This is a genomic window from Geodermatophilus sp. CPCC 206100 (assembly GCF_048569675.1).
In the GTDB taxonomy this organism is placed as follows: Bacteria; Actinomycetota; Actinomycetes; order Mycobacteriales; family Geodermatophilaceae; genus Geodermatophilus.
On the sequence record NZ_JAQISV010000048.1, the window covers coordinates 1 to 50550 of the forward strand.

The 50550-nt window shown below is 75.8% G+C and carries 50 protein-coding genes; 28 read left to right on the forward strand and 22 right to left on the reverse strand.

Annotated elements, in window-relative coordinates; translation table 11 throughout:
* The 3 genes from PGN05_RS20400 to PGN05_RS20410 all read left to right on the forward strand — a co-directional run.
* Window positions 1-855 (forward strand): diacylglycerol kinase family protein (locus PGN05_RS20400; protein WP_419754402.1); only part of this gene is annotated, 855 nt, incomplete at its 5' end.
* Window positions 856-931: 76 nt separating this feature from the next.
* On the forward strand, window positions 932-3778 hold the full coding sequence (locus tag PGN05_RS20405; RefSeq protein ID WP_419754403.1) for a DEAD/DEAH box helicase: 2847 nt from the start codon (window positions 932-934) through the stop codon (window positions 3776-3778).
* Window positions 3779-3879: 101 nt separating this feature from the next.
* Window positions 3880-4524, forward strand: coding sequence for a DUF4333 domain-containing protein (locus PGN05_RS20410; protein ID WP_419754404.1), 645 nt, complete (start codon window positions 3880-3882; stop codon window positions 4522-4524).
* 9 nt (window positions 4525-4533) lie between these two features.
* Here PGN05_RS20410 and PGN05_RS20415 read toward each other — a convergent pair whose 3' ends face one another.
* Window positions 4534-5439 carry a 5'-3' exonuclease gene (locus PGN05_RS20415; RefSeq protein ID WP_419754449.1) on the reverse strand — a complete coding sequence of 302 codons (906 nt, stop codon included), beginning with the start codon at window positions 5437-5439 and terminating at the stop codon, window positions 4534-4536.
* Window positions 5440-5505: 66 nt separating this feature from the next.
* Here PGN05_RS20415 and PGN05_RS20420 point away from each other — a divergent pair, with 66 nt between their 5' ends.
* Genes PGN05_RS20420 through PGN05_RS20430 form a run of 3 tightly spaced genes read left to right on the forward strand, consistent with a single transcriptional unit; the run spans window position 5506 to window position 9308 of the window.
* The gene (locus PGN05_RS20420) at window positions 5506-6651 is read left to right on the forward strand and encodes a M24 family metallopeptidase (protein ID WP_419754405.1); all 1146 of its coding nucleotides are present in this window, start codon (window positions 5506-5508) and stop codon (window positions 6649-6651) included.
* Window positions 6626-7108, forward strand: coding sequence for an Lrp/AsnC family transcriptional regulator (locus PGN05_RS20425; protein ID WP_419754406.1), 483 nt, complete (start codon window positions 6626-6628; stop codon window positions 7106-7108). Before PGN05_RS20420 ends, PGN05_RS20425 begins: the two co-directional genes overlap by 26 nt.
* A gap of 46 nt (window positions 7109-7154) precedes the next feature.
* The gene (locus PGN05_RS20430; protein ID WP_419754407.1) at window positions 7155-9308 is read left to right on the forward strand and encodes an intein-containing Rv2578c family radical SAM protein; all 2154 of its coding nucleotides are present in this window, start codon (window positions 7155-7157) and stop codon (window positions 9306-9308) included.
* 3 nt (window positions 9309-9311) lie between these two features.
* On the opposite strand, the gene PGN05_RS20435 is transcribed toward PGN05_RS20430, so the two are convergent.
* A complete protein-coding gene (locus PGN05_RS20435; protein WP_419754408.1) occupies window positions 9312-10157 on the reverse strand; it encodes a hypothetical protein in 846 nt (281 codons plus the stop codon).
* Window positions 10158-10392: 235 nt separating this feature from the next.
* On the opposite strand from PGN05_RS20435, the gene PGN05_RS20440 reads away from it, so the two are divergent.
* Both PGN05_RS20440 and PGN05_RS20445 read left to right on the forward strand, forming a co-directional pair.
* Window positions 10393-11574 (forward strand): glutamate--cysteine ligase, encoded by a 1182-nt coding sequence (locus PGN05_RS20440; protein ID WP_419754409.1) that lies wholly within the window; start codon window positions 10393-10395, stop codon window positions 11572-11574.
* A gap of 38 nt (window positions 11575-11612) precedes the next feature.
* Window positions 11613-12482, forward strand: coding sequence for a lysophospholipid acyltransferase family protein (locus PGN05_RS20445; protein WP_419754410.1), 870 nt, complete (start codon window positions 11613-11615; stop codon window positions 12480-12482).
* 20 nt (window positions 12483-12502) lie between these two features.
* Here PGN05_RS20445 and PGN05_RS20450 read toward each other — a convergent pair whose 3' ends face one another.
* Both PGN05_RS20450 and PGN05_RS20455 read right to left on the reverse strand, forming a co-directional pair.
* A complete protein-coding gene (locus PGN05_RS20450) occupies window positions 12503-13030 on the reverse strand; it encodes a GNAT family N-acetyltransferase (RefSeq protein ID WP_419754411.1) in 528 nt (175 codons plus the stop codon).
* 74 nt (window positions 13031-13104) lie between these two features.
* Entirely contained in the window at window positions 13105-14505 is a 1401-nt protein-coding gene (locus PGN05_RS20455) for a KamA family radical SAM protein (protein WP_419754412.1), read from the reverse strand.
* A 98-nt stretch (window positions 14506-14603) separates the two neighbouring features.
* On the opposite strand from PGN05_RS20455, the gene PGN05_RS20460 reads away from it, so the two are divergent.
* From PGN05_RS20460 to PGN05_RS20495, 8 genes are all read left to right on the forward strand, one after another.
* Complete coding sequence (locus tag PGN05_RS20460) at window positions 14604-15641, forward strand: L-erythro-3,5-diaminohexanoate dehydrogenase (protein ID WP_419754413.1); 1038 nt, start codon at window positions 14604-14606, stop codon at window positions 15639-15641.
* Window positions 15638-17152, forward strand: a complete 1515-nt coding sequence (locus PGN05_RS20465) for an amidohydrolase (protein WP_419754414.1) — start codon at window positions 15638-15640, stop codon at window positions 17150-17152. The genes PGN05_RS20460 and PGN05_RS20465 overlap by 4 nt, the downstream gene beginning before the upstream one ends.
* Entirely contained in the window at window positions 17149-18771 is a 1623-nt protein-coding gene (locus PGN05_RS20470; protein WP_419754415.1) for a lysine 5,6-aminomutase subunit alpha, read from the forward strand. The genes PGN05_RS20465 and PGN05_RS20470 overlap by 4 nt, the downstream gene beginning before the upstream one ends.
* Entirely contained in the window at window positions 18764-19537 is a 774-nt protein-coding gene (locus tag PGN05_RS20475; RefSeq protein WP_419754416.1) for an OAM dimerization domain-containing protein, read from the forward strand. Before PGN05_RS20470 ends, PGN05_RS20475 begins: the two co-directional genes overlap by 8 nt.
* A complete protein-coding gene (locus tag PGN05_RS20480; protein ID WP_419754417.1) occupies window positions 19534-19938 on the forward strand; it encodes a hotdog domain-containing protein in 405 nt (134 codons plus the stop codon). Before PGN05_RS20475 ends, PGN05_RS20480 begins: the two co-directional genes overlap by 4 nt.
* 491 nt (window positions 19939-20429) lie before the next feature.
* A complete protein-coding gene (gene lnt, locus PGN05_RS20485; protein ID WP_419754418.1) occupies window positions 20430-22040 on the forward strand; it encodes an apolipoprotein N-acyltransferase in 1611 nt (536 codons plus the stop codon).
* Window positions 22037-22822 (forward strand): polyprenol monophosphomannose synthase, encoded by a 786-nt coding sequence (locus PGN05_RS20490; protein WP_419754419.1) that lies wholly within the window; start codon window positions 22037-22039, stop codon window positions 22820-22822. The genes lnt and PGN05_RS20490 overlap by 4 nt, the downstream gene beginning before the upstream one ends.
* A 40-nt stretch (window positions 22823-22862) precedes the next feature.
* A complete protein-coding gene (locus tag PGN05_RS20495) occupies window positions 22863-23357 on the forward strand; it encodes an FxsA family protein (protein ID WP_419754420.1) in 495 nt (164 codons plus the stop codon).
* Between the two features lie 152 nt (window positions 23358-23509).
* On the opposite strand, the gene PGN05_RS20500 is transcribed toward PGN05_RS20495, so the two are convergent.
* From PGN05_RS20500 to PGN05_RS20525, 6 genes are all read right to left on the reverse strand, one after another.
* Window positions 23510-23854: an RNA polymerase-binding protein RbpA gene (locus PGN05_RS20500; protein WP_097206458.1), complete on the reverse strand. Its 345-nt coding sequence runs from the start codon at window positions 23852-23854 to the stop codon at window positions 23510-23512.
* A 180-nt stretch (window positions 23855-24034) separates the two neighbouring features.
* Complete coding sequence (locus tag PGN05_RS20505) at window positions 24035-24772, reverse strand: thymidine kinase (protein ID WP_419754421.1); 738 nt, start codon at window positions 24770-24772, stop codon at window positions 24035-24037.
* Window positions 24769-26115: an MFS transporter gene (locus PGN05_RS20510; RefSeq protein ID WP_419754422.1), complete on the reverse strand. Its 1347-nt coding sequence runs from the start codon at window positions 26113-26115 to the stop codon at window positions 24769-24771. The genes PGN05_RS20505 and PGN05_RS20510 overlap by 4 nt, the downstream gene beginning before the upstream one ends.
* A 46-nt stretch (window positions 26116-26161) precedes the next feature.
* Window positions 26162-27067: a lysophospholipid acyltransferase family protein gene (locus PGN05_RS20515; RefSeq protein ID WP_419754423.1), complete on the reverse strand. Its 906-nt coding sequence runs from the start codon at window positions 27065-27067 to the stop codon at window positions 26162-26164.
* Window positions 27052-27828: a glycerophosphodiester phosphodiesterase gene (locus PGN05_RS20520; protein WP_419754424.1), complete on the reverse strand. Its 777-nt coding sequence runs from the start codon at window positions 27826-27828 to the stop codon at window positions 27052-27054. Before PGN05_RS20520 ends, PGN05_RS20515 begins: the two co-directional genes overlap by 16 nt.
* A gap of 34 nt (window positions 27829-27862) precedes the next feature.
* Window positions 27863-29077 (reverse strand): MalY/PatB family protein, encoded by a 1215-nt coding sequence (locus PGN05_RS20525; RefSeq protein WP_419754425.1) that lies wholly within the window; start codon window positions 29075-29077, stop codon window positions 27863-27865.
* A gap of 86 nt (window positions 29078-29163) precedes the next feature.
* Here PGN05_RS20525 and PGN05_RS20530 point away from each other — a divergent pair, with 86 nt between their 5' ends.
* Window positions 29164-29583, forward strand: coding sequence for a hypothetical protein (locus PGN05_RS20530; protein WP_419754426.1), 420 nt, complete (start codon window positions 29164-29166; stop codon window positions 29581-29583).
* Window positions 29584-29597: 14 nt separating this feature from the next.
* Here PGN05_RS20530 and PGN05_RS20535 read toward each other — a convergent pair whose 3' ends face one another.
* The 3 genes from PGN05_RS20535 to PGN05_RS20545 all read right to left on the reverse strand — a co-directional run bounded on the left by PGN05_RS20535 (window position 29598) and on the right by PGN05_RS20545 (window position 30970).
* Complete coding sequence (locus PGN05_RS20535; RefSeq protein WP_419754427.1) at window positions 29598-29837, reverse strand: hypothetical protein; 240 nt, start codon at window positions 29835-29837, stop codon at window positions 29598-29600.
* 516 nt (window positions 29838-30353) lie between these two features.
* Window positions 30354-30728, reverse strand: a complete 375-nt coding sequence (locus PGN05_RS20540) for a type II toxin-antitoxin system VapC family toxin (protein ID WP_419754428.1) — start codon at window positions 30726-30728, stop codon at window positions 30354-30356.
* Entirely contained in the window at window positions 30725-30970 is a 246-nt protein-coding gene (locus PGN05_RS20545) for a type II toxin-antitoxin system Phd/YefM family antitoxin (RefSeq protein ID WP_419754429.1), read from the reverse strand. The genes PGN05_RS20540 and PGN05_RS20545 overlap by 4 nt, the downstream gene beginning before the upstream one ends.
* A 107-nt stretch (window positions 30971-31077) precedes the next feature.
* Between PGN05_RS20545 and PGN05_RS20550 the strand changes: the two genes are divergently transcribed.
* The 4 genes from PGN05_RS20550 (at window position 31078) to PGN05_RS20565 (ending at window position 34394) form a co-directional block, all read left to right on the forward strand.
* The gene (locus PGN05_RS20550; protein WP_419754430.1) at window positions 31078-31440 is read left to right on the forward strand and encodes a VOC family protein; all 363 of its coding nucleotides are present in this window, start codon (window positions 31078-31080) and stop codon (window positions 31438-31440) included.
* A gap of 155 nt (window positions 31441-31595) precedes the next feature.
* Window positions 31596-32948: a hypothetical protein gene (locus tag PGN05_RS20555; protein WP_419754431.1), complete on the forward strand. Its 1353-nt coding sequence runs from the start codon at window positions 31596-31598 to the stop codon at window positions 32946-32948.
* Between the two features lie 11 nt (window positions 32949-32959).
* The gene (locus tag PGN05_RS20560; protein WP_419754432.1) at window positions 32960-33790 is read left to right on the forward strand and encodes a helix-turn-helix domain-containing protein; all 831 of its coding nucleotides are present in this window, start codon (window positions 32960-32962) and stop codon (window positions 33788-33790) included.
* A gap of 10 nt (window positions 33791-33800) precedes the next feature.
* On the forward strand, window positions 33801-34394 hold the full coding sequence (locus PGN05_RS20565) for a TIGR03086 family metal-binding protein (protein ID WP_419754433.1): 594 nt from the start codon (window positions 33801-33803) through the stop codon (window positions 34392-34394).
* 10 nt (window positions 34395-34404) lie between these two features.
* On the opposite strand, the gene PGN05_RS20570 is transcribed toward PGN05_RS20565, so the two are convergent.
* Window positions 34405-35049, reverse strand: a complete 645-nt coding sequence (locus PGN05_RS20570; protein ID WP_419754434.1) for a LysE family translocator — start codon at window positions 35047-35049, stop codon at window positions 34405-34407.
* 12 nt (window positions 35050-35061) lie between these two features.
* Window positions 35062-35847 carry a TetR/AcrR family transcriptional regulator gene (locus PGN05_RS20575; protein WP_419754435.1) on the reverse strand — a complete coding sequence of 262 codons (786 nt, stop codon included), beginning with the start codon at window positions 35845-35847 and terminating at the stop codon, window positions 35062-35064.
* A gap of 61 nt (window positions 35848-35908) precedes the next feature.
* Between PGN05_RS20575 and PGN05_RS20580 the strand changes: the two genes are divergently transcribed.
* The 3 genes from PGN05_RS20580 to PGN05_RS20590 all read left to right on the forward strand — a co-directional run bounded on the left by PGN05_RS20580 (window position 35909) and on the right by PGN05_RS20590 (window position 38456).
* The gene (locus tag PGN05_RS20580) at window positions 35909-36859 is read left to right on the forward strand and encodes an ATP-binding cassette domain-containing protein (RefSeq protein WP_419754436.1); all 951 of its coding nucleotides are present in this window, start codon (window positions 35909-35911) and stop codon (window positions 36857-36859) included.
* A 22-nt stretch (window positions 36860-36881) separates the two neighbouring features.
* A complete protein-coding gene (locus PGN05_RS20585; protein WP_419754437.1) occupies window positions 36882-37679 on the forward strand; it encodes an ABC transporter permease in 798 nt (265 codons plus the stop codon).
* 72 nt (window positions 37680-37751) lie between these two features.
* Entirely contained in the window at window positions 37752-38456 is a 705-nt protein-coding gene (locus PGN05_RS20590; protein WP_419754438.1) for a M50 family metallopeptidase, read from the forward strand.
* A 1-nt stretch (window position 38457) separates the two neighbouring features.
* On the opposite strand, the gene PGN05_RS20595 is transcribed toward PGN05_RS20590, so the two are convergent.
* Window positions 38458-40821, reverse strand: coding sequence for a glycoside hydrolase family 65 protein (locus PGN05_RS20595; protein WP_419754439.1), 2364 nt, complete (start codon window positions 40819-40821; stop codon window positions 38458-38460).
* Entirely contained in the window at window positions 40818-41552 is a 735-nt protein-coding gene (locus PGN05_RS20600) for an HAD family hydrolase (protein ID WP_419754440.1), read from the reverse strand. Before PGN05_RS20600 ends, PGN05_RS20595 begins: the two co-directional genes overlap by 4 nt.
* A 141-nt stretch (window positions 41553-41693) precedes the next feature.
* On the opposite strand from PGN05_RS20600, the gene PGN05_RS20605 reads away from it, so the two are divergent.
* A complete protein-coding gene (locus tag PGN05_RS20605; RefSeq protein ID WP_419754441.1) occupies window positions 41694-42239 on the forward strand; it encodes a YbhB/YbcL family Raf kinase inhibitor-like protein in 546 nt (181 codons plus the stop codon).
* 76 nt (window positions 42240-42315) lie between these two features.
* Complete coding sequence (locus tag PGN05_RS20610) at window positions 42316-43221, forward strand: LppW family protein (RefSeq protein ID WP_419754442.1); 906 nt, start codon at window positions 42316-42318, stop codon at window positions 43219-43221.
* A gap of 3 nt (window positions 43222-43224) precedes the next feature.
* Here the strand turns inward: PGN05_RS20610 and PGN05_RS20615 are convergent, their stop codons facing one another.
* Window positions 43225-44028 carry a GNAT family N-acetyltransferase gene (locus PGN05_RS20615; protein WP_419754443.1) on the reverse strand — a complete coding sequence of 268 codons (804 nt, stop codon included), beginning with the start codon at window positions 44026-44028 and terminating at the stop codon, window positions 43225-43227.
* Window positions 44029-44116: 88 nt separating this feature from the next.
* Here PGN05_RS20615 and coaA point away from each other — a divergent pair, with 88 nt between their 5' ends.
* Complete coding sequence (gene coaA / locus PGN05_RS20620) at window positions 44117-45079, forward strand: type I pantothenate kinase (RefSeq protein WP_419754444.1); 963 nt, start codon at window positions 44117-44119, stop codon at window positions 45077-45079.
* Between the two features lie 172 nt (window positions 45080-45251).
* Window positions 45252-45455 (forward strand): DUF5999 family protein, encoded by a 204-nt coding sequence (locus PGN05_RS20625; RefSeq protein ID WP_419754445.1) that lies wholly within the window; start codon window positions 45252-45254, stop codon window positions 45453-45455.
* A 137-nt stretch (window positions 45456-45592) separates the two neighbouring features.
* Here the strand turns inward: PGN05_RS20625 and gcvP are convergent, their stop codons facing one another.
* From gcvP to PGN05_RS20645, 4 genes are all read right to left on the reverse strand, one after another.
* Window positions 45593-48607 carry an aminomethyl-transferring glycine dehydrogenase gene (gene gcvP / locus PGN05_RS20630; RefSeq protein ID WP_419754446.1) on the reverse strand — a complete coding sequence of 1005 codons (3015 nt, stop codon included), beginning with the start codon at window positions 48605-48607 and terminating at the stop codon, window positions 45593-45595.
* 98 nt (window positions 48608-48705) lie between these two features.
* On the reverse strand, window positions 48706-49227 hold the full coding sequence (locus tag PGN05_RS20635) for a MerR family transcriptional regulator (RefSeq protein WP_419754450.1): 522 nt from the start codon (window positions 49225-49227) through the stop codon (window positions 48706-48708).
* Window positions 49228-49512: 285 nt separating this feature from the next.
* Complete coding sequence (locus PGN05_RS20640) at window positions 49513-50001, reverse strand: bifunctional nuclease family protein (protein WP_419754447.1); 489 nt, start codon at window positions 49999-50001, stop codon at window positions 49513-49515.
* A 117-nt stretch (window positions 50002-50118) separates the two neighbouring features.
* The gene (locus tag PGN05_RS20645; RefSeq protein ID WP_419754448.1) at window positions 50119-50304 is read right to left on the reverse strand and encodes a hypothetical protein; all 186 of its coding nucleotides are present in this window, start codon (window positions 50302-50304) and stop codon (window positions 50119-50121) included.
* Window positions 50305-50550 lie beyond the last annotated feature (246 nt).

Sequence of the window (50550 nt, forward strand, 5' to 3'; positions counted from 1 at the left end):
GCCGGCCGCGGCCGGGCCCGGGTGGCGGCCGCGGGCGTCCTCGACGCGCTGCGCGGAGCGGGCCTCGCCCCCCGCGTGCTGCCCGCCGTCACGCGCGCCGACGCCGAGCGGCAGGCCGCCGCGGCCGTGGCCGGCGGGACCGCCGCGGTGGTCGCGGTCGGCGGGGACGGCGCCGCGCACGCCGCACTGCAGGCCGTGGCCGGCACCGGCGTCCCGCTGGCCGTCGTCCCGGCCGGCACCGGCAACGACCTGGCCCTGGCGCTGGGGGTCCCGCGTGACCCGGCCGCCGCCGCACGGGCCGCCGCGGCCGACCTGCTCGCGGGGGAGGCCGCCGCGATCGACGCCGGCCGCACCGGCGACCGGTGGTGGGCCACCGTGCTGTGCTGCGGCTTCGACTCGGCGGTCACCGACCGGGCCAACCGGCTGCGCTGGCCGCGCGGCCCCCGCCGCTACGACGTCGCGATCCTGGCCGAACTGGCCCGGCTGCGCCCCCGCGAGGTGACCCTCGACCTGGACGGGACGACCCGGACCCTGCCGGTCACCCTGGTCGCCGTCGGCAACACGCCCTGGTACGGCGGCGGGATGCGGGTCTGCCCGGCGGCCGACCCCGCCGACGGCCGGTTCGACGTCACCGTCGTCGGGCCGGTCAGCCGCCGGGAGCTGGTCCGGACCCGGCCCCGGCTGACCGCCGGCACCCACGTCGAACACCCCGCGGTGAGCGTGCACCGCGCCGCCCGCGTGCGGCTGGCGGCGGCGGGGCTGACCACCTACGCCGACGGGGAGCCGGTCGCCCCGCTGCCGGCGGAGAGCGTCTGCGTGCCCGGCGCGCTGGCCGTCGTCGGCACCGGCCGCTGAGCCCTTCGGCCTGCCGGCAGGGTCCCACCGCGAGCCCACGAGTGGTGGGGGGCCGGGAGGTCCTTACTGTGGAGGCATGTCCAGCCCTGCGGAGCGGTACGCGGCCGCCCGGCGGCGCAGTGCCCACCCCACGCTGGCCGACTTCACCGCCGAGCTGTCCTTCTCCCTCGACCCGTTCCAGGTGGAGGCGTGCGAGGCGCTCGAGGACGGCGCCGGCGTGCTGGTGTGCGCGCCGACCGGCGCCGGGAAGACCGTCGTCGGCGAGTTCGCCGTGCACAAGGCGCTGGCCGAGGGCCGCAAGGCCTTCTACACGACCCCGATCAAGGCGCTGTCCAACCAGAAGTACGCCGACCTGGTCGAGCGCTACGGCGAGGACCGCGTCGGGCTGCTCACCGGCGACAACGCCGTCAACGGGGACGCGCCGGTGGTCGTGATGACCACCGAGGTGCTGCGCAACATGCTCTACGCGGAGTCCCCGGCGATCTCCGGCCTCGGCTACGTCGTCATGGACGAGGTGCACTACCTGGCCGACCGCTTCCGCGGCGCGGTGTGGGAGGAGGTGATCATCCACCTCCCGCAGTCGGTGACTCTGGTGTCGCTGTCGGCGACGGTGAGCAACGCCGAGGAGTTCGGCGACTGGCTGGTCACCGTCCGCGGCCACACCAAGGTCGTGGTCAGCGAGATCCGGCCGATCCCGCTGTGGCAGCACATGCTGGTCGGCAACCGGGTGTTCGACCTGTTCAGCCTGCGCCCGGCCGCGCACGCCGCCGAGCAGGGCGACACCCCGCGCGTCCAGTCCACCCGCGAACGGGGCGCCAGTGTGGTCGACCCCGAGCTGGTGCGGTTCGTCCGCGAGTACGAGCGGCGGATCGACACCTGGGGCGGCGGCAACGGCGGGTCCCGGCGGGAACGGGACTGGCACAAGCCCCGCTACAAGCCGCCGGCCCGGCCCGACGTCATCGAGCGGCTGGACCGCGCCGGACTGCTGCCCGCGATCACGTTCGTGTTCAGCCGCAACGGCTGCGACGCCGGCGTCGACCAGTGCCTGCGGTCCGGGCTGCGGCTGACCGACGAGCACGAGCGCGCCGAGATCGCGCAGATCATCGACGAGCGCACCGGCTCGCTGCCGGAGGAGGACCTGCACGTCCTCGGGTTCTGGGAGTGGCGCGAGGGCCTGATGGCCGGGATCGCCGCGCACCACGCGGGACTGGTGCCGGCGTTCAAGGAGACCGTCGAGGAGTGTTTCGTCCGCGGCCTGGTCAAGGCGGTGTTCGCCACCGAGACCCTCGCCCTGGGCATCAACATGCCCGCCCGCACCGTCGTCCTCGAGCGGCTGGTCAAGTGGAACGGCGAGGCGCACGTCGACGTCACGCCGGGGGAGTACACCCAGCTCACCGGCCGGGCCGGCCGCCGCGGCATCGACGTCGAGGGGCACGCGGTCGTCGTCTGGGCCCCGGGCATGGACCCGTCGATGGTCGCCGGGCTGGCCAGCACCCGCACCTATCCGCTGCGGTCGTCGTTCCGGCCCAGCTACAACATGGCGGTCAACCTGGTCGGCTCCTTCGGCCGGGCCCGCGCCCGCGAGCTGCTGGCCTCCTCCTTCGCCCAGTTCCAGGCCGACCGGTCGGTGGTGGGCCTGGCGCGGGCGGCCGCGCGGCACGAGCAGGACGCCGAGCGCTGGGCGGCGGAGATGCACTCCGAGGGCGGGGACGTCGGCGGCTACGCCTCCCTGCGCCAGCAGATCGCCGACCGGGAGAAGGAGCTGTCCCGGGACTCCCAGGCCAAGCGCCGGATGGAGGCCGGGGAGGCGCTGGCGGCGCTGCGGCCCGGGGACGTCATCCGGGTGCCCTCGGGGCGCCGGCAGGGGCTGGCGGTGGTGCTGGACCCCGGGGTGACCGACCTCGCCGAGCCGCGCCCGCTGGTGCTCACCGAGGACAAGTGGGCCGGGCGGCTGGGCGCGGTCGACTTCCCGACGCCGGTGACCGCGCTGGCCCGGGTGCGCGTGCCCAAGAACTTCAACCACCGCAGCCCGCACGCCCGCCGCGACCTCGCCGCCACCCTGCGCACCGCCCGGGTGGAGAACGACCTGGGCGCCCGCCGGGTCAAGCAGCGCTCGGCGGCCGCCGACGACCCGGTCCTGCACGACCTGCGGCGGGCGCTGCGGGCGCACCCGGTGCACTCGCTGCCCGACCGCGAGGAGCGGGTGCGCGCCGCAGACCGGTGGCTGCGGGCCCTGCGCGAGGCCGAGGCCACCCACCGGAAGATGGCCGAGCGCACCGGCTCGCTGACCCGCCAGTTCGACCGCACCTGCGACGTCCTCGAGGAGCTGGGCTACCTGGTGCCCGAGGTGGCCCCGCTGGTGCCCGCCGACACCGAGGCGGTGCCGGTGACCGACGACGTCCCGGTGGTCACCGCCGACGGACGGCGGCTGGCCCGCATCTGGTCGGAGGCCGACCTGCTCGTCGCCGAGTGCGTGCGGGCCGGCGTGTGGCGGGGGCTGGGCCCGGCCGAGCTCGCCGCCGTCGTCTCCACGGTGGTGTTCGAGGCGCGCCGGGACACCCCCCACCAGGCCGCGGTGCCCGCGGGCAAGGTGGGCGCCGCCATCGCCGAGATGCGCGGCATCCGGGCCCGCCTGCAGGACGTCGAGCTGGCCCACGGCGTCCCGGCCGGCCGCGACCTGGACCTCGGCTTCGCCTGGGCGGCCTACCGCTGGGCGGACGGGCAGAGCCTGGACCGCGTGCTGGCCGGCGCCGAGCAGGCCGGCACCGAGCTGTCCGGCGGGGACTTCGTGCGCTGGGCGCGGCAGCTCATCGACCTGCTCGACCAACTCGGCAAGAGCGCCGACGACCCCGTCGCCGGCACCGCCCGCAAGGCCGTGGAGCGGGTGCGCCGGGGTGTCGTGGCGGTCGCGGTGGGCGGCTGAGCTGCGGTGTGGGGCGCCGGTGGGACCGTGTCCGTGGTGCACAATCCCCAGCGCCGCCGGCACGGTCGGGTCGGGCGGCGGACAGGCGAGCGGGAGCGACGATGAGCAACCCACCTCAGGGTGGCGACCAGCCGGAGCCGTACGGCCGGCCCGGGCCGCCCCCGCCGACGGGACCGTACGGCCGGCCCGCGCCCGGGGGCTATGGCGGGCCGCCGCCCTCCCCTCAGCAGCCCGGCGGGTACGGGCCGCCGGGCCCGCAGCAGTACCCGCCGCCGGGACCGCCGTACGGAGCCCCCGGCCCGTACGGGCAGCCGCCGTACGGGCCGCCCGGCCCCTACGGGGCACCGGGTCCCTACGGGCAGCCGGGTCAGCAGCCGCCCTTCGGCGGTCCGCCCGGGTACGGACCGGGCCAGCCCCCGTTCGGGGGCGCGACGGCGCCCCGCCGGTCGCGGCTGCGCCTCTACCTGGGCCTGCTCACCCTGGCGGCGCTGATCGGCCTGGCCGTGGTCCTCGCCCGGGTCATGGGTGACACCGTCCTGGACCGCTCGGCCGTCGAGCGCGACGTCGCGGCGCAGTTCGAGGAGCGGGCGGGCGTGCCGATCGACGTCCGGTGCCCGGCGGAGATGGTCGTCGAGTCCGACGCCGTGTACGAGTGCTCGGGCACCACGGAGGACCGCGAGGACCTCACCCTGCAGATCCGGATCACCAACGTCGTCCTGGCCGAGTACACCTGGGAAGAGGTCTGAGCCCGGGCGTCAGGCGGGCCAGCCGAGGGCGGCGCCCAGCCGCGCCACGGACGACTCGAGGCCGTGCGCGGCGGCCAGGGACGCCAGCGCGTCCGGATCGGCCGGGCGACGGGGCAGCTCGTCGGCGAGCTGCGGCAGGTCGATGTCGCGGGCCACGGCCACCACGACCGGCGCCGCGTCGAGGTACGCGGCGCCGGCGGCCAGCTTCTTGAGGACGGCGGCGGTCAGCGGCGCCTTCGGGACGACGGTGCGCGCCGCCGCGGCCCGGATGCCGGCGAGGTCGCCGAACTCGGTGATGAGCGCCGCCGCCGTCTTGGCGCCGACGCCGGACACCCCGGGCAGCCCGTCGCTGGGGTCGCCCCGCAGCACCGCGAAGTCGGCGTAGGCGCGGCCGGGGATGCCGTACTTCGCCGTCACCGTGGCCTCGTCCACGTACTCCAGGTCGGTGATCCCGCGGGCGGTGTAGAGCACCCGCACCGACCGCTCGTCGTCCACCAGCTGGAACAGGTCCCGGTCGCCGGTGACCACGTCCACCGGCCCCTCGGCCCGGGTGGCCAGGGTGCCGATGACGTCGTCGGCCTCGTAGCCGGGTGCGCCCACGCGCGCGATCCCGGCCGCGGCGAGCACCTCCACCAGCACCGGGACCTGCGGGCCCAGCTCGTCGGGCGTCTCCTCACCGCCCTCCGGCGCCACCCGGTGCGCCTTGTAGGACGGCAGCGCCTCGACCCGGAACGCCGGCCGCCAGTCGTCGTCCCAGCAGGCCACCAGCCGCTCGGGCCGGTGGGCGGTCACCAGCCGGGCGGTCATGTCCAGGAAGCCGCGGACGGCGTTCACCGGGCGCCCGTCGGGCGAGGTGACGCTGGTGGGCACGCCGTAGAAGGCCCGAAAGTAGAGGCTGGCCGCGTCCAGCAGCATGGTCGTCACAGCCCGCGACCGTAACGGCAGGGAGCAGTTCCGGTGCGCGTGGATAGTCTGCCGTCCGTGTCCTCCTCCTCCCCGCCCGGACCGCTGGTGACCGTCGACCGCCTGCGCACCGCCCGCGAGGTGGCCGACGAGCTCGGGATCGACCTGCTGGTCGTCACCCCGGGTTCCGACCTGCGCTACCTGTGCGGCTACAACGCCCACGCGATGGAGCGACTGACCGCGCTGGCGGTGCCGCGCCGGGGGGAGGCGTTCCTCGTCGTCCCGCGGCTGGAGGCCCCCATGGTCGACGCCGGGCCGGCGGGCGGCCTGGGGCTGGAGGTGCTGGCCTGGGACGAGACCGACGACCCCTTCGCGCTGCTGGCCGCCGCCGTCACCGCCCGGCTCGGGTCCGCGCCGGCCCGGGTGGCCGTCGGGGCCCGCACCTGGGCCGAGCACGCCCTGGGCGTCCAGCGGGCGCTGTCCGGGGCGGCCCTCGAGCTGGCCGGCCCGGTCGTCGACCGGCTGCGGATGGTCAAGACGCCGGCCGAGATCGCCGAGCTGGCCGCGGCCGGTGCGGCGATCGATCGGGTGCACGCGCGGATGGGGGAGTGGCTGCGGGTGGGGCGCACCGAGGCCGAGGTGGGTGCCGACATCGCCGCCGCGATCCTCGCCGAGGGGCACGTCGGGGTGGACTTCACGATCGTCGGCTCCGGGCCCAACGGCGCCAGCCCGCACCACGAGCTGTCCGACCGGGTGGTGGCGGCCGGCGACCTGGTCGTGGTCGACATCGGCGGGGAGACGGCCACCGGGTACCGCTCGGACTGCACCCGCACCTACGCGGTCGGGGCGGCGCCGGGAGCGGAGGTCGCCGAGTGGTACGCCGTCCTGCAGGAGGCGCAGGCGGCCGCGACCGCCGCCGTCCGGCCGGGGGTGACCGCCGAGCAGGTGGACGCCGCGGCCCGCGAGGTGATCGCCGCCGCCGGCTGGGGGGAGTACTTCATCCACCGCACCGGGCACGGCATCGGGCTGGACACCCACGAGGCGCCCTACATCGTGGCGGGCAACGACCTGCCGCTGCGCCCGGGGATGGCCTTCTCCGTGGAGCCCGGGATCTACCTGCCGGGCCGGTGCGGCGCGCGCATCGAGGACATCGTCGTCTGCACCGAGGACGGCGTCGCGACGCTCAACGAGGGCCGCCGTGAGCTCGTCGTCGTCGCCGGCTGAGCCCGGCGGGGCGGCGTCGTCCGCGGACGTCGACCGCGCGCTGCTGGCCGCCCTCGCCCGCGACGGCCGGGCCAGCTACACCGAGCTGGCCGAGCGGGTGGGGTTGTCGGTGTCGGCGGTGCACCAGCGGGTGCGCCGGCTGGAGCAGCGCGGCTTCATCACCGGCTACCACGCCAAGATCGACGCGCCGTCGCTGGGGCTGGGGCTGACCGCGTTCGTGTCGATCACGCCGATCGACGTCGCCCAGCCCGACGACGCACCCTCCCGGCTGGCGCACCTGCCCGAGATCGAGGCCTGCCACTCGGTGGCCGGGGTGGAGAGCTACATCCTCAAGGTGCGGGTCGCCTCGCCGGACGGGCTGGAGACGCTGCTGCAGAAGATCCGGCTGGCGGCCAACGTCACCACCCGGACGACGGTGGTGCTCTCCACCTTCTACGAGGACCGCCCGCCGCTCTAGCCCGCGCTGCCTGGACACCGACTCGAACGTGTGTTCGGATGACGGCATGCGGTGGGACGGGCAGCGGCTGGACGCCGAGGAGCCGGCGACGCTGCCGGGCATGCCGACGATGCGCGGGCTGCTGCGCAGCGTCGAGGTGCCGGAGTTCCCGGGCGTCACCTTCCACGAGGTGCGCAGCAAGAGCGCGCTCAACGAGGTCCCGGACCCCTCGCCCATGCCGTTCCGCTGGACGATCAACCCCTACCGGGGCTGCTCGCATGCCTGCGTCTACTGCCTAGCGGGGGACACGGCCATCCTCATGGCCGATGGCCGGCAGAAGGCGATCGCCGACCTGCGAGTCGGGGACCGGATCGTCGGCACCGAGGTGCGGGGGTCGTATCGGCACTACGTGACGACCGAGGTGCTCGCACACTGGTCGACGGTCAAGCGGGCGCATCGGGTGCGGCTGGCGGACGGCACGGAGCTCGTCGCCAGCGGCGACCACCGCTTCCTCACCGGCCGCGGCTGGAAGCACGTCACCGGCGCGATGGCCGGACGGGACCGTCGTCCGTACCTGACGACGAACGACGAGCTCCTCGGTTTCGGGTGTTCGGCAACGGCGCCGGCGGCCTGCGCGGACTACCGCCGTGGCTACCTGACCGGGATGGTGCGTGGAGATGCCAACCTGGCGGTGTACCACTACGAGCGCGCCGGGCGGCGGCACGGAGACCAGCATCGGTTCCGCTTGGCGCTGGTCGACCCGCAGGGACTGGACCGCACCCAGGAGTACCTGGCCCTGGAGGGCATCCGCACCGCCCGTTTCGAGTTCAGCCCTGCCACGGACCGGCGACGGGCGATGGCAGGGATCCGGACGTCATCGGCGGCGTCCGTGCGGGGCATCTCGGAGCTGGTCGCGTGGCCGGAGCAACCGGCTGAGGCGTGGCACCGGGGGTTCCTCGCGGGCGTCTTCGATGCGGAAGGGAGCCGCAGCCGCCACGTGCTCCGCATCAGCAACGCGGCCGACGACATGCTGGAGCGGACGCAGCTGGCCTTCGCCCACTTCGGGTTCGACGCGGTGCTCGAGGACCGCGGCCTCGCCAACAGGGTGCGCTCGGTCCGGCTGCGCGGAGGACTACGCGAGCACCTGCGCTTCATCCACCTGGTCGACCCCGCGATCCGCCGGAAGTGCGCTGTCGTGGGCACGGCGGTGAAGAGCGACGCGGACCTCCGCGTGGTCGGCATCGAGGACCTCGGCCTGGAGATGCCGATGTACGACATCACCACGGGGACCGGCGACTTCGTCGCGAACGGGGTGATCAGCCACAACTGCTTCGCCCGCGGGACGCACAGCTACCTGGAGCTGGACACCGGGCGCGACTTCGACAGCCAGGTGGTGGTGAAGACCAACCTGGTCGAGGTGCTCCGCCGGGAGCTGGCGCGGCCGTCCTGGCGGCGCGAGCACGTCGCGCTCGGCACCAACACCGACCCCTACCAGCGGGCCGAAGGCCGCTACCGGCTGATGCCCGGGGTGATCGGCGCGCTGGCCGCGTCGGGGACGCCGTTCTCCGTCCTGACGAAAGGCACCCTGTTGCGCCGGGACCTGCCGCTGCTGGCGGCGGCCGCCCGCGACGTGCCGATCGGGCTGGGCGTGTCCCTGGCGATCGGGGACGACGAGCTGCACGCCTCGCTCGAGCCCGGGGTGCCCAGCCCGCGGGCGCGGCTGGAGCTGGTGCGGGCCGTCGCCGACGCCGGCCTGTCCTGCGGGGTGTTCCTCGCGCCGGTGCTGCCCGGGCTCACCGACCGGCTGGCCGACCTCGACGCGACGCTCGCGGCGATCGCCGAGGCCGGCGCCAGCGGGGTCACCGTCGTGCCGCTGCACCTGCGGCCGGGCGCCCGGGAGTGGTTCTCCGCCTGGCTGGCCCGCGAGCACCCGCAGCTGGTGCCGCGCTACCGGCAGCTCTACCGCCGCGGCGCGTCGGTCGACCCCGAGTACCGGCGCTGGCTGGCCGGCCGGGTGGCGCCGCTGCTGGCCCGGTACGGGCTGGACCGGCAGTCCGGCGGCGGCGCCCGCGGCACCGACACGCCGGCGGGCATCCCGGGGGACGCGGACGCCGACTTCCCGGCCGGCAGCCTGCCGGCGGCGCCGGGTGGCGCGCCCCCGCCTCCGACGCGACCGGGCCGGAGCGCGGCCGCGCCCGCCGAGCAGCTGACCCTGGGATAGCGCTCAGCCGGCCATCCGCGCGGACCGGGCGACGGTGCGCAGCGCCCGGACCGCGCCGCGGGCGCTGACCGGGGGAGCGCCCCCGGCCAGCGCCAGGCGGCGGAAGGAGTCGTAGGAGAGCGTGAGGTAGGCCGCGGCCAGCGCCTCGGTCGCGTCCCGGCGGGACGGCGGCGCGGTGAGCCGCAGGGAGTGCGCCGTGCGCACGGCGTGCTTGGCGAAGGTCACCTGCAGCGCCTGGGAGGACAGTTGCCCGCCGACGGCCGAGGCCAGGCCGGGGCCGCGGCGCAGAGCCGGCAGCACCCAGGGGCTGGCGGCGAGGGCGGGGAAGCGGGCGCGGGTGGCCTCCCAGGCGTGCCAGGCCGACACCGCGCCGGGGACCGACCACTCGCCGTCGTCGGTGGACACCAGCAGCCGGCGGGCGGTCGCGTGCACCTGCTCGCGGCGCAGCGCCCGGAACTGGCCGATCGTGCCCGGCCAGTTCAGCGCCAGCGCGCACCAGGCGACCGTCCGCAGGTGCTCGGGCGCCTCCGACCGGATCTGGGTGAGCGGCGCGAGGTCCAGGGTGGGCGGCTCCGGCTCGGGGGTGCGCACCGAGGGCAGCGCGACGCCGCCGTACCGGGCGACCTTGCTGTAGAGCGCGACGGTCGCCGGCTTCCAGCCGCGGGCGGCGGCGATGGGGTCCAGCCCGTCCTCGGCCAGCTGGTCGGGCCCGAGGCCCAGCTCCAGCGCGGCGTCCACCAGCCGGCGCCACTGCGGCTCGTAGCCCTCGGGCGGGCGCAGGCGGCGCCACGACCGCACGGCGGGAGGGATCGGCATCGACGGCAGCGGGGGCTGCCAAGCACCCGTCATGCCGTCAGTCTACCGTTATCCCCAACACATTCGCGCCCCGATCTCGTGGTCACCTGCTCCCTCCGGGTGCCGGCGCCTGCGGCGCCGGAGCAGCGACGCGCGAGGCCCGCGGTGCCGGACCAGCCATGGGTACGGGACCGGCAGGACCCGTACCCATGGCTGACTCACTTGGGCATAACGGAGGAGTCCACGCCGTCCTGTCGCGCGCCGTACCGGCGGTGGTGATCATGGGCGGGTGCGGACCGTGGGCGTGGAGGAAGAACTGCTGGTCGTCGACCCCGCCGGACGGCCCGTGCCGCTGGGCCCGGCCGCGCTGGAGGTCGCCGCCCGACGGGGGGAGGGCGAGACGGTCGCGGAGCACGACCGCGGCGGACGCGGACCCGGCGCCGCGCCGCCGGCCGATCATGCCGGACCCGGCGCCGCGGACGGCGACGACCCGCGGGGCGGGCTCGTGCCGGAGCTCAAGGCGCAGCAGCTGGAGTTCGCCACCCGCGTCTGCGCCGACCTCGCCGACGTGGCCGCCGACCTCCGCTACTGGCGCAGCCGGGCCGACGCCGCCGCCCGCAGCGTCGGTGCCCGCGTCGCCGCCCTCGCCAGCTCCCCGGTGGAGGTGGAGCCGGTGACCACGCCGGGGCAGCGGTACACCGAGATGGCCGACACCTTCGGGCTCACGGCGCTGGAGCAGCTCACCTGCGGCTGCCACGTGCACGTCGCGGTGGACGACGACGAGGAGGGGGTCGCCGTCCTCAACCGGATCCGCGGATGGCTGCCGGTGCTCACCGCGCTGACCAGCAACTCCCCGTTCTGGCTCGGCCGCGACAGCGGGCACGCCAGCTTCCGCTCCCAGGCCTGGAACCGCTGGCCGTCCGCCGGCCCGAACGAGCTGTTCGCCGACGCCGCGCACTACCACCGGCTGATCGCCGACCTGGTCGCCACCGACACGATCGTCGACACCGGGATGGTCTACTTCGACGCCCGGCTGTCCGAGCGCTGGCCGACCGTCGAGGTGCGCATCGCCGACGTCGCCCTGCACGCCGAGGACGCGGTCACCCTCACCGGCCTGGTCCGCGGCCTGGTGGAGACCGCCGCCCGGGACTGGCGGGCCGGCGTCCCGGCGCCCGACGTGCGCAGCGAGGTCGTGCGGGTCGCCGCCTGGCGGGCCGGCCGCTCCGGGACGACCGGCGACCTGGTGCACCCCGCCACCGGCCGGCCCGCGCCGGCCGCCGACGTCGTCACCGCCCTCCTCGACCACGTCCGGCCGGTGCTGGCCGACGCCGGCGACGAGCAGCGGGTCGCCGACGGCGTCGCCTCCGTGCTGCGCCGCGGCACCGGCGCGGACTTCCAGCGCCGGGTGCACGCCGAGACCGGCGACCTGGCCGCGGTGGTGCGCGCCGCCGTCGAGGAGACGCAGCGCTGACCGGGGCCGCACCCGGACCGGCCGGTTATCGTCCGCCCATGTACACGGCGAGCTGGCGCGACGTCGTCCGCGGGAACCTGTTCGGGCCGCGGCCGGACCCCCGCGACCTGCCCTACCGGCTGGTCATCCGGCTGGCGCTGGTGGTGTTCCGGCTGTTCCGCTTCCGGTTCGACGTCCGCGGCGGCGAGCACCTGCCCGCCACCGGCGGCGCGATCATCTGCAGCAACCACGTCAGCTACCTGGACTTCACCTTCCTCGGGCTGGCCGCGCTGCCGCAGCGGCGGCTGGTGCGCTTCATGGCGAAGGCGTCGGTGTTCGCGCACCGGTTCTCGGGCCCGTTCATGCGCGCGATGCGGCACATCCCGGTCGACCGCCGGGCCGGTGCCGCCGCCTTCGAGGCCGCGCTGCGGGCGCTCAAGGACGGCCACCTGGTCGGGGTGTTCCCCGAGGCCACGATCAGCAGCAGCTTCCGGGTCAAGGAGCTCAAGGCCGGCGCGGCCCGGATGGCGATGGACGCCGGCGTGCCGGTCATCCCGGCCGCGGTGTGGGGCGGGCAGCGGATCGCCACCAAGGGACACCCCGTCGTCCTACGGCGGGACGTCGCGGTCACCGTGGTGCTGGGCGAGCCGCTCGTGCCGGAGCCGGGGGAGCGGCCGCAGCAGCTGCTGCGGCGGATCCGGGCCGCGATGGAGGCCCTGGTCGACGAGGCGCAGCGCAGCTATCCGCAGCAGCCGGCCGGCCCGGAGGACCGCTGGTGGCTGCCGGCCCACCTCGGGGGGACCGCCCCGACGCCGGAGGAGGCCGAGCACCTGGACTCGCACGACGTGCGCGGCACCCGCCAGAAGCTGCCGCGGCCGCACCCGGTGGTCCGCCTGCGCGCCCTGCTGGCCCGCCGCCGCCCCCGCTGACAGGCCAGGCGACCGACCGGCTACTCGACGACAGCGGGCGCCATCCGCCGGAAGACCTCCAGCTCCACGTCGTACCAGCGCCGCATCCGGCCCAGCGGCTGCATGCCCAGCCGACGGCAGACCGCCAGCGACCGCGCGTTGCCCGGCCGGACGACGGCGTAGACCTCGGGCAGGCCGGCGGCGAAGGCCCGCTCCACGACGACGCGCGCGGCCTCCGTGGCGTAGCCGTGCCCCCAGCAGTCCGGGTGCAGGTGCCAGCCGACCTCGACCTCGCCGACGCCCTCGGGCAGGGGTTTGAGCAGGATCGTGCCGGCCACCACGCCGGTCGACCGGACCTCCGCCGCCCACACCCCGGCCCGCTCCCCGGTCGCCGACACCGCGGCCCAGCGGGCCACCAGCTCGATCGGCGACACCGACGGCCGGCCGCCCAGCCAGCGGGTGACCTCGTCGCGCCCGTAGAGGTCGAGCAGCCGGCCGAGGTCGTCGCGGCCGGTGGTCCACGGGCGCAGCCACAGCCGCGCGGTGGACAGGACCCCGGCGGCGGTCATCTGACCTGGATACCGCCGACCGCCCGGGCCGGCCACCGGGAGGCGGCCCCCGGTGCGGCCGGGACGGGGCGGCCTCAGCCGGCCAGCGAGGCCTCCCGCGAGGCCGCGGCCGCGCGGTCGGCGGCGCCCGCGTCCCGGCCCCGGGCCCGCCACCAGGCCTGCCCGCTCTCCGGCAGCGTGTCGATGGGGTCGTAGTAGGGATGGCGGCGCTCGAGGGCCGCGGCGTCGGCGCGCTCGATGCCGGTGCGGTAGTTCTTCGTCCAGTAGCTGATGCCGCGCTCGCGGTCGTACTCGGCGACCTGGTGCACCCAGCGCTTGCCCACGTAGGGGACGTCGCAGACGATCCGCGGGGTGGCGAACCCGGGCAGGTACCCCATGAGGTCGTGCTGCAGGGTCTGGGCGTGCGCCAGCGACACCCGCCAGTGCTCGGCGCTGGGCACCATGTCGCACATGTAGAAGTAGTAGGGCGTGATGCCGGCGCCGTCGAGCAGCGTGAAGCACAGGTCGAGCAGCTGGGGGGCGGTGGCGTTGACCCCGCGCAGCAGCACGCCCTGGTTGCGCACGTCGCGGACCCCGGCCCCGAGCACCGCCCGGGCCGCCTCGGCGACCAGCGGGGTCACCTGCTGCGCGGCGTTGACGTGGGTGTGCACGGCCAGGGAGACGCCGCGCTCGCGGGCGGTCCGGGCCAGGCGGCCCAGGCCGGCGACGACGTCGTCCTGCAGCCAGTGCTGCGGCAGCCCCATGAGCGCCTTGGAGGCCAGCCGGATGTCGCGCACCGACTCGATCTCCAGCAGCCCGGCGACGAACGCCTCCAGGGTGCGGAACGGCAGGTTGGCGACGTCCCCGCCGGAGACGACGACGTCCCGGACCCCGGGGGTGGCGCGCAGGTAGGCGAGCATCTGGGCCTGCCGGTCCACCGGCTTGAGCGCGAAGCGCAGCTTGTCCACCGCCGGCGTGGAGTTGCCGACCAGGTCCATCCGGGTGCAGTGACCGCAGTACTGCGGGCAGGTGGACAGCAGCTCGGCCAGCACCTTGGTGGGATAGCGGTGGGTGAGGCCCTCCACCGCCCACATCTCGTGCTCGTGCAGGGAGTCGCGGGCGGCGTGGGGGTGGCTCGCCGCGTCGCCGGGCAGCCGGTCGGAGGCCACCGGCAGCATGTAGCGGCGCACCGGGTCGGCGCGCAGCGCCGCCGAGGTGGGGACGGCGTCCGGGACCATCGTGTTGAGCATCTGCGGCGGCAGCAGCAGCGACATCGTGGCGCGGCCGGCCTGGTCGGCCGCGACGTCGGCGTAGAAGGCCTCGTCGAGCAGGTCCCCGTACACGCCGCGCAGCTGCCGGACGTTCTTCACGCAGTGCGCACGCTGCCACTGGGCACTGCGCCACTCCGCCGCGGAGACGTCGGCGAAGCCGGGCAGCCGGTGCCAGTCGGGCTCGACCAGGTCGCGGGCGGTGTACTCGTAGGGCTGTTCCAGCACGGTCGGCGCGCCTCCTCGTCCACTCTCCCGGCGACCATACGGGAGATCCTGCGGTTGCTGAGCTCTGGCACGATAGGTTCTCCATGATGAGAGGGCTGATGACGACGAACGTGTTGCCGGCGGAGCGCGCGCTGGGGGTCCACCGTGTCCTCGCGCCGGCCGGGGTGCTGCCGCAGGCGGCCGAGCGGCTGGACGCCGACCCGGCGGTCGGGCCGGACGAGGTGCGCATCGCGATACAGCGACTGAACCTCGACGCCGCGTCGTTCCGGCAGCTGTCGGAGGCCTGCGGCGGGGACGGCCCCGCGGTGCGGTCGGCCGTGCTGGACATCGTGCGCAACCGCGGCAAGGTGCAGAACCCGGTCACCGGCTCGGGTGGGATGCTCCTCGGCGTCGTCGACGCGGTGGGGGAGGAGTCCCCGCTCGGCCTGGCCGTCGGCCAGCGGGTGGCCACGCTGGTGTCGCTGACCCTCACCCCGCTGCGGATCACCGACGGCCTGGCCGGCTGGGACGGGCGCTCCGAGCAGGTCCCCGCCGAGGGAACGGCGATCCTGTTCGCCCGCTCGATCGCCGCCGTGCTGCCCGGCGACCTGCCCGACCCCGTCGCGCTCGCCGTCCTCGACGTGTGCGGTGCGCCGGCCGCGACCGCCCGCGTGGTGCGGCGCAGCGGTGCGCGGTCGGTGACCGTCCTGGGGGCGGCGGGCAAGTCCGGCTGCCTGAGCCTGGCCGCCGCGCGGGCGGCCGGAGCCACCGAGCTGACCGGGCTGGTGCGCGACGACCGGGAGGCCGCCGCGCTCACCGCGGCGGGCCTCGCCGACCGCGTCGTGGTGGCCGACGCGACCGATCCGCTGGCGGTGGCCGCGGCGGTCGGCACCCCGGCCGAGGTGACCGTCGTCTGCGTGGACGCGCCCGGCGCCGAGCACGGGGCGGTGCTGGCCACGGCCGAGGGCGGCACCGTGGTCTTCTTCTCCATGGCGACGTCGTTCGCGCAGGCGGCGCTCGGAGCGGAGGGGATGGCGGCGGACGTGACCATGCTGATCGGCAACGGCTACACGCCGGGGCACGCGGCCCTGGCCCTGGACCTCTACCGGTCGACCCCGGGCGTGCGGGCCCTGCTCGACCCGCGGGTGCGGGCATGACCCTGCTGGTCACCGACGTGACGGTGGGCGACCGCCCGGGCCGCGCGGTGCGGATCGAGGACGGCCGGGTCGCCTGGCTGGGCGACGCCGCCGACGCCGCCCCCGCCGACCGGCGGATCGCGGGGGAGGGGGCGCTGCTCACGCCGGCCTTCGTCGACGCGCACGTGCACGCCACCGCCACCGGCCTGGCCCTCACCGGCCTGGACCTCCACTCGAGCGTGAGCCTCGTGGACGCCGTCGCGTCGATCGGCGCCCAGGCGCGCACCGCGCCGTCCGGGATCCTGCTGGGCACCGGCTGGGACGAGACCGGCTGGCCCGAGGGCCGGGGCCTCACCCGCGCCGACGTGGACGCCGTCGTCGGCGACCGGCCCGCCTACCTCGCCCGCGTCGACGTCCACTCCGCGACGGTCTCCACCGCGCTGCTGGACCGGGTGCCCGGCATCGCCGGCCTGCCCGGCTTCGACCCCGACGGCCGGCTGCGGCTGGACGCCCACCACGCCGCCCGGCGGGCCGCCTACGGCGCCGTGGACGCCGGGCAGCGACGCGCCGCCCAGCGCGCCACCCTCGACGCGGCGGCCGCGCTCGGCATCGGCAGCGTGCACGAGATGGCCGGCCCCGAGGTCTCCGGCGCGGACGACCTCGCGGTGCTCCTCGCGCTCGCCGCCGAGGAGCCCGGCCCGCTGGTCCTCGGCTACTGGGGGGAGCTCGCCGAGCGCGGCGGGCTCGACGTGGTGCGCGAGCTCGGCCTGGCCGGCGCCGGCGGCGACCTGTTCTGCGACGGCGCGTTCGGCTCGCACACCGCGGCGCTGAGCGCCCCCTACACCGACCGGCCGGACACCGCGGGCAGCCTGCGCTTCGCGACCGCGTCCCTGGTCGACCACGTGCGGGCCTGCACGCGGGCCGGGGTCCAGGCCGGGTTCCACTGCATCGGCGACGCCGCCGTCGAGCAAGTGCTCGACGCCGTCGGCACCGTGGTCGAGGAGCTGGGCGCCGCCGCCGTGCGCGCCTGCCGGCACCGCCTGGAGCACCTGGAGATGGCCGGTCCCTCGGCGGTGGCCCGGATGGCGGACTGGGGGATGGTCGCCAGCGTCCAGCCGGCGTTCGACGCGGCCTGGGGCGGCACCGGCGGCATGTACGCCGAGCGGCTGGGCCCCGGCCGGGCACCGGCCTGCAACCCGTTCGCCGACCTCTCCGACGCCGGTGTCGCCCTCGCCCTGGGCAGCGACGCCCCCGTCACCCCGCTGGACCCCTGGGGCGGCGTGCACGCCGCCGTGGACCACCGCACGCCCGGCTCGGGGCTGCGGCCCTTCGACGCCTTCGACGCGGCCACCCACGGCGGCTGGCACGCCGTCCGGGCCGAGCACCCCGCCGGGCCGCTCGCGGTCGGGGCGCCGGCGCACCTGGCGCTGTGGGCGACGCCGTCCACGCTGTCGGACGTCCTGGCCGGCCGGGAGCGCCCGGACTGCCGGCTGCTGCTGGTCGACGGCGACCCGATCGGAGCCCTGCCATGACCGACCCCTCCGTCGGTTTCCGCGCAAATCGACCACGGCTGGAGCTGGACCCGCTGCTGGTGGCGCGGGCGCGGGAGCTGGCCGGCCGGGCCGCCCAGCCGGTCGTGGACCTGGCGCGGCGGCACACCACCGTCTCCGTGGAGCGGGCGGTGCTGCGGCTGGCCGGGCTCACCGGCACCGATCCGGTCACCGGGTCGGTGGCCGCCGACGGCCCCGTCACCGACCGGGTGCCCTGGGTGAACCGGGTGGTGGACGCCGTCCGCGAGCAGGTCGGCCTGGAGTCCGGCGTCGCCCTCCCGGTCTGGCACGCCCTCGCCGCGGGCGGCACCCTCGCCGGGCTCGCCGAGCAGGTCGGGGCGGGGACGGCGCGGTTCACCGTGCCCTCCGGCGCGGACGCCGAGCGCGCCCGGGACGCCGCCCGCGACGCGGTGGCCGCCGGCATCGCCCGGATCGACGCCCAGCGTGCCCGCCGCGAGGAGCTGGTCGCCCGGCTCGGGGACCCGCCGCGGCGGCCCTGGATCTACCTGATCGTGGCGACCGGCGACATCCACGAGGACATCCCGCAGGCCCAGGCCGCCGCCCGCGCCGGCGCCGACGTCATCGCCGTCATCCGCTCCACCGGGCAGTCGCTGCTGGACTACGTGCCCGAGGGCGCCACCCGCACCGGCTACGCGGGTACCTACGCCACCCAGGAGAACTTCCGGCTCATGCGGGCGGCGCTGGACGACGTGGGCGCGGAGCTCGGCCGCTACGTCCGGCTGACCAACTACGCCAGCGGCCTGTGCATGCCCGAGATCGCCGTCCTGGCCGGGCTGGAGCGGCTGGACATGATGCTCAACGACGCCATGTACGGGATCCTCTTCCGCGACATCAACCCGCAGCGCACCTTCGTCGACCAGCGGTTCAGCCGGATGGTGCACGCCCGCGCGGGGATCGTCATCAACACCGGCGAGGACAACTACCTCACCACCGCCGACGCCGTCGACGAGGCGCACACCGTCACCGTCAGCCAGCTGCTCAACGAGACGCTGGCGAAGGAGGCCAGCCTCGAGGACTGGCAGCTGGGGCTGGGCCACGCCTTCGAGATCGACCCCGACCGGCACGAGTCCTTCCGGCTGGAGCTGGCGCACGCGATGCTCGCCCGCGCGCTGTTCCCCGACGCGCCGCTGAAGTGGATGCCGCCGACCAAGCACATGACCGGCGACGTGTTCCGCGGCTACCTGCTCGACGGCTTCTTCAACCTGGCCGGCGCGCTCACCGGCCAGGGCATCCTGCTGGTCGGGATGATGACCGAGGCCGTCGTCACCCCGTGGCTGTCCGACCGCGACCTGGCGCTGCGCAACGTCCGCTACGTTCTGGACGCCGCCGGCGGGCTGGCCGAGGACTTCGCCCCGCCGCGGGGCGGCTTCATCGACCGCCGCGCGCACACCGTGCTCACCGAGGCGGTGCAGCTGCTGGAGCGGATCGCCGACGAGGGGCTGCTCCAGGCGATCGCCGACGGCACCTTCGGCATCACCCGGCGGCCGCCGGACCGCGGCAAGGGCCTGGACGGCGTCGTCCGGCTGGGGCCGGAGGCGTACAACCCGGCGCTGGAGCTCCTGGAGCGAGTGCATGCCTGACGGGACCGTGATCCGCCCGTACGGGGACACCACCGGCGACGGGATGGTGCAGCTGTCGTTCACCCTGCCGGTGGCCCCCGGCCCGCGGGCGGAGGGCGCCGCGCTGCAGCTGGCCCAGAAGATGGGCCTGGACCCGGCGATGGTGGTGCACAGCCACGGCATCGGCGGTGGGGGTGGGACGGCAGGCGACGGCGCGGCGTTCACCTTCTTCGTCGTCTACGGCAGCGTCCGGCACCTGGTCGACCTCGACGCGGTGCACGTGGAGGAGCGTGCCTATCCGCTGCTGTCGCCGGCGGAGGTCAACGGCGCCATCCGCAGCGGCCTGCGCCGCAAGCTCGTGGTCCTCGGGGCCTGCATCGGCACCGACGCGCACACCGTCGGCATCGACGCGATCCTCAACCTCAAGGGCTTCGCCGGGGACAAGGGCCTGGAGTACTACCGCGAGCTCAGCGTGGCCAACCTCGGCGCCCAGGTGAGCGTGCCGGAGCTGGTCGCCCGCGCCCGGGCGGAGCGCGCCGACGCCGTCCTGGTCTCGCAGGTGGTCACCCAGCGTGACGCGCACCTGCGCAACACCCGCGAGCTGGCCGCCGCCTTCCGCGAGGCGATGGGGGAGTCCCGCCCGCTGCTGGTCGTCGGCGGCCCGCGCTTCGACCCGGCGATGGCCGGCGAGCTCGGCGTCGACAAGGTCTTCGGCCGGGGGACGACGCCCGGCGAGGTCGCCAGCTACCTCGTGTCCACCCTCGTGCCCGCCGGAGCTGCCCCGTGAGCGACGACCCCCGCCTCGGCCTCACCGTCACCCACCGCCGCTACGTGCCGTACGCCGCCGCGCACTACGGCGGGGACCTGGTCGACGGCGCCTACGCCCTCGGCATGTTCGGCGACGTGGCCACCGAGGTGGCGATCGTCCTGGACGGCGACGAGGGGCTGCTGGCCGGCTACACCGAGGTCCGCTTCCTGGGCCCGATCCGCGCCGGCGACGTGCTGGAGGCGACCGCCGAGGTGGTGCGCATCGGCCGGCGCAGCCGCGAGCTGCGCTGCACCGCCCGCGTCGTGGCCCGCGCCCAGCCCGAGCGGGGGCCCTCCGCCGCCGGCGTGCTGGACCCGCCGCAGACCGTCGTCGAGGCCACCGCCACCCTCGTCGTCCCGGGACCCGCCGGCACGCCGTAACGAACAGGTCACGAGTCGTACCGCGGTCCGCCGGGGACGCGGCGGCCGCCGGTGCCCTCCTTACAGTCCCTGCAGTTCCACTCCGGGAGCACCGGCACGTGCTGCCCCGGACCAGTCGCACCGGCCCCCGGCCGTGCGGACGGCGCCCGCCGTACCGCGGTCCGGGTCGCAGGGGCCGCCGGCTGACCGGGGGAGGACGCACCGGGCCACCCGGCGCAGGCCGCCCCGGCCCGCACCACCGGACAACGGCCCGCCGGTCGCCGCCAGCGACCGGCCGCGCCGGCCCGGGAGTGCGGCGACCGCGGCCCGGCCTCCGCCGGCGCCACCGGGAGGCCCCGGCACGGACGACGCCCGTTCCGGCGAGCGACCGGCACGGACCGCCGGGATGGGATGCTGGGCCCGACCGCGGCAACGACGCCGGCGGTCGGGGCCCCGTCCGACCGGCGCGGGGCAGGCAGCGCGCGGCAGCGCCGGGTACACGGGAGGCGACGGTGGGATCGGTCGCCCCGGGCACCCTGGAGCGCTCGGCGGAGCAGCCGCGGCCCGCGGCCCGGCCCGGCCGGCGCGCCTGGCCCTGGCGCACCCTCCTCGCCGCCGCGGGCGGGCTGCTGCTCCTGCTGGCCTTCCCCGGCCCCGCGGTCTGGGTCCTCGCCCCCCTCGGCCCGGCCGCCCTGGCCCTCGCCGTCCGCGGTCAGCGGGCCCGCTCGGGGGCGTGGCTGGGCCTGGTCTGCGGCCTGGCCTTCTTCGTGCCGCTGCTGTCCTGGAGCGGCATCTACGTCGGCTCGTTCCCGTGGCTGGCGCTCGCCACCTCCCAGGCGCTGTCGTTCGCGCTGCTCGGGGCGGCGACGGCGGCCACCTCGCGGCTGCCGCTGTGGCCGCTGTGGGCGGCGGCCCTCTGGGTGGCCCAGGAGGTCCTGCGGGGGCGGGTACCGCTGGGCGGCTTCCCCTGGGGGCGGCTGGGGCTGAGCCAGACCGAGGGCCCGTTCCTGTCCTACGCCGCCTACGGCGGGGTGCCGCTGGTCGGCTTCGCGGTGGCGCTGACCGGCACGCTGCTGGCCGCCGCCGTCCTGGCGCTGGTCCACGGCCGCGATCGCAGCCGCCGCCGCGCCGGCGTCCTCGCCGCGGCCGGCGCCCTCGCGGTGCCGCTGCTCGGCGGGCTGGCCTGGCTGCCGCTGCCCGGCCCGTCGCTCACCGAGGGCGGGCCGACCCGCACGGTCGCGGTCATCCAGGGCGACGTCCCCCAGCCGGGGCTGGAGTTCAACGAGCGCCGCCGCGCCGTGCTCGACAACCACGTCACCCGGACCGTGGAGCTCACCGAGGCGGTGGCCGCGGGGGAGCGCGCCCAGCCCGACCTCGTCATCTGGCCGGAGAACAGCTCCGACATCGACCCCTACGTCAACGAGGACGCCGCCCGCGCCATCAGCCGGGCCGCCACGGCGATCGACGCCCCGATCCTGGTCGGCGCGGTGGTCGACGGCCCGGGCCGGTTCATCAGCAACACCGGGATCGTCTGGGACCCCGCGGACGGCCCGGGCGACACCTACGTCAAGCGGCACCCGGTCCCGCTGGCCGAGTACGTGCCCGCCCGCGACTTCTTCCGCCTGTTCAGCGACAAGGTCGACCTGGTGCGCCGCGACTTCGTGCACGGCACCGGGGTCGGGGTGCTGGAGATGGGCGGCGCGCAGGTCGGGGACGTCATCTGCTTCGAGGTCGTCTACGACGGGCTGGTGCGCGACGTCGTCCGCGCCGGGGCGGGGATGATCGTCGTCCAGACCAACAACGCCACCTTCGGCTACACCGACGAGAGCGAGCAGCAGCTGGCGGCCAGCCGGCTGCGCGCGGTCGAGTTCGGCCGCACCGTGGTCGTGGCCGCGACCAGCGGGATCTCCGCCGTCGTCGCGCCCGACGGCTCCCTGGCGGCCCGGTCGGAGCTGTTCGAGCCGGCGGTGTTCGTCGAGGACGTCGCCCAGCGCGACTCCACCACGGTGGCCGAGCGGCTGGGCGCGGCGCCGGAGTGGGTGCTCACCGCCCTCGGCGCCGGCGCCCTGCTGACCGTCGTCGTCCCGGGGGTGCGGCGCCGGGCCCGGCGGAGCGCGGCGTGACCCGGGTCCTCGTCGTCGTCCCCACCTACGACGAGGTGGACAACCTGGCGCCGATCCTGGACCGGCTGCACCGCAGCGTGCCGGAGGCGCACGCGCTGGTCGTCGACGACGGCTCGCCGGACGGCACGGGGGAGCTGGCCGAGGAGCTGGCCGTTCGCGACCCGCGGGTGCACGTGCTGCGCCGGCCGGTCAAGACCGGCCTGGGCCCGGCCTACGTCGCCGGTTTCCGCTGGGGCCGGGCGCGCGGCTACGACGTCCTGGTGGAGATGGACGCCGACGGCTCCCACCACCCCGAGCAGCTGCCCGACCTGCTGGCCGCGCTCGCGGACGCGGAGCTGGCGCTGGGCTCCCGCTACGTCCCGGGCGGGCGGGTGGCGGGCTGGTCGCGGCACCGGCTGCTGCTGTCCCGCGCCGGCAACCTGTGGACCCGCTGGGCGCTGCGGCTGCCGCTGGCCGACGCGACCGGCGGGTACCGCGCCGTCCGGGCCGACCTGCTGGACCGGCTGCCCCTCGACGACGTCGCCAGCCAGGGCTACTGCTTCCAGGTCGACTGGGCCTGGCGGGCGGTCCGCGCGGGCGCCCGCGTGGTGGAGGTGCCGATCACCTTCACCGAACGCCGGTTCGGCAGGAGCAAGATGAGCGGTTCGATCGTTGGAGAGGCGTTGGTACGGGTCACCTGGTGGGGCCTGCTGGACCGGCTGGCCGACCGGCTGCCGGGCCGGGTCCCCCGCCCCGTACCGGGACGGGTCCGCGACGGCGGGCGGTCGACAGCGGTCCGGTAGGCGGGCCGGGGCCGCCGGCACGGGCGGGCCGAGGAGAGCCGTGGGACGCCGTCTGCGGGTGCTGGCCGGGCTGGGCCCCCTGGCCGAGGTGGCCGTGTTCATCCTGGTCGCCTCGTGGCTCGGGGTGGGCTGGACGCTGCTGGCCGCCCTGGCCACCAGCGTGCTGGGCTGGGCCCTGCTGGCCCGGCAGGGCACCCGGGCCCTGACCGAGCTGCGCGAGCGTGCCCGGGAGCGCCGGCCCTCCGGCCGCGCCCTCGGGGACGCCGGGCTGATCGCCGTGGGCGGGCTGCTCATGGTGCTGCCCGGGTTCCTGGGCGACGTCGTGGGCCTGCTGTGCCTGCTGCCGCCGACCCGGTTCCTGGTCCGCGGGCTGCTGGCCCGGGTGCTGGCCGACCGGTTGCCCGTGCAGCTGCGCGGGCCGGTGCACGTCCGCAGCCGCCGGGCCGAGGGGGTGCCCGCACCCGGCCCGCGGCCGGCCGGGCCGCCGCTGGTGATCGAGGGTGAGGTCGTGCGGGACGAGCCGGCCGGCCGCTAGGCGGACGGCACCCGGGAAGGGCAGGCTGGTCCGGATGCCGACGTCACGGTCACGGCGCGGTCCCCGGCCGGGACGCGGAACGGCCCCGGTGGGGGAGTCCCACCGGGGCCGTTCGTGACGTGCACCCTCCGCGCGGGCGGAGGGGTCTTCGCTCAGCTGGCGCGGGTCCGCCGGCCGCGCAGCACCTCGAGGCGCTCGGCCAGGACCTCCTCGAGGTCCTCGACCGAACGGCGCTCCAGGAGCATGTCCCAGTGGGTCCGCGGCGGCTTGACCTTCTTGGGGGCCGGCTCGGCGCCACCGACCAGCTTGGCCGCGGAACCGTCGAACTTGCACTCCCACGTGTCGGGGAGCTCGGCGTCGTCAGCGAAGGGCACGCTGAACAGGTGACCCGAAGGGCACCGGTACTCCGCGTACTGCCGCTCGATCGGCGCGGTGTTCCGCTCGGTCTCGTAGCTCACGCTGCCCAGTCGGCTACCCCGCAGGGAACGCTCGCCCATGGCACACCGTCCTCTCGTGCTGGTGGTGTCGGTCCGAACACGTCGTCGCAGGCAGGGGTACCCACCGGACGGCGCAGTCGAAAGAACCAACGACAGATTTCGCGAAGAGATTCCGCGGAGTCGGTTCCAGATCATCTCATGGGGTGGTATAGCGACGTGCAGGCACCCCCGGACGGGTGATCAGGGGAGGGCCAGCTGCCCCGGACCGGCCGCCGTCGGGCCCAGCTGGCCCAGGACGTGGTGCCGCCGGCAGAGCACCTGGTAGTGCACCTCGGCGTCGCGCTCGCCGGGTGCCGGGGTGGGCGCGGTGTCGGCCACCACGACCGTCTCGCCCTCCCGGACCATCGCGCCGTCCACCACGCGGGCGTTGAGCAGGCCCGGCAGCCCGCACCAGCACAGCACCTCCACCTGCACCCGCTGGACGTCGTCGGCGACCTCCAGCAGCCGCTGGGTGCCGGGGAACAGCCGGGTGCGGAAGTCGGTGGTGAGCCCGAAGGCGTAGACGTCGACGTGCGACTCGTCCACCAGCTCGGCCAGCTGGTCGACCTGGGCGGCGGTGAGGAACTGCGCCTCGTCGACGATCAGGTAGTCCACGCGGGTGCCGCCGGCCCAGCGCTCGCGGACCAGCAGCACCAGGTCGGTGCCGACGTCCACCTCCACCGCCTCCCGGCACAGCCCCACCCGGGAGCTGATCCGCGGCTGCGCCGACCGGTCGCCCTGGGTCAGCAGCAGCCCGCTGCGGCCCTGCCGGCTCTGGTTGTGGTCGACCTGCAGGGCGAGCGTCGACTTCCCGCAGTCCATGGGGCCGTGGAAGAACCGCAGGTGCGCCGGGGCGGGGTGCCGGCGCCGGTCGCCGGCCACCGGGACGGCGGACAGCACCCGGCCGCTGCGGGCGTCGACCTCGAGGGCGGAACTCACAGTCGCTCCGGTGGGGTGTTCCCGGCCGCGACGACGGCGCGGCGGATCGGCAGGGCGGCCAGCGCGACGAAGCCGGCCACGAAGAACACGACGAGGCTCACGATGGCCAGCCGGTAGGAGCCGGTCAGCTGGTAGGTCAGCCCGAACGCCAGCGGGCCCAGCCAGCTCGTCCCGCGGTCGCTGATCTCGTAGAAGCCGTAGTACTCGGCCTCCTTGCCGGCCGGGATGAGCTGGCTGAACAGCGACCGCGACAGGGCCTGCGTGCCGCCCTGCACCAGCCCGATGACGGCGGCGAGGGCGTAGAACTGCCCGACCGCGCCGGCCTCGAGGAAGTAGGCGGCCACCAGCACCACGATCCAGGCCACGAGGGCGCCCAGGATGATCCGCTTCGCGCCGTACCGGGCGGCCAGCCGGCCCAGCCCCAGCGCGCCGGCGATCGCCACCACCTGGACCATCAGGATGGCGCCGGTGAGCACCGACTGTTCCAGCCCCAGCTCCTCGGTGGCGTACGTGGCCGACAGCGAGATCACCGTCTGGACGCCGTCGTTGAACAGCAGGTAGGCGCCGAGGAACCACAGCGTCAGCGGGAAGGCCCGCATCTCGCGCATCGTCGTCGCCAGCTGCCGGAAGCCGCTGCGCGGCCGGACGCCGGTCTCGCGGACGGGCCGGTTCCTCAGCCGGGACACGGTGAAGACGGTGAACGCCCCCCACCACAGGCCGGCGCTGGCCAGGCAGATGCGCACCGCCTCCCCGGTGGTCAGGCCCAGCGACTCCGCGCCCAGCACCAGCCCGAGGTGGACGGCGAGCAGCAGCGCGCCGCCGACGTAGCCGAAGGCCCAGCCCCGGCTGGAGACCGCGTCGCGCTCGTCGGGGCCGGCGAGGTCGGGCAGCCAGGAGTAGTAGACGACCGTTGCCGCCCCGAAGCTGATGTTGGCGACGACGAACAGCGCCGCGCCCAGCAGGTAGCGGCCGTCGGCGACGAAGAACAGCCCGGTGGTGGCCACCGCGCCGAGGGCGGCGAACCCGGCCAGCAGCTGCCGCTTGCGGCCGGTGCGGTCGGCGACGGCGCCGGTCAGCGGCAGGACGAGCACCTGCAGCACCACCGACACCGACAGCACGTAGGAGAACCAGCTGCCCGGGGGGATCGACAGGCCCAGCACCGGCAGCCGCCCGTCGGGGCCGACGGCGTCCTCGGCGACCGACGTCAGGTAGGGCCCGAGGAAGACCGTGGTGACGCTGGTGTTGAACACCGACATCGCCCAGTCGTAGGAGTACCAGCCGAAGCGCTCGCGGCGCAGGGCCCGGTCGGCGGAGGGGGCGGTCGGGTCGGCGGCCGTCGTCACGGGCGCAGGGTGTCAGCCGGAGGGTGACCGGTCCAGCACGGGCCGGTCACGGGATGTCGTCGGGGACGACGCCACCGGGGAACGCGGCGGTGGCCGTCGTCGGCCGCGTCGGGTCCAGGTGGGCGGGGCGGTCGGTGGGCTCCCCGGCCCGCAGGGGGACCAGCCCGCGGGTGATGGCCGCGGCGATGCGGGTGCGGGCGCGGTTGGCGTCGCCGACCCGGCCCGGCTGCAGGTCCTCGAAGAAGACCGCGGGACCGATGTGCACCCGCAGCGCCGGCTGCCGCCAGAACGCGCGCAGCAGGGTGCGCAGCTTGCCCCAGTCGTTGGCGTACTGCAGCACCTCGTGGGCGCCCCACTGGCTCACCGGGATCACCGGGACGCCGGCGGCCAGCGCCATGCGCGCCAGGCCCGTGCGCCCGCGCTCGGGCCACCCGTCGGGGGAGAGCCCGACCCGGCCCTCGGGATAGGCGACGACGTGGCCGCCGTGGGCCAGGGCCACCTGCGTCACCGTCAGCGCGTGCGCGGCGACGTCCGTGCCCCGGTCGACCCGGATGCCGCCGGCGCGCTCCAGCAGCGGCCCCACCACCGGGGCGCGCAGGATCCCGCCGGCGACCATGAACCGCGGCACCACCCCGGCCCGGTGCAGCGCGGCGGCCACGACGAAGGTGTCGAAGTCGCCGATGTGGTTGACCGCCAGCAGCAGCGGGCCTCGGAGCCACTCCTGCGGGATCGACCCGGTGACCTGCAGGCGGCCGAACACGCTGGGCAGCCAGGAGAACCGCCGCAGCATGAACCGCCAGAACCACCACGGCGGGCTCGCCGCGATGGCGATCTCGCGGGCGAACCACTCCGGGTCGTCGGGGCCCACGAGGTGCGCCACGTCGCCGGGGAGCGGCGGCGGGGCCGGCCGCCAGGTCCGGAGCCGCCGGCCGAGGGTCACCGGGAAACCCACTGCCCGCGCGCCTCCAGCAGGCCGCGCAGCAGCGCCGGGCGGTCGGTCATCACGCCGTCGACGCCGAGGTCGAGCATCGTCGTCGCCTCCTCCTCGGTGTTCACCGTCCACACGTGCACCTGCAGGCCGCGGGCGTGCGCGGCGGCGACGAACCGCTCGTCGACCAGCGCGCGCCCGCCCAGCTGCAGCGGCACCTGCGCGCAGCCGGCCTCGATGCGGACCAGCCCGGCCGCGCGGGGGGAGTAGGACGACAGTCGCAGCGCCGCCACCCCGCGTGGGCCCAGGGAGGTGCACACCGAGGGGCCGAACAGCCGCCGGGCCGCGGCGATCCGGGCGTCGGAGAACGAGGCCAGGCAGATCCGGTCCTCGACCTGCAGCCGGCGCACCGTGCGGACCAGCGGCGCCAGCACGCCCGGGGCCTTGATGTCGAGGTTGAACCGGGTGTCGGGCCAGGCGCCGAGCAGCTCGTCGAGCCGCAGGATGGGCTCGCGGCCGCCGATGCGGGCCGCGGAGACCTCCCGCCACGGCAGCTGGTCGACCCGCCCGGTCCGGTCGGTCACCCGGTCCAGGACAGGGTCGTGGAAGACGACCGGCACCCCGTCGGAGGTGACCCGGACGTCGGTCTCCAGGTACCGGTAGCCCAGGGCGACGCACGCCTCGAAGGCCGGCATCGAGTTCTCGAGGTGCTCGATCGCGCCGCCGCGGTGCGCCATGGCGATGGGGGTGGGCCCGTCGAGGAAGGCGTACCGCACCGGGACCACGCCGACACGCTAGCTGCGCAGGTCCCCGCGCCGGTCAGGGCCTCGTCCCACCCGCCCGTCGCGCCCCCGGGGTCCCGGCCGTGCGACCCTCGACCGCGGCCGCCATGCGGTCCACGATCCGCTCCAGGACCGGGCGCGGAGTGGCCAGGTTCAGCCGCACGTGCCCGGCGCCGGGTGCGCCGCACTCGGGGCCGTCGACCAGGGCCACCCCGGCGCGCTCGAGGAAGAACGCCCCGGCCGACGTCGGCAGCTCCAGCGCGCGGCAGTCCAGCCAGGCGAGGTAGGTGCCCTCCGGCGGGGTCCAGCGGACCTGCGGCAGCCGCTCGGCCAGCAGCTGGCCCAGCCGGCGCCGGTTGCCGTCCAGGTAGTCCAGGACGTCGGCCAGCCACGCCGCGCCCTCGGTGTAGGCGGCGGTGGCCGCGAGCACCCCGAGGGTGGAGGCGCCGTGCACCGCGAAGAAGCCCACCCGCGCCCAGTGGTCGGCGTCGGCCTGGTTGGACAGCACCAGCTGTGCGGCCTTCAGCCCGGGCAGGTTCCAGGCCTTGGACGCCGACGTCGCCGTGACGGTGTGCCCCGCCGTGGCGGGGGAGAGGGCGGCGTAGGGCCGGTGCACCGCACCGGGGTACACCAGCGGCGCGTGGATCTCGTCGGCGAACACCCGGGAGCCGGTCCGCTCGACGACGTCGGCCAGCGCCCGCTGCTCGTCCTCGGTGAACACCCGGCCCAGCGGGTTGTGCGGGTTGGTGTGCACCAGCAGCCCGCCACCGGTCAGGGCCCGCTCCAGGCCGTCGAGGTCGTAGGTGACCCGGCCGTCCCGCTCCACCATCGGCACCTCGACCAGCTCCCGGCCCAGCAGCCGGGGAACGACGAGGAAGGGCATGTAGGCCGGGGTGGGCAGGACGATCGGGGTGCCCGGCGGGGTGAAGTGCTCCACCGCGGCCTGCAGGCCGGCCAGGACGTCGGACAGCGGGGTGATCCACTCCGGCGGCACCGGCCAGCCGTGGCGGTCGGCGTACCAGCCCGCGCAGGCGCGGGCCATCGCCGTCGCGGCCTCCGGCGTCAGGTAGCCCATGGCGCCGCGGTCGACCGCCGCGTGCAGCACGCGGGCGACCTCCGGCGCGGTGCCGAAGTCCATCTCGGCGACGAACGCACCGATCGCCGGGCCGTAGCGGGTCCACTTCAGGGCGCCGGAGGCCCGCAGCGCCTCCTCGGTCAGCGCGTCGAACCCCGCCGTCCGTTGCTCGGACACCGCGCTCCTCCCTGTCCGGCGACCGCTCGCCGTCGTGTCGGGCGTGTCCCCCGGGTCTGTCGGTGGGGCCGTCTACCGTGCGCTGCGTGGCCAAGCAACTCACCGCTCAGGGAACCGACGAGGAGGCGACGACCGATTCCGCGCTGCCCAGCCCCCGCCGGGGGAGCGGCAGTGAGCGCCGCTGCGGCTGGTGCCGCCGGGTGCTGCCGAGTCAGGGGTCGGTGGGCCGTCCCCGCCAGTACTGCGGTCAGGCGTGCCGGCAGCGTGCCTACGAGCAGCGGACGGCGACGGCGAAGGCCGGGCTGTCCGGCGACGTCGTACTCGTCACCCGCGCCGAGCTCGACGGCCTGCAGGACCGGCTGTACCAGCTGCGCTGCGCGCTCGAGGACGTCCAGACCCTGCTGAGCGAGCGGCCGACCAAGGCCGAACTGGAGCGCACCCTGGCCGACCTGGTCCACTCGACCGGCCGGCTCGACAAGCTCTGGGTCTCCGAGCGCGCCGGCTGATCGCTGGCGGGCCGTCAGCCGTCGTCCTCCTCCTCGCCCTCGCCCTGCTCCACCCCGTCCTCGGGATCGCTGAGGTCGGGGACGTTGTCCGACGAGGGGTCGTTCTCGTCGTCGGTGTCGGTGTTGATCTCCTCCTCGTCGCTCGTGCCGTCGCGCTGGTCCTGCCCGGCGGCCTGGCAGGCGGTCATCGTCGCGCCGCCTCCGAAGAGCGCCAGGGCGGTCATCAGTGCGGCGATCGGTCGTCGGAGTTGCATGCTCCGACCCTAGGCAGCAGCCGGTCGGCCCGCCCGTCGAACAGCCCACCCACCGGTGTTTCCGTCACTGTGACGTAATGACCGGTGGGTCAGCGGTTCGGGGAAGGGGCGGGCACCCGAGGGCACCGGCGGCCGGACGGTGCCTGGCGGGCGGATGGCCTGCGGGTCGGGTGGTCGCCGCGTGGACCGGCCGGCCGGCAGACAGCACGGGGCGGCCGGCGCGACGGGCCGGACCGGTCGCACAGGGCTCGGCCGGGCGGGCAGAACCGATCGGGCGCGACGGGCGGCGCCGAGCGGTGACGCGACGGGATCGACAGCGACCGCGGACGTCGCCGCGGCGCCCGTGCCGACGTCGACCGGCGGTCACCGGTCGTCCGCACGCGCGTGCGGCGACGCGGATGAGCTCCGGGTGCGGCGCCCGGGACCGGCGTTCCAGCCCCTCTCGACCACCGTCCCCGCTACGCCGATAATGCACATTATGTCAAGTAGTGCGGCGCGGCCCCGCTCCCCGGCGGGCTACGCCAGGGTCAGGACGTCGTAGTCGGCGAAGCGCCGGTCCGCGGTGACGACCACCAGCCGCCGCCGCGCCGCCTGGGCGATGAGCATGCGGTCGAACGGGTCCTCGTGGTGTCGCGGCAGTGCGCCGGCGGCCAGGCCGTCCTCGAGCGTGACCGGCAACGACTCGAAGCCGTTGTGGGCCAGCTGCGCCCCCAGGTCGTCCGGGGCCGACAGCTTGCCCAGCGCCGCCTTGATCGCCATCTCCCACGCCGACGCGGCGGACACGGCGACCGAGGTCTGCGGGTCCTCGATCGCCGTGCGCATCGGCGGCGTCAGCCGGTCGTCGTCCCCGAGCCACCACAGCAGCACGTGCGTGTCCAGGAGCAGGCTCACCGATCCGACTCGCCGCGGAAGGCGGCCAGGACGCTCTCCGGCGTCTCGTCGAAGTCGTCGGCGACGACGACCCGCCCGCGCCACGAGCCGGGCACCCGGGGCTCACGGCGCATCCCCGCGGGCACCAGCCGGGCCACCGGCTTCCCGGCCCGGGCGATGACGACGTCCTCCCCCGCCTCCACCGCCTCCAGCAGCCGGGAGAGCTGCGTCTTCGCCTCGTGGACGTTGACGGTCCTGGTCATGGCTCCAGGGTATGGCTAACCCTGGCTAAGTCAATCGCCCCGCCGGATGTCGTCCCCCTCCGCCAGGATGACGCCCGCCGATCCCCACCGACCGCGAGGAGCCCACCGTGCCGGCCACCATCCGTCCGATCATCGTCACCCGCGACCTGGATCGGCTGCTCGCCTTCTACACCGGCCTGCTGGGCGCCACCGAGACGATGCGCTTCCCCGACGACGGCCCGGCGTTCTACGTCGGCCTCCAGGTCGGCGACTCCGAGCTCGGGCTCTCGTCCGACGGGTCGGTCGTCCCCGGCGAGCCCGGCCGGATGCTGCTGAGCATCGAGGTGGACGACGTCGACACGGCGCTGTCCCGGGTCCCGGCCCTCGGCGGCGCGGCCCCCGGCCCCGCCAACGACATGCCCTGGGGCCAGCGGGTCGCCCACGTGACGGACCCCGACGGCAACGTCGTCAACCTCACGCAGACCACCTGATCCACCCGGACCGGTGTTCCTGTCGGGAACGGTGCCGTTTCGGCTCCGGACGCCTTGACTCCGCATCTGCGGTGCCGCACCCTTCGGTGCCCCACGCAACCGTTTCCCCGCCGGAGCGCGTGAGGACGCGTGCCCGACCACATGGGGGAACTGCGATGAACGACAGCCGGAGGGCCCAGCACGTCCGCCGCCGACGCTCCGTGCACCCCGGCGGCGGGTCGGCGACGGTGGCCGGGCGGCTCGTCGACACCTCGACGCCCGTGCTGATCGTCAAGCTGGGCCGGTACCCGCTGCACCACGGCGGGGTGGGCGCCATCCGCTCGCTGGGACGCCTCGGGGTGCCGGTCTTCGCCATCACCGAGGACCGCTTCACCCCGGCCGCGGTGTCGCGGTACCTGAGCGGGCACGTGCCCTGGCCGACCACCGGTCTGGAGGACCCGCAGGCGCTGGTCGACGGGCTGCTCCGGATCGGCCGCGACATCGGGCGGCCCGCCGTCCTCCTCCCCACCGACGACGAGGCGGCGGTGCTGCTGGCCGAGCGGGCCGACGACCTGGCCGGGGCGTTCCTGTACCCCCGGGCGGCCGACCCCGGACTGGCCCGGCGGGTGGCCGACAAGTACGGCCTGCACGAGCTCTGCCAGAAGCACGAGGTCCCCGACGCCGACGCGGTCTGCCCGCGGTCCCCCGCCGAGGTCGAGGACTTCGCGCGCACCGCCCGCTTCCCCGTCGTCGCCAAGAACCGGGAGCCGTTCGGCCGGCTGCGTGCGCCGGCGGTCGGCTCCACGACCGTGGTCGAGAGCCCGGACCAGCTGCTGCGGCTGGCCGCCCGCTGGCCCGACGACCCCGGCGTCCTGCTGCAGGAGTACCTCCCCCGCGAGCACGCCGAGGACTGGATCGTGCACGGCTACCTCGGGAGCACCTCCACCCCCGAGGTCCTCTTCACCGGCGTCAAGGTGCGGTCGTGGCCGCCGCACGCCGGGATCACGACGAGCGCGGTCGTGGTCGACAACGCCGAACTGGCCGCGCTCGCGGCCGACTTCGCCGCGCAGATCGGCTACCGCGGGATCCTGGACCTCGACTGGCGCTACGACCGGCGCGACGGGCGGTACAAGCTGCTGGACTTCAACCCGCGCGTCGGGGCCCAGTTCCGGTTGTTCGAGACCCGGGGAGGCGTCGACGTCGTCCGGGCGCAGTACCTCGACCTGACCGGCCAGCCGGTGCCCGCCGGCGAGCAGGTCGAGGGCCGGCGGTTCGTCGCCGAGAACTTCGACCTCCCCGCGCGACTGGGATACGGGCGGCAGCCGCGGACGCTCCCGCCGCTCCCCCGGCGGCGGGCCGGCACGGAGCTGGCCTGGTTCGCCCGCGACGACCTGCGGCCCTGGTTGGCCATGGGTGCGCGCATGGTCCCGGTCATCGTCCGGCGGCTGCTCGACACGGGTCGCCGGCGGCTGGCGGTCCGCAGGGAGGCGGCGGCGCCGTCGACCCGCGACCTGACCCAGGCGCTCTGACCGGGTCCCCCGTGTCCGTCGTCGGCGCGGCTCGCGGTACCCGGGGGATCGTCCGGCCGACGGCGATGCCCTACGGGCTGGACCGGCTGCCGCCCACGGAGCGGCTGGCCGACCTGGTCGCGCTGTACTGGCGGGTGTCGTGGGCGCTGCCGCCCGGGGCGACCTACGACTCGCTGGTCCTCTCCTACCCCGCCGTCAACGTGTCGGTGGAGCCGGACGGCGTCTGGCTGACCGGTCCGGTGTCCGGCACCTACCGCCGGCCGCTCACCGGCACGGCCACCGTGTCGGCGGTGCGGTTCCGGCCGGCCGCCTTCCGGTCGCTGGTCGACCGGCCGGTCAGCTCGCTGCGCGACCGGGTGCTCCCGGCCGGGGACCTGCTGGCGGTCCCGGCGTCCCTGCCCGGCGACGTCGCGGCGGCCGCCGACCTGGCAGCCGCGCGGGAGGTGCTGGAGGACTGGCTGCTGGGCCTGCCCCGCTCCCCCGTGCCGGGCGCCGCCGAGCTGGACGCCGCCGTGGCGCTCGTCGAGGCGGACCGGACCGTCACACGGGTCGACCACCTCGCCGAGCGCACCGGCCGCAGCGTCCGGGCCCTGCAGCGGGCGTTCGCCGACGTCGTCGGCCTGCCGGTCAAGCAGGTCATCCGGGCGGCCCGGCTGCGCGAGGTGGCCGAGCGGGCGCTGACCGGGGACGTCGACTGGGCCCTGGTCGCCGCCGAGCTGGGCTACAGCGACCAGGCGCACCTGGTCCGCGACTTCACCGCGGCGGTGGGCACTCCCCCGGCCCGGTACGCCCGTGAGGCCGCGTCGCGTTCCTCCAAGACGCCGCCGGGCGCCGGTCCCTAGCGTCGGGTCCATGACGACGACGCTGCCCGCCCTCTACGACCGGCTGGCCGAGGCCGCCGGGGAGGCCGCCCGCATCGCCCGCGGTGCCGCCGGGGCGCCGCTGGACTCCCCCACCCCCGACGCCGAGTGGGACCTGCGCGCCCTGGTCGACCACTGGGTGCTCTACAGCGCCCACGGACTCGAGTGCCGCGCCCGGCGGCAGCCGATCCCCGACGACCTGGCCGCCCGCGACTTCGCCGCCGAGCCCGACTGGCCCGAGCAGTACGCCGCCCAGCTCGACCGCGCCCTGGCCGCGTGGCGCGAGCCGGCCGCCTGGGAGGGCGAGATCGACCTCGGGGGCATGTCGGTCCCCGCCGACACGGTGGCCGGGATGCTGGTCAAGGAGCTCACCGTGCACGGCTGGGACGTCGCCCGCGCGACCGGCCAGGACCTCGCCGTCGGCGAGGAGACGGCCCGGCTCGTCCTCGACCTGGTCGTCGAGCACGGCGCGCTGTTCCGCGAGTACGGCGGCTTCGCCGCCGAGCTGCCGGTCGACGACGCGACGCCGACCTTCGAGCGGGCGCTGCGGCTGTCCGGCCGCGACCCGCACTGGCGCCGCCCCTGACGGCGCGAGTTCAGCGGCTGGAGACGGCCACCCGGACGCCGAGCGCCACCAGCACCGATCCGCTGACCACCTCCAGCCGCCGGCGGATCCGCGGCCGCCGGAACCAGGTCCCGGCCCGGGCCACGCCGGCCGCCAGGGCCAGGTACAGGCCGGTCTCCAGGGTGATCTGCAGCAGCCCGAGCAGGGCGGTGGTCGCGAAGACCGGGCCGTCGGCCGGGACGAACTGCGGATAGAACGCGAGCATGAAGACGGCGGCCTTCGGGTTGGCCAGCTGCACGACCAGCCCCTCACCGAACGCCGTCCACCAGCGCCGCCGTCCCGGCCGGCCGGCCGGCGCGGCGGGGACGTCGGGCTGCCCGCGGTCCCGCCAGGCCGCGCGCCAGGCGCGGATGCCGAGGATGAGCAGCACGGCCGCGCCGACCACCCGCAGCACCAGGTAGCCGACCTCGGACGCCGCGACGAGAGCGGCGAACCCGGCGCCGGCGACCAGCGCCCAGGCGTAGAGCCCCAGCTCCAGGCCGAGCACGGTGGGCACCGCGCCGGACAGTCCGCGGAGCGCGGCCCGGCGGACGATCAGCGCCATCGCCGGCCCCGGTGAGGCCGCGATGAGCACGACGGCCAGCACGAAGGCCGGCAGCGACCCGAGCAGGTCCACCCCGCGAGGGTGTCAGGACGGCGGTCGTCCGGTCGACCGACTTCCCCGCCGGGCGACGTACGCGGCGACGCCGTCGAGGTAGCGGTCCAGGGCGAACCGGAAGGCCTCCTCCAGCTCGCCGCCCAGCGAGGCGGCGTCCGCCGGCGGCGGCGCGTCGAACACCCCGGAGGCGACCGCCCGGGCGAGGGCCGGGAAGCGCGCGGGGTCCAGCAGCGACCCGAGGGTCGCCCCGTAGCCGCGCCCGGCGGCCTCGGGGTCGGCGGCGAAGCCGCGCTCGAGGTCGATGGCCAGCCGCGCCTCCCCGTGGACGAGCGTGATCAGGCCGGTGATGACGGCGAGCCGCTCGCCGTCATCCAGGGGCGAGCCCTCCAGCGCCGCGAGCCCGCGGTCGAGCCAGGCCAGGTTGCCCGGCCCCATGGGAGGCCCGCTGATCGGGATGTCGCGGAACCAGGGGTGGCGGCGCAGGACGGCGAGGACGGCCGCTGCCCACGCGGTCAGCTGCTGCCGCCAGTCCCCCTCCCCCAGGCCCGGCGGCGGCTCCTCGACGGCGGCATCGGCCATGAGCAGCAGCAGCTCCTCCTTGCTGCGCACGTGCCGGTAGAGCGCCATGGTCGCGTTGCCCAGCTCGGCGGCGACCCGGGCCATGGACACCGCGGCCAGCCCCTCCGCGTCGGCGACCGCGACCGCGGCGCGGGTGAGGTCCGCGACGGTGAGCGCGGGCCGGCGGCCGCGGCGCCCGGCACCGCGACGTCCCCAGAGCAGGGCCACGTCGTCGGGCAGGACCGGAGGGCTTGTCACGGTCCGAGCGTATCCCATACGCTTTTTCGCGTATCGCGTACGCATAACCGTGGAGGTAACCGTGATCGTCGAGGCCCACGGCCTGAGCAAGTCCTACGGTGCGCGCCGGGTGCTCGACGGCGTCGACCTCGCCGTCGGCGAGGGGACCGTGCTGGCCCTGCTCGGCCCCAACGGCGCCGGCAAGACCACCACCGTCCGCCTGCTGACGACGCTGGCGCGCCCGGACGGCGGCCGGGCCACCGTCGCGGGCTTCGACGTGGCCACCGAGCCGGCCGCGGTGCGTCGCGTGATCGGCGTGACCGGCCAGTTCGCCGCCGTCGACGACCAGCAGACCGGCCGGGAGAACCTGGTCATGATCGGCGCGCTGCGGCACCTGGGGCGGGCCGGCTCCGCCCGGCGCGCCGCCGAGCTGCTCGAGCGCTTCGACCTCGTCGACGCCGCCGACCGCCGCACGGTCACCTGGTCCGGCGGCATGCGGCGCCGGCTGGACCTGGCCATGAGCCTGGTCGCCCCGCCGCGCGTGCTGTTCCTCGACGAGCCGACGACGGGCCTGGACCCGGTCAGCCGGACGGCGGTGTGGACGGCGGTCGGCGAGCTGGTCCGCGGCGGCACGACGATCGTGCTGACCACGCAGTACCTGGAGGAGGCCGACCGGCTGGCCGACCGGATCGTGCTGCTGGACGGCGGCCGGGTGGCCGCGGACGGCACCGCCGACGCGCTCAAGGCCCGGATCGGCGGCGAGCGGCTGGTGCTCTCCTTCCCCGACGCCGCGGCCCGCCGGTCGGCCCTGGCCCACCTCCCCGGCGCGCTGGCCGACGCCGCCCCGCTGACCGCGTCCCTCCCCTCCGACGGCAGCGCCACGCACGTGCGCCGGGTGCTGGCCGACCTGCACGACGCCGGGATCCCGGTGGACCGCGTGGCCACGGCCCGCCCGACCCTCGACGACGTCTTCCTCGCCCTCACCGGGACGGCGCCGGCGCCCGCCCCCGTCTCCGCGCCCGTCCCCGCCTGACCGGTCGACCCGAGGAGTTCCGATGCACACCCTCTCCCCCACCGTCCCCCTGAGCCGGCGGGCCGCCGCGGCCGTCGGCGAGTCCCTCACCCTGGTCGGCCGCTGCACCCGGCTGTCCCGCCGCGACGTCGAGGCCCTGGTCATGGCGGTCGTGCTGCCGCTGCTGATGATGGCGCTGTTCGTGTACGTGTTCGGCGGGGCGATCGCCACCCGCGCCGCCTACGTCGACTACGTCGTGCCCGGCATCGTGCTGCTCTGCGTCGGGTTCGGCGCGGCGTCCACGGCCACCGCGGTCGCGGCCGACATGACCGGCGGCATGGTCGACCGGCTGCGCTCCATGCCGATCGCCGGCTCGGCGCTGCTCACCGGGCACGTGGTGGCCAGCGTCGCCCGCAACGCCCTGGCCACCGCGGTGGTGATCGCCGGCGCCGTGGCCATGGGGTTCCGCCCCGACGCCGGGCCGGTCGAGTGGCTGGCCGCGCTGGGCCTGCTGCTGCTCTACGTGCTGGCCCTGTCCTGGCTGGCCGCGGGCCTGGGCGCGATCGCCTCCAGCGTGCAGTCGGCCAACGCCCTCACCTTCGCGATGCTGTTCCTCCCCTACCTCAGCAGCGCGTTCGTGCCGACCGACACGATGCCCGCCGCGCTCCGGACGATCTCCGAGCACCAGCCGATCACCCCGGTCATCGAGACCGTCCGCGGACTGCTCACCGGCACGCCGATCGGCGCCTCGGGGCCGATCGCGCTGGCCTGGTCGGCCGGGCTCCTCGGCGCCTTCGCTGTGCTCGCCGCCGTGCTGTACCGCCGGCGGACGCAAGGGTGAACGTGTGTTGGGGATAACGGCAGTAGGGTGAGCCTCCGCGAGGATCCAGGCCGGTGCGGTTGACTCGGCGCCGTGGACGTCGTCGCCCGGTTCTGGGCCCGGGTCACCGCGCCGGTGCCCGAGCTGCCCGCTGCGGTGCTCCTCGGCGCGCTGGCCGCCGCCGCGCTCGTCGTCCTCTCCCCCGCCCTGTGGCGGCCGGCGCGCACCGTCGTGACCATCGCCCACGAGGGCGCGCACGGCCTGGTCGCGCTGGCCGCCGGACGGCGGCTGTCAGGCATCCGGCTGCACTCGGACACCTCGGGGCTCACCGTCTCCGCCGGCCGGCCCACCGGGCTCGGCATGGTGCTCACCTGCGCGGCCGGCTACACCGGCCCGGCGCTGTTCGGACTCGGCGCCGCCGCGCTGCTCGCCGCCGGGCACGCGGTCGGGCTGCTCTGGGCCCTCCTCGGGCTGCTGGCGCTGCTGCTCGTGCAGATCCGCAACTGGTACGGCCTGTGGGCGGTGCTGGCCACCGCCGCGGTCGTGCTCGCGGTCACCGAGTGGCTGCCGCCCGCCGGCCAGGCCGCCTTCGCCGCCGGCGGCACCTGGTTCCTCCTGCTGGCCGCGCCCAAGACCGTGCTGGAGCTGCGGCGGTCCCGGCGCCGCCGGTCGGCGCCGGACTCCGACGCCGACCAGCTGGCCCGGCTCACCCACCTGCCGGCCGCGCTGTGGGTCGGCGTCTTCCTGCTGGTGGACGTCGGCGCGCTGCTGCTGGGCGCCTGGTGGCTGCTCCGCTAGCTCAGCTGCGCCCGCGCCGCCGCGGCTCCACCCCGGCCGGCTGGCGCACCGGCTCCACCTCCGGGGCCGGCGGGATCTGCGCGGTGAACTCGTTCTCGTCCACGGTGATCCGGCGGCCGTGGTGGTGGACATCGAGCGGATCGCCCTCGGTCAGCCGGTAGGTCGCCTGGTCGGGCGTCACGATGACCGCCAGGCAGCGGCCCTGGTAGTTGAGCCGGAAGCCCAGCCGGGTGATCCGCTCGGGCAGCCGGGGGGCGAAGGTCAGGTGCCCGTCGTGGTCGCGCATCCCGCCGAACCCGGCGACGGCGACGGTCCAGCCACCGGCCAGCGAGGCGATGTGCAGGCCGTGCCCGGAGTTGCCGTGCAGGTTCTGCAGGTCGGTGAGGGTGGCCTCGCCCCAGTAGTCGTAGGCCAGCTCCAGGTGCCCGGCCTCGGCGGCGACCACCGCCTGCTGGGTCGCCGACAGGGAGGAGTCGCGCACCGTCCGGGCCTCGTAGTACGCGAAGTCGGCGACCTTCTCCTCGTGGGTGAAGGCGTCCCCGCGCAGGTGCAACGCCATGACGAGGTCGGCCTGCTTGACGACCTGCTTGCGGTAGATGTCGAAGTACGGGTAGTGCATGAGCAGCGGATAGCAGTCCGGCGGCGTCTTCTCGAAGTCCCACTCCTGGTGGTGGGTGAACGCGTCGGACTGCATGTGGACGCCCAGCCGGGTGTCGTAGGGCACCGCCATGAGGTCCGCGGCGCGCCGCCAGTCCCGCACCTCGTCGTCGCTCACGAGGAGCCGGCCGGCGACGTCGGGCTGGCGCTGCACCGCGGCGGCCGCCTCCCGCAGGTTCCGCTGCGCCATGAGGTTCGTGTAGACGTTGTTGTCGACCACGGCGGTGTACTCGTCGGGGCCGGTGACCCCGTCGATGCGGAACCCGTGCTCCTCGTCGAAGTGGCCCAGCGAGGCCCACAGCCGGGCGGTCTCGATCAAGAGCTCCGCACCGGCGTCGCGGTCGAACTCCTCGTCCTGCGTGGCGTTGTGGTAGCGGACGACGGCGTCGGCGATGTCGGCGTTGATGTGGAAGGCCGCCGTCCCGGCCGGCCAGTACCCCGAGGTCTCCTCGCCGCGGATGGTGCGCCACGGGAAGGCGGCCCCCCGCAGGCCGAGCACCCGGGCCCGCTCGCGGGCCAGCTCGAGCGTCGAGTGCCGCCAGCGCAGTGCGTCGCGGGCGGCCTCCGGCGCGATGTAGGTGAGCGCCGGCAGCACGTAGGTCTCGGTGTCCCAGAAGGTGTGCCCGTCGTACCCCGGTCCGGTCAGGCCCTTGGCCGGGATCGGCTGGCGCTCGGCCCGGAGCCCCGCCTGGAGCAGGTGGAAGACGCCGACCCGCACCGCCTGCTGCAGCTCGTCGTCGCCCTCGATCTCGACGTCGGCGTGCATCCAGTGCTGGTCGAGCACCTCCCGCTGCTCCCGCAGCAGCCGCTCGAACCCGGCCAGCTTGGCGGTCGCCAGCGCCCCCTCGACCTGGTCGCGCAGGGCCGCCGCCGACCGCCGGGAGGACCAGCCGTAGGCCAGGTACTTGACCATCCGCACCGCCGAGCCCTGGGGCAGGCGGGCGGCGAGGGTGAAGCGGGCGAGGTCCTCGCCGGACTCGATGTCCTGGGTGGAGCTGTCGGGGACGTCCACCACGTGGTCCATGCCGGCGGCCATGCGCAGCCGGCTGCGCGCGGTGCGGTGCACCAGGACGGCACGCTGGCCGCGGGCCACCGCCATCTCGTTGACCAGCGGCCGGGCCAGCGCCGCCGCCGACCGCGGGTCGTCGGACTCGCTGCCGCTGTCCACCGGCTCGTTGGCCAGCAGGTCCGACTGCAGGGCCACGTAGAGGTCGCCGCGGCCGTCGGTGCACTCGACGCTGTACTCGATGGCGGCGATCGACCGCCGGCGCAGCGACACCAGCCGGGTGCTGGTCACCGTCACCGTGCGGCCGTTGGGCGAGCGCCACTCGGTGGTGCGGCGCAGCACCCCGCGGCGCAGGTCGAGGGTGCGGCGGTGGTCGATGATCTCGCCGTAGGCCAGGTCCAACGGGGTGTCACCGACCAGCAGCCGGATCAGCTTGCCGTCGGTGACGTTGACGACGGTCTGCCCCTGCTCGGGGAAGCCGTAGCCGGCCTCGGCGTAGGGCAGCGGCCGCTCCTCGAAGAAGCCGTTGAGGTAGGTGCCGGGGACGACGACCGGCTCCCCCTCCTCGAACGAGCCGCGCATGCCGAGGTGCCCGTTGGCCAGGGCGAAGATCGACTCGTGGACGGCCAGCGAGGCGTGGTCGAGGCCGATCTCGGTCAGCGACCACGGCTCGAGGGGGAAGGTGGGCCGGCCCTGGGTCACGCCCCCTCCTCCCCCATCAGCTCGGCGAGGTCGCGGACGACGACGTCGGCGCCGGAGGCGGCCAGCGCGTCGGACTGCCCGACCCGGTCCACGCCGACGACGAAGCCGAAGTCCCCGGCCCGGCCGGCGGCCACCCCGGCGAGGGCGTCCTCGAACACCACCGCCGCGGCCGGGTCCACCCCCAGCGCCCGCGCCCCGGCGAGGAAGGTGTCGGGGGCGGGTTTGCCGCGCAGCCGCTGCTCGGCAGCGACGACGCCGTCCACCCGGGCGTCGATGAGGTCGGCGAAGCCGCCGGCCTGGACCACCTGCGCGCCGTTGGCCGACGCGGTGACGACGGCGGTGGCCAGGCCGGCGTCCTTGACCGCGCGCAGGTACCGCACCGACCCGGGGTAGACCTCGACCCCGTGCTCGTCCAACTCGGCCAGGACCAGCTCGTTCTTGCGCCGGCCCAGCCCCTGCACGGTCTCGGCGTCCGCGGGGTCCTCCGGCCCTCCCTCGGGGAGCGTGATCCCGCGGCCGGCGAGGAAGTCCCGCACGCCGTCCAGGCGCGGCTTGCCGTCGACGAAGCGGTTGTAGTCCTGCTGCGTGAACTCCGGCAGCTGCGGGTCCCGGCGGTGGAGGAACTCGTCGAAGGTGCGCTTCCAGGCCGCCATGTGCACGGTCGCGGTGCGCGTCAGGACGCCGTCGAGGTCGAACAGGCAGGCGCGGATGACGCCAGGGAGGCCGAGCACGGGGCGACGGTACCGGCGCGCGGGGACGGCCGCCGGTCCGGAGGGCGTCGGTGATCACCGACGCGCGCGCCGTCCCTCCCCCGCCCTAGGGTCGGCCCGGGGCACGCCCGCCCCGCCGCCGAGTCCGAGGAGAGGACCGCCATGGCCGACCGGCCGACGCCGCCGAACCCGTTCGACTTCCTGCCCCGGGTGCCGGGTTTCGAGGTGACCAGCAGCGACTGCGCCGACGGGCAGCCGCTGTCCCAGCCGCACGTCAGCGGGGTCATGGGCGCCGGCGGCGAGGACCGCTCCCCGCAGCTGTCCTGGTCGGGCTTCCCCGAGGGCACCAAGAGCTTCGCGATCACGGTGTACGACCCCGACGCCCCCACCCAGAGCGGGTTCTGGCACTGGGCGGTGGCCAACATCCCCGCGTCGGTCACCGCGCTGCCCAGCGGTGCCGGCGACCGGGAGGGGTCCGGCCTGCCCGAGGGTGCGGTGCAGCTGCGCAACGACGCCGGCTTCCCCGGGTACGTCGGCGCCGCACCGCCGTCCGGGCACGGACCGCACCGCTACTACGTGACCGTGCACGCCGTGGACACCGAGACCCTCGACGTCACGCCTGACACCACCCCCGCGGTGCTCGGGTTCACCCTGTTCACCTCGACACTCGGACGGGCGACCCTCGTCGCCACCTACGCACAGGACTGACTCCGCGGCGTGAGGGACACGCCTCGGGTGCTTGAAGTTTTGACCTCCGTTCGCACGGGGGTCGCACCATGAGGGCATGCCCGGGGCCGTGCCCGCCCGACTCGGCCTGCAGCGCACCCGTGTGCCGGTGCTGCTGCCGGTGGTGATGGTCCTCGCGCTGTCGCTGGCCGCGCTGCCGGCCCGGCCCGCGGCGGCCAGCGCGCCCGCGCTGGGGAACGCGGTCGCCGAGGCCGCCGGCGCGTTCGGGTCTCCCGGCACGCTCGCCGTCGTCATCACCCCGCAGCACGGCCGGGTGGCGGGCCTGACCGCGCGGGCGCTGGAGGCCCGCACCGCCCGGCTGGTGTCGGCCACCGCCGACAACGGGCAGGCCGACCGCGTGTTCCCCACCGCGTCGCTGGTCAAGCTGTTCGTGGCCGAGGGGCTGCTGCACCGCGCGCGCACCGGTCGGGTGGCCCTCTCCCCCGGCGATCTCGCGACGCTGCAGGACATGATCGCGCGGTCCAGCGACCCCGCCGCCTCGCAGATGTGGGTGCGCTTCGACGGCCCGGGCCTGGTCCGGGAGGTCGCCGTCCGGTACGGCCTGCGCGCCACCGCTCCGCCGCGGGCCTCGGGACAGTGGGGGGAGACGACGACGACCGCGCGCGACCTGGCCCGGTTCCTCGCGGCGCTGCCGGTCGTGGCCGCCCCCGACGACGCCGCCACCCTGACCGGCTGGATGACCGCCGCCGCTCCGCAGGGCGCCGACGGCTTCGACCAGCGCTTCGGCCTGCTCGGCACCGCCCCCGCCACGCCGGCGGTCAAGCAGGGCTGGATGTGCTGCCTGGGCGGCCAACGGCACCTGCACTCGGTCGGCGTCGTCCAGGGGCTGGTGGTGGTGCTGCTCAGCGAGGTGCCGCGGTCGGTGGGCTGGGACGCCGGCCGCGCGGCGCTCAGCGCGGCCGCCCGGCCGCTCGCGGCCGTCCCGCCGCCGGGGACTCCCTGACGCTCAGGCGTCGGGCAGGTCGGCCACCCCGACCGTCGCCAGCCGCGCGAACCCGACCCGCTCGTAGACGCGGGCGACGTCGTCGTCCCCGGCCACGAGGAACACCAGGTCGGCGCTCTCCCGGGCGTGCGCGGCGAGCGCGGAGGCCAGGCCCGCGCCCAGGCCCCGGCCGCGCAGCCGGGGCAGGGTCGCCACCCCGGTGATCTCGCTGATCTCGGTGCCGTCCACGTCGACCGGCGCGTGCGACCCGACCGCGACCGGCTCGCCGTCCTCCACGGCCACCATCATCACCGTCCGCCCGGTGGCGATCCGCTCGCGCAGCCGCGCCGTGCGGGGGGACTCCGGCGCCGCGCCGACCGCCGGGTCGCCGACGTCGGCGCGCGGACCCGGGTGGGCGAAGGCGATGGCGGCCAGCTCCAGGTAGCGGGGCAGCTCGGGGTCGTCGGCGCCGACCAGGTACAGCCGCACCCCGGAGGGCAGCAGCAGCTCGACCGGGTCGGCGGCGACCAGCAGCGGGGACTCCTCCACCGCCAGGCCGGCCTCGCGCACGGCGGCGGCGGCCGTCGGGGAGCACTCGCAGATCCACTCGAGGGCCACCGGCAGGCCGGCGGCGCGCTGGCGCTCGACGACGGCGCGGACGTCGTCGGCGGAGACGGTCTCGCCGCGGCGCGGCCGGGCCGGGTGCGGCCACACCGGGCTGCCGACCGGCACGTCGATGGCACCGACGGAGTCGATGCGGCCGTCGGTCCGCGCCGCGGTGGTGAAGTACCGCTCGATGTCCTCGAGCAGCCCGGGCGAGGTGGCCACACCGGCACCCTAGACGGGCGGCGGAGCTCCAGGAGCCCAGCGGCCCGGGACGACCCCCGGGCGGGTGACGTGCCGGACGGACGGCACCATGGGCACCGTGACGGCAGGGACACGACCCCAGGTCTCGCCCTACGCGGTCTTCGACCGCGCCTCGTGGCGTGCCCTCGCAGCCGGGACGGCCCTCCCCCTGGACGAGGCGGAGCTCGGGGAGCTGGCCACGCTCGGCGACCGCATCGACCTCGACGAGGTGGCCACCGTCTACCTGCCGCTGGCCGGCCTGCTCCGGCTGCACGTGGAGGCCAGCCGCCGGCTGTGGGCGGCGCGCAGCGAGTTCCTCGGCGACAGCACCGAGAAGGTGCCCTACGTGATCGCCGTCGCCGGCAGCGTCGCGGTCGGCAAGAGCACCACCGCCCGGCTGCTGCAGACCCTGCTCGGCGCCGGGCCGGACCAGCCCCGGGTCGACCTGGTGACCACCGACGGGTTCCTGCTGCCCAACGCCGCGCTCGAGGCCCGGGGCCTGCTGGGCCGCAAGGGCTTCCCGGAGAGCTACGACCGGCGGGCGCTGGTCCGCTTCCTCGCCGACGTGAAGTCCGGGCGCGAGGTGGTGAGCGCCCCGCTGTACGACCACTCGTCCTACGACGTCGTGCCCGGGGCGCGGCAGGTCGTGGACCGGCCGGACATCCTCGTGCTGGAGGGCCTCAACGTCCTGCAGGCCGGCCGCCGCGCCGACGGCAGCGCGCCCGACATCTTCCTCTCCGACTTCTTCGACTTCTCCGTCTACGTCGACGCCGCCGAGTCCGACATCCAGCGCTGGTACGTCGAGCGCTTCCTGGCCCTGCGCCGGACGGCGTTCCAGGACGCCGACGCCTACTTCCACCGCTTCGCCGGCCTCACCGACGACCAGGCCCGCGAGACCGCGGTGGGGATCTGGGCGGCGGTCAACGGCCCGAACCTGCGCGACAACATCGCGCCCACCCGCTCCCGCGCCCGGCTGGTGCTGCAGAAGGCCGCCGACCACGAGGTGCGGCGGGTGCTGCTCCGCAAGATCTGAGGTCGGTGCCCGCAGCCCGGCATGGCGAGACGTGACGGACCCGATGGGGTGAGGTGGTGAGTTTCGTCACCTGACAGCCACACCCGAGGCGGCGCACACTCGCAGCGTCCGGTCACCGGACACGCACACTGAGTGAACCGGCCATCCTGCCGGCCCCGATCGGAGACCCCCGATGTGTTCCCACCTCACGCCCTGCCCCACGCCCGACAGCGACCTGCGTGACCTCGCCGCCGTCGTACGCAGCCACCCCGAGCAGGGCTGGAACCTGCTCTGCAACGGCGTCGTCCTGTTCGACGACGACGGCGAGCTGCTCCCCGACGGCCGCGCCGTCGACGGCCACCGCTCCTGGCGGACGCCGCAGCTGACCGCCGGCTGAGCGCGCCGTCTCCTCGCTGCCTTTCTCACTGCTCCTCCCGACGGCCCCCGGTACGGCGGCGCGTGTGTTGGGGATAACGGTCCACGATGGGGCACGACCGACCGCCGCCGACCCCGTGGCCGGCACCGGAACGCGGTTCAGGCCGGGGCGCCGGCCCGGACCGGCTCGGCCGCGGTCCCCCGGTCGTCCGCGGCGCCCGGCACCTGGGCGGGCCGCCGGGTGGCGGGCTCGCGTCCGGGCTCGGCGAACGCCTCCGGCGGCGGGCAGGAGCAGACGAGGTTGCGGTCCCCGTGGGCCTGGTCGACGCGGCGCACCGGCGGCAGGTAGCCGCGACCCCGCAGGCCCGGCACCGGGTGGACGGCGACGTCCCGGGGATAGGGCCGGCCCCACTCCCCCGCCAGCATCCCCAGGGTGTGCGGCGCGTTGCGCAGCGGGTTGTCGGTCCGGTCGTACTCGCCGGTCGCGACCTTCTCGACCTCGCCGCGGATGGCGGTCATCGCCTCGACGAAGCGGTCCAGCTCGGCCTCGTCCTCGCTCTCGGTCGGCTCGACCATCAGCGTCCCGGGGACCGGGAAGCTCATCGTGGGCGCGTGGAAGCCGTAGTCCACCAGCCGCTTGGCGATGTCGTCGTTGGTGATCCCGGTGGCCTTGGTGAGCGGCCGGATGTCGAGGATGCACTCGTGGGCGACCAGCCCGTCCGCGCCGGTGTAGAGCACCGGGTAGTGCTCCCGCAGCCGGGCCGCCACGTAGTTGGCGGCCAGGATGGCGTGCTCCGTCGCCCGCAGCAGCCCGTCGGGGCCCATGAGCCGCAGGTACGCCCAGGAGATCGGCAGGATGCCGGCCGAGCCCCACGGCGCCGCCGACACCGCCGGCCCGGAGGCGCCGGTGTCGACCAGCGGGTGTCCCGGCAGGAACGGCACCAGGTGCTCGCGGACGCCGATCGGCCCCACCCCCGGCCCGCCGCCGCCGTGCGGGATGCAGAAGGTCTTGTGCAGGTTGAGGTGGCTGACGTCGGAGCCGAACCGGCCCGGCCGCGCCAGGCCGACCATCGCGTTGAGGTTGGCGCCGTCGACGTAGACCTGGCCGCCGGCGTCGTGCACCGCCGCGCAGAGCTCCCGGATGTCGGCCTCGAAGACCCCGTGCGTGGAGGGGTAGGTGATCATGAGCGCGGCGAGCTGGTCGGCGTGCTCCGCCACCCGGGCCCGCAGGTCCGCGAGGTCGACGTTGCCGGCCTCGTCGCAGGCGACGACCACGACCCGCATGCCCGCCATGACCGCGCTGGCGGCGTTGGTGCCGTGCGCCGAGGACGGGATCAGGCAGACGTCGCGGTGCGCCTCCCCGCGGGAGCGGTGGTAGCCGCGGATGGCCAGCAGGCCGGCGAACTCCCCCTGCGACCCGGCGTTCGGCTGCACGCTCACCGCCGCGTAGCCGGTGATCTCGGCCAGCCCGGCGCACAGCTCGTCGATGAGCTGCCGGTAGCCGCGGGCCTGCTCCGCGGGGGCGAACGGGTGCAGCTGGGCGAACTCCGGCCAGGTGACGGCGGCCATCTCCACCGCCGCGTTCAGCTTCATGGTGCACGAGCCCAGCGGGATCATCGTGCGGTCCAGCGCGAGGTCCTTGTCGGCCAGTGACCGCAGGTAGCGCAGGAGCGCGGTCTCCGAGCGGTGCGCCGAGAACACCGGGTGGGTGAGGAACGGGGTGCGCCGCCGCAGCTCCGGCGGCAGCGCGTCGGCGCCGTCCGCGCCCAGGACGGCGTCGTCGGCCGGGACGCCGAACGCCCCGGCGACCGTCCGCAGGACCTCGACGGTCGTCGTCTCGTCGCAGGCGACGCCCACGGTGTCGGCGTCGACCAGCCGCAGGTTGACCCGCCGCTGCGCGGCGGCGGCCACCACGTCGGCGGCCCGGCCGGGCACCCGGGCGAGCACGGTGTCGAAGAACCGGTCGTGGACGACGTCCACGCCGCCCGCCCGCAGCCAGCCGGCCAGTGCCTGGGCGCTGCGGTGCACCCGCGCGGCGATGGCGGTCAGCCCCTCGGCACCGTGGTGGACGGCGTACGCGCCGGCCATGACGGCGAGCAGCACCTGGGCGGTGCAGATGTTGCTGGTCGCCTTCTCCCGCCGGATGTGCTGCTCGCGGGTCTGCAGCGCCAGCCGGTAGGCGACGTCGCCGTCGGCGTCCACCGACACCCCGACGAGCCGGCCGGGCAGCTGGCGGGCCAGGCCCTCCCGGACCGCGAGGTACCCGGCATGCGGTCCGCCGTAGCCCAGGGGGACGCCGAACCGCTGGCTGGTGCCGCAGGCGACGTCGGCGCCCCACTCCCCCGGCGCCTCCAGCAGGGTCAGGGCGAGCAGGTCGGCGGCGACGACCACCGCCGCGCCGGCCTCGTGCGCGGCGGCGGCCAGCGCCCGGTGGTCGCGCACGGCACCGCTGGCGCCCGGACAGGACAGCAGCACGCCGAACGCACCGGCCGGCGGCAGGTCGGGAGGCCACCCGCCGGCCAGGTCGGCGACGTGCAGGCCGATGCCGAGCGGCTCGGCGCGGGTGCGGAGCACCGCCAGTGTCTGCGGCAGGGTGTCGGCGTCGACGACGAAGACGGCGGAGTCGTCGTCGCTCCGCCCGCCCCCGCGCCGCCCGGCCCGGCGGACCAGCGTCATCGCCTCGGCCGCCGCGGTGGCCTCGTCGAGCAGCGAGGCGCCGGCGACCGGCAGCCCGGTCAGGTCGGCCACCATCGTCTGGAAGTTGAGCAGCGCCTCGAGCCGGCCCTGGCTGATCTCGGGCTGGTAGGGCGTGTAGGCGGTGTACCAGGCGGGGTTCTCCAGGACCGCCCGCTGGATGACCGCCGGCGTGACGGTGCCGGAGTACCCCAGCCCGATCATCGAGGTGTAGACGTCGTTGGCCGCGGCGCGTTCAGCCAGCAGCCGCAGCACCGTCGCCTCGTCCGCGGCCGCCGGGAGGTCCAGGGCCGACCGGTCCCGCACCCCCTCCGGCACGCAGGCGTCGACCAGTGACTGCAGCGAGGGGAAGCCGACCGCCGCGAGCATCCGCTCGGTCCCGGCCGGGCTCGGGCCGATGTGCCGGGAGGCGAAGGACCCGGCGGGGTCCAGGGCGGTCAGGGACGGCAGCGATCCGGACAGCGGAGCACGCTCGGTCACCGTCGAACGCTACCGCGCAGCGGCCGGACGGACCGTCGACGACCGCCACGGTGCGCGGCCCTCTGCAGGGGCTCGCCGCGAGCGGCGGGGGTCCCTCCTCAGCCGGCGGCGCGGCGGCGACGGCGCAGCGAGAGCTCGTCGTCGGCCGGGTGCAGCGGGCCGCCGTCGATCCGCTCGGCCGGCAGCTCGGCGAGCTCGCCGGACAGCTCGCGCAGCGCGCCGGAGACGGCGATGCCGAACACGCCCTGCCCGCCGGCGAGCAGGTCGACGACCTCCTCGGCGGAGGTGCACTCGTAGACCGTCGCGCCGTCGGAGAACAGCGTGACGTTGGCGAGGTCCTTGATCCCGCGGTTGCGCAGGTGGTCGACGGCCTTGCGGATGTTCTGGAGGGAGACGCCGGTGTCCAGCAGCCGCTTGACGACCTTGAGCACGAGGATGTCGCGGAAGGAGTACAGCCGCTGTGTCCCGGAGCCGGTCGCGCTGCGCACCGAGGGGGCGACCAGACCGGTACGGGCCCAGTAGTCCAGCTGGCGGTAGGTGATGCCGGCAGCGGCGCACGCCGTCGGGCCGCGGTACCCGACCAGGTCGGTGTCGACCTCGTCGTAGGACGGTGCCCCCACGGCGGCGTCGCTGAAGAGCTGACCCTGGGAGCCGTTGCTCTGGTCGCTCACGTCAGCGTCCTCCTCTGCATCCCGCAGCGCCTCACCGCGGGAACCCCGGTCCGAGCGCCCGGGACGGAGTCCCTCGTGTCACACCGGTGTTGTTCGCCGACCGTAAGCCGGGGTCAGTGACCGGTCAACTGAGGCGGGCGGCGTGTCGCTGCACTCATCCATCCGGGGGGTATCGGCAGCTACAGCCGCGGACTCGACTCGAAACCGGATCGTCCTCGGAGGCCTGCGCTCCGCTCAGGCAGCGCCGCCGGAGCCGGAGCCGGCGCCGAAGTCCTCCGGGGAGATCTGGTCGAGGAACTCGCGGAACTTCTCGACCTCGTCCTCCTGCTCGTCGGGGATCTCGATGCCGACCTCGTCGAGCAACTCCTCGGCGCCGAAGATCGGCGCGCCGATGCGGACGGCGAGCGCGACGGCGTCCGACGGCCGGGCACTGACCACGCGCTCGTCGCCGAAGACCAGCTCGGCGATGTAGATCCCGTCGCGCATCTCGGTGATGTTCACGGCCTCGAGGGTCGCGCCCAACGCGCGGACGACGTCCTTGAGCAGGTCGTGGGTCATGGGCCGCGCCGGCCGCACGCCCTGCTGCTCGAACGCGATCGCGGCGGCCTCGACGGCGCCGATCCAGATCGGGAGGTACCGCTCGCCCTGCGTCTCCTTGAGCAGCAGGATCGGCTGGTTCCCGGGCAGCTCGACCCGGACCCCGACGACTCTGAGTTCCTGCACGGTGGGGCTCCCTCAGCTGCGGCCCGGGAAGGCGGTGGATCGGTCGTGGCGGCTGGTGGACGGGCGGGGTGCCGGTGCCGGTCCCCCCGGACCCGACGCGTCCACGGTACGCCGCTGTCAGGGGCGCAGGAGGTCCCGGAGGCGTGCCTCCAGCAAGGCGCCGTGCAGCTGCGCGGACAGCGCCGCGAGCTCCCGCAGCTTCTCGGTGGCCCGGGTCCGGGCCTCTTCGGAGCGGGCCCGCAGCACGGGCGCGACCAGTTGCTCGACCAGTCCGGCCTCGCGCTCGGCGCCGTTCTGGTACACGCGCAGGTGGCGGGGTTCGATCCCGTGCCGGGCCAGGCCGGCGGCGGCCCGGGCGATCGGCAGGTCAGCCGCCGGGTGCCTGCCCTCGGCGTCGGCGGTCAGCAGGCCGAACTGGACGCAGGCGGCCAGCTGCTCGGGCTCCAGCCCCGCCGCCCGGGCGAACTCCCCGGCCGGCAGGGCCGCGGCCTCCTCCGCCGCGGCGGCCGAGCGCGTCCAGGTGCTCCTTGATCACCTTCAGCGGGAGGT

Excerpts from the sequence above, each read along its gene's own strand:
- PGN05_RS20405 (WP_419754403.1), top strand. The coding sequence starts at position 932 with ATGTCCAGCCCTGCGGAGCGGTACGCGGCCGCCCGGCGGCGCAGTGCC.
- PGN05_RS20410 (WP_419754404.1), top strand. The coding sequence starts at position 3,880 with ATGAGCAACCCACCTCAGGGTGGCGACCAGCCGGAGCCGTACGGCCGG.
- PGN05_RS20415 (WP_419754449.1), bottom strand. The coding sequence starts at position 5,439 with ATGCTGCTGGACGCGGCCAGCCTCTACTTTCGGGCCTTCTACGGCGTG.
- PGN05_RS20430 (WP_419754407.1), top strand. The coding sequence starts at position 7,155 with ATGCGGTGGGACGGGCAGCGGCTGGACGCCGAGGAGCCGGCGACGCTG.
- PGN05_RS20435 (WP_419754408.1), bottom strand. The coding sequence starts at position 10,157 with ATGACGGGTGCTTGGCAGCCCCCGCTGCCGTCGATGCCGATCCCTCCC.
- PGN05_RS20445 (WP_419754410.1), top strand. The coding sequence starts at position 11,613 with ATGTACACGGCGAGCTGGCGCGACGTCGTCCGCGGGAACCTGTTCGGG.
- PGN05_RS20450 (WP_419754411.1), bottom strand. The coding sequence starts at position 13,030 with ATGACCGCCGCCGGGGTCCTGTCCACCGCGCGGCTGTGGCTGCGCCCG.
- PGN05_RS20460 (WP_419754413.1), top strand. The coding sequence starts at position 14,604 with ATGACGACGAACGTGTTGCCGGCGGAGCGCGCGCTGGGGGTCCACCGT.
- PGN05_RS20465 (WP_419754414.1), top strand. The coding sequence starts at position 15,638 with ATGACCCTGCTGGTCACCGACGTGACGGTGGGCGACCGCCCGGGCCGC.
- PGN05_RS20470 (WP_419754415.1), top strand. The coding sequence starts at position 17,149 with ATGACCGACCCCTCCGTCGGTTTCCGCGCAAATCGACCACGGCTGGAG.
- PGN05_RS20475 (WP_419754416.1), top strand. The coding sequence starts at position 18,764 with ATGCCTGACGGGACCGTGATCCGCCCGTACGGGGACACCACCGGCGAC.
- PGN05_RS20500 (WP_097206458.1), bottom strand. The coding sequence starts at position 23,854 with ATGGGCGAGCGTTCCCTGCGGGGTAGCCGACTGGGCAGCGTGAGCTAC.
- PGN05_RS20535 (WP_419754427.1), bottom strand. The coding sequence starts at position 29,837 with ATGCAACTCCGACGACCGATCGCCGCACTGATGACCGCCCTGGCGCTC.
- PGN05_RS20545 (WP_419754429.1), bottom strand. The coding sequence starts at position 30,970 with ATGACCAGGACCGTCAACGTCCACGAGGCGAAGACGCAGCTCTCCCGG.
- PGN05_RS20555 (WP_419754431.1), top strand. The coding sequence starts at position 31,596 with ATGAACGACAGCCGGAGGGCCCAGCACGTCCGCCGCCGACGCTCCGTG.
- PGN05_RS20565 (WP_419754433.1), top strand. The coding sequence starts at position 33,801 with ATGACGACGACGCTGCCCGCCCTCTACGACCGGCTGGCCGAGGCCGCC.
- PGN05_RS20585 (WP_419754437.1), top strand. The coding sequence starts at position 36,882 with ATGCACACCCTCTCCCCCACCGTCCCCCTGAGCCGGCGGGCCGCCGCG.
- PGN05_RS20605 (WP_419754441.1), top strand. The coding sequence starts at position 41,694 with ATGGCCGACCGGCCGACGCCGCCGAACCCGTTCGACTTCCTGCCCCGG.
- PGN05_RS20610 (WP_419754442.1), top strand. The coding sequence starts at position 42,316 with ATGCCCGGGGCCGTGCCCGCCCGACTCGGCCTGCAGCGCACCCGTGTG.
- coaA (WP_419754444.1), top strand. The coding sequence starts at position 44,117 with ATGGGCACCGTGACGGCAGGGACACGACCCCAGGTCTCGCCCTACGCG.
- PGN05_RS20625 (WP_419754445.1), top strand. The coding sequence starts at position 45,252 with ATGTGTTCCCACCTCACGCCCTGCCCCACGCCCGACAGCGACCTGCGT.